This window comes from Pseudomonas sp. Ma2-10, assembly GCF_054330215.1.
Genome location: NZ_JBTEYL010000002.1, coordinates 1 through 57,054, shown reverse-complemented (window position 1 = coordinate 57,054; position 57,054 = coordinate 1). Strand labels below are relative to the sequence as shown.

Sequence of the window (57,054 nt, the reverse complement as noted above, 5' to 3'; positions counted from 1 at the left end):
AGGCACATCTCGCATCGCGGAGGGTTGATCTAGCCTCAGTACCGTTCATACGGCTTTCTACCTCTCGGGTCTTTCTTGGGCTTGAACTAGGCGCGATCGACAGGATAGACACCAACAGCCAGCCGTAGTCGAATGCGAAATCGAGGGATGCGAGGCCATGGAAATGACAAACAGGATGCCTCCCGCATGGCGGGATCAGGCAGTGCAGATTGCCCATCACGAAATGGAGCACTACGTCGTAGCCCGCGCCTGAGCTGAAAGAGATGACTGATCGCGTGTGGTTGCGGGCTCAAAAAATCGTCGAGCAACTGGCCGAAACGGTGCCCGGATTGGGAAGTATGTTGGTAGGCGGCATGGTCATCGTGGACCCGTGGGGCAGGGCGAGAGGCTGACCAAAGAGAACCCACCTGTCGAGCACGAAAAAGCCGCGCAATGCGCGGCTTTCTTGTTTGGTGGGCCCAGTAGGACTCGAACCTACGACCAAGGGATTATGAGTCCCCTGCTCTAACCAACTGAGCTATAGGCCCTCAGTAGGCCGCGGATTATAGCGACGGTTTCTCGGCTGTGCTATCCGAAAAGTCTGAAATAGCGATACGAAGAAACGTCGCGGCAAATTCTTCCGGTGGCAAGGGCAGGCTGACAATGTAGCCCTGGACCTGTTCACAGCCTTCGGCAGCGAGGAATTGCTGCTGCGCGAGGGTTTCGACGCCCTCGGCGATGATGGTGAATTGCATGCTGCGGCCCAGGGCAATAATGGCGCGTACGATGGCTGCGTCGTGGGGGTCATCGGGCAGGCCGCGGACGAAAGACTGGTCGATCTTTAGAATGTCCAACGGCAGACGTTTGAGGTAGCTCAAGGACGAGTAGCCGGTGCCGAAGTCGTCGATCGCCAGTTGCACACCCAGGTGTTTGAGTTGGTGCAGTACTGCCAGCGCTTCTTCAGCCTGGCTCATGATGAAGTTTTCGGTGATTTCCAGCTGCAGGAAGCCGGGTTTGAGGCGGTTATCCTTGAGCAATTGTTCGATCCGACCGAGCAGGTTCGGCTGGCGCAATTGAGCGCCCGCGAGGTTGACCGACAGGGGGCCGACGGGTTCGTAAACCTGACCCCACTCGAACATCTGCCGGCAGGCAGTTTCGAGAACCCAATCGCCGATTTGCAGGATCATGCCGTTTTCTTCGGCGAGCGGAATGAAGTGCTCCGGTGGCACATCGCCGAAGGTCGGGTGGCGCCAGCGAATGAGCGCTTCTGCGCCGACCAGGCGATGGTCGACCAGGCTGATCTTCGGTTGATAATGGAGGTGCAGTTCGTTGCGCTCGATAGCGCGTCGCAGTTCATGTTCCAGTGCCACCCGCTCGCTGGCTTGAGCGGTGAGGTCGCGGGTGTAGCTTTCGACCCGGTTGCGACCCTTGGCCTTTGATCGGTACATCGCCGCATCGGCGTTCTTGACCAGCGTGGCGACGTCGCAACCATCCTTGGGATACAGGCTGGTGCCGATACTGGCGCTGATAAAAAACTCATGTTCGCCAGCCTGGAACGGTGCGCCGAAGCAATTGAGCAATTTGGCCGCGATGTTGTCGGCGTCACTGGATTGCTGCAGCCCGGGCAGCAGGATGATGAATTCGTCGCCGCCCAGGCGCGCAACCGTGTCGACGTCGCGCACCTGCTCCTTGAGGCGCACAGCAATGCCCTTGAGCAGCAAGTCGCCGACCGGATGACCCAGGCTGTCGTTGATGTGTTTGAAACGGTCCAGGTCCAGGAACAGCACCGCGCCCTGGCCACCATTTTCCTGTTGGTTGTTGAGCGCGGTCAGCAATCGGCTCTCGAACAGCGTGCGATTTGGCAGTCCGGTCAGCGGGTCGTGGTGTGCCTGGTAGTCGAGCTTGGCCTGGGCGTGTTTGAGGCTGGAAATGTCCGCGAACACCGCGACGAAATGGGTGACGAATTTGTCCCGGTTGCGCACCGCACTGATGGTCAGCCAGCTCGGATAGAGCTCGCCATTCTTGCGTCGGTTGGAAATTTCGCCCTGCCAATGACCTTCGGCGGTCAGTTGATGCCACATGGCGGCATAAAACGCACTGTCGTGCAGGCCCGAGGCGAGCAGGCGAGGCGTGTGGCCCAATGCTTCGCTCTCGCTGTAGCCGGTGATTTCGGTAAACGCACGGTTGACCGCGCTGATGTGCTGTTGAGTGTCGGTGATCAATACACCTTCGGCGGTGCTCTCGAAAACCGTGGCAGCCTGTTGCAGTTTCTCCTGCATCAGGTGTCGCTCGGTGATGTCGCGGGCGATGGTCAGCATGCAATCTTCATCGCCGATCGGTAGCGGACGGCTGGATACCTCACAGAGGCGAATCTGTCCGTCGCTGCGGCGTATATGGCAACGGAAGTCGCGGACGAAACCGTCCCGGTGAAGCAAATCGAGCATCTGTTTGCGTTCGTTGAGGTTGACCCAGATTCCCAGCTCGAGGGCGGAGCGATCCACGGACATCGCGCTGTTGAAACCGGTAATGCGACTGAAGCCCTCGTTGACCTCAATCAGTAAACCGTCGCTCTGCCGTGACAATAGCAAGCCGTCGGGTGAGGCATGGAAGGCCTTGGCGAATTTCTCTTCGGAGGTTTGCAGCTGTTTCTGGGTTTCCTTGAGCTGGCTGATGTCCCGCACGACCACTACCAGCGCAGGGGTTGTATCGAGGTCGAACGGCTCAGCGGAGATCAGGCCGGTAAACACTTGGCCATTGTTGCGGCGAAAGGGCATTTCCAGGTTACGGATGCTGCCGGCCTGCAACCGTTGCAACAAGCTTGGACCGACGCCGGGTAGGCCCCAGATGTTCAGGTCGGTGGCCGTCTGGCCGATGACGTCTTCGGCCCTGAGACCGATCTGTTCTTCGAATGCTTCGTTGACCTCCAGCAGGCAGCCGTCGGAGAGTCGCGCGATGACGAGTATGTCCGGGCATTGCTGGAACACCGAGGCGAACTTCTGTTCCGACAGGCGCAACGCCTCTTCGGTGCGCTTGGCTTCGCTGATGTCGATCATCAGCCCGCGCATCACTGGTTCATGGCCGTGCTCGATCAAACTGACGATATCTCGCACCCAAATGCAGCGGCCATCGGCGGTGATGACCCGGTAATCGAGGCTGTGATCGCGCCCAGCCAGTACTTCGTGATCACAGAAGGTCTGGGCGCGGGTCAGGTCGGCCGGGTGAATAATGTTGCGCCAGAAGCCTGGAATCAGCCAATGAGACAAGGGATAGCCGAGCAGATCCTCGGCATGGGGGGAGACATAGCTGTAGGTGAAATCGCTGATGCGCGCTTCCCAGGCGATGGCCGATAGGCTCTCCACCAGCCCGCGGTAGTGGTATTCACTGCTGCGCAATTCTTGTTCGAGATCGACCCGGCGGGCAATTTCTGAGCTCAATCGGCGGTTGATCCGGATAACCACGGCCAGCACGATGATCAGCAGCAGCAATCCCGGCAAGCCGTAAACCAGCAAATCGGACCAGAAGGTTCGATGATCGAGGACGTTACCAACCCAGTGCTCCTGAATCTCATTGATTTCGTCCGGGGTCATGTCCGCCAGGACTTTATCCAGGATGCCGACCAGTATCTTGTTGTCCTGGGGCACGCCCATCGCCAATTGATAGCGATAGGGGGTTTCGCCGCTGACATAGAGCCCGTCGAGCTTGAGCTGGCGCAGGCTCCAGACGCTGGAGGCGAGATCGCCGACCACCGCATCCACTTCATCGGTCGCCAGCGCCTGCAGCGCTGAGCTGACGTTAGGCATCGCCACCAGATTGAGGTCGGGATTGTGGGTGCGCAACAGTTCGTGGGGTGCGTAGTTTTCCACCACGGCGACTTTCAGACCGTACAAGTCTTTGAGTTTGCGTGGCTGGGGGCCTCCGGCATGGGCAAGGATGACAATCGGAAAGTCCAGATAGGGGCGGGTGAATGCCAGGTAAGTCTGGCGTTCCGGGGTCGACATGATGCCGGGCAACAGGTCCAGCCTGGCTTGTTTGGCCTGCTCCAGGACGACGGTCCAACTGACGGGCTCAATGGGCGTGAGTTTGATGGCCAGGCGTTGACGAATTCGGTTGATATAGTCTGCTGCAAGGCCCTGATAGCGGCCCTGATCGTCGCGAAACTCGAAGGGTGGCCACGACGCATCGACACCCAGGCGCAAGTCCGGGTGTGCCGTCAGCCAGCTACGTTCTTCGTCGGTCAGAGTCAGCGCGCCAGCCGTTGCGGTCCAGGTCAATAACGACAGCAAAAAAAACACGGTCGGCAGTCTGGGCATAACGGTCTCGTTATGGCTCGGGGGAATGTTTCGAGTGTAGACGGGCAATTCGGAGGGAGGGAGGTGCGGGGGATTTAATCTGTATAAAAGCAAAACCCCCGGCCTGGGCCGGGGGTTGAGTTGTTACTCGTCGAGGAAGGAGCGCAAATGCTCGCTTCTCGTCGGGTGGCGCAGCTTGCGCAGCGCCTTGGCTTCGATCTGACGAATCCGTTCGCGGGTCACGTCGAACTGCTTACCAACCTCCTCGAGGGTGTGGTCGGTATTCATGTCGATACCGAAGCGCATGCGCAGAACCTTGGCTTCACGCGCAGTGAGGCCGGACAGAACTTCGCGGGTCGCTTCTTTAAGGCTCTCAACAGTGGCGACATCGATTGGCGACTGCATAGTCGAGTCTTCGATGAAGTCACCCAAATGGGAGTCTTCGTCATCACCGATCGGGGTTTCCATGGAGATCGGCTCTTTAGCGATCTTCAATACCTTGCGGATTTTGTCCTCAGGCATTTCCATGCGTTCGCCCAGCTCTTCCGGGGTCGGTTCGCGACCCATTTCCTGCAACATCTGGCGGGAAATGCGGTTGAGCTTGTTGATCGTCTCGATCATGTGCACCGGAATACGGATGGTGCGGGCCTGGTCGGCGATCGAGCGAGTGATCGCTTGACGGATCCACCAGGTGGCATAAGTCGAGAATTTGTAGCCGCGGCGGTATTCGAATTTGTCTACCGCTTTCATCAAGCCGATGTTGCCTTCCTGGATCAGATCGAGGAACTGCAGGCCACGGTTGGTGTATTTCTTGGCGATGGAGATCACCAGACGCAAGTTCGCTTCTACCATCTCTTTCTTCGCGCGGCGGGCCTTGGCCTCACCGATCGACATGCGACGGTTGATGTCCTTGATCTCGGCGATCGTCAAACCGGTTTCGGTTTGCAGCGCGGTCAGCTTTTGCTGGCAACGAATGATGTCCGGTTGCAGGCGACCAATGGCTTCAGCGTATTTGCTTTTGCCTTTGGCCAGTGCATCGGTCCAGCTTTCGTCAACTTCATTGCTCGGGAACTGGCGCAGGAAGTCGGCACGCGGCATGCGGGCATCACGAACGCAAAGTTGCATGATCGCGCGCTCTTGCTGACGCAGACGATCCAGGGCACTGCGAACACGCACAACCAGGCCTTCGAATTGCTTCGGAACCAGCTTGATCGGCATGAACAGCTCAGCCAGAAGCGCCAGCTCGGCAATTGTCAGCTTGTTGCCACGACCGTGCTTTTTCAGCGCCTTGCGGGTGATTTCCATCTGATCGGAGACAGCGCCAAAGCGCTGAGCTGCGATGACCGGATCCGGACCGCTTTCGGCTTCTTCTTCGTCGTCGGTGCTGGCTTCAGCGTCGTCGTCGTCGGTTTCGTCGTCCGCTTTCACGGCTTTCGGGTCGACAGGCGGCGGCACTTCTGCAGCAGGCGGCGCAATGCCGTCGTCCGGGTCGATATAACCGCTCAGGACGTCGGACAGGCGGCCACCTTCGGTGGTGACGCGAGTGTATTCGGAGAGAATATGGTCAACCGTGCCAGGGAAGTGCGCAATTGCGCCCATCACTTCGCGGATACCCTCTTCAATACGCTTGGCGATTTCGATTTCGCCTTCACGTGTGAGGAGCTCTACCGTACCCATTTCACGCATGTACATGCGCACTGGGTCGGTGGTGCGACCAATGTCGGTCTCGACCGCTGCCAACGCTGCTGCTGCCTCTTCGGCCGCCGCTTCGTCGGTATCGGCGTCGGCCAGCATAAGGGAATCCTTATCTGGCGCAACCTCGAATACGTTGATCCCCATGTCATTGATCATGCGGATGATGTCTTCCACCTGTTCCGGATCTGAAATATCCTCCGGCAGGTGGTCGTTGACCTCCGCGTAAGTCAGGTAACCCTGCTCACGACCAAGTGTGATCAACTCTTTGATACGAGACTGCTGTTGCGCTTTTCCGGACATAACACCCTATCCACTGAAGGTCTTGGCGGGCAAAAAACAAGCCGAGGATTATACCTGAGCTATGACCTCACGCGCCAGTTGAGGTCGGGCTTGTTGCGGAAACATTGCGACTTAATAGGTCGCGCAGTTGATTTTTCTCTTCGGCATTCAGTTCACTTTGACGTGCTTTCCTGAGAAGTTGTTCCAGGTTTCGCTCGCGTTGGCGAGCTGACAAGCTAGTAATGGTGTCGAAAAACTGTTGTTCAAGGTTATCTCCATCAATCAGCCATTCCTTTTCCGCCAGGGCCTTGAGCAATCGTCCTTGCTCCGTACCGTGCCAGCGTGCAATCAACTGAAATGAGTTTAGCTTGGGATTCTTCTGTACGGCTTCGAGAAGGGCCACCAGTAATTGCGTGTTGGTGTGATCCTCGGCAGCAAAGTGCCCGGCATCCTCGACTTTCTCGGCCAGTTGCGGGTGATGCAATAGCGTGCGCAAGGCAGCCAGGGTCGGCGGCTCTACAGCGGCCGGCACCCGTGGCGCGCGGGGTTGATCGTGATCACCGCCGCGTTTGCCGTTTTTGTCCCACGGTTTTTTGTCCCATTTTTTGCTGCCAGCGCCGGGTTTCTTCGGCGTCCATTCCTGCTGCGGCGCATACATCTCTTGTGCCTGCGGCTGATGGTAGTCGCTGTAATCCGGCATGGCGTCGTAATCGATGCCCGGGTCGTACGCCGGTGGTGCTTCCTGAGGTGCGCTTTGTACCAGTTGGCTCACGGCTTCACCGCTAAGCCCGGTAATTTCGCTCAGGCGCTGACGCATCAGGATGCGCAGGTTGGCGCCCGGGACTTTGTCGATCAGCGGCGCGGCGAGGGTGGCCATGTGGGCCTTGCCTTCGAGCGAGCGTGGGTCCGATTCCTCGGTCAGCTGTTGAAAAAAGTAATCCGCTAATGGTTGCGCGTGCTGGTTAATCCGCGCGCGGAAGGCATCAGTGCCTTCGGAGCGGACCAGCGTGTCCGGGTCTTCGCCTTCGGGAAGGAACAGAAAGCGTGCGCGCCGCCCGTCTTGCAGGCTCGGCAGCGCTGCCTCCAATGCTCGCCAGGCGGCGTTTCGCCCAGCCTGATCTCCGTCGAAACAGAACAGCACGTTGGGCACGACGCGAAACAGGCGCTTCAAGTGTTCTTCGCTGGTGGCGGTGCCCAGGGTCGCGACAGCATTGCGCAGGCCTTGCTGGGCGAGGGCGATAACATCCATGTAGCCTTCGACGACGATGATTTCGTCGAGGTTGCGGTTGTTCTTGCGTGCTTCATAAAGGCCGTAGAGTTCCTGGCCCTTATGGAATACCGGGGTTTCCGGTGAGTTCAGGTATTTCGGCTTGTCGTCACCCAGCACCCGGCCGCCGAAGGCGATGATTCGCCCGCGGCTGTCGCGGATCGGGAACATCACGCGATCGCGGAAGCGGTCATAGCGTTTGCCGGTTTCGGCGTTCTCGATCAGCAAGCCGGCATCGATCATGGCTTTCTGTTGCAGGGTGTCGCTGCTCAAGTGCTTGAACAGATTGTCCCAGCCAGGCGGGGCAAAGCCGAGGCCGAAGTCTCGGGCGATTTCGCCGGTCAGTCCGCGACCTTTCAAATAATCCACCGCTGCTTTTCGCGATGGATGGCTTTTTAGTGCCTGACGGTAAAAGTCGGCGGCGGCGGTGAGTAGCGGGTAGAGCGGCGAATCGGTCGGCTGTCGCGGTTTGTGCGGCCGTCCGCTTTCTTCGCGGGGGATTTCCATGCCGGCGGCTTTGGCCAGTTCTTCGACAGCCTGGATGAAATCCAGATTGTCATGGTCCATCATGAAGCCGAGGGCGTTGCCGCCAGCGCCGCAGCCAAAGCAATAATAGAACTGCTTGTCGGGGCTGACGCTGAATGAGGGGGTTTTCTCTTTGTGAAACGGGCAGCAGGCGGTGTAGTTCTTGCCGGCCTTTTTCATTTGCAGGCGCGAGCTGACCACATCGACGATGTCGGTGCGGTTCAGAAGGTCGTCAATGAAGCTCTGGGGAATCAGCCCGGCCATGGCGTTCTCGTCATCTGCGCTGCAATGGATCCGAAACGAAGGGCGGCTGAGCGCGGGTCGTTGTTTGAGGCGCGCAAAATGTGCGGCTCGACCAGTGTCGTCTGCGTGATCGCTGTCGGGAAGTGTATCTGCCGAAAATCCACTGATGTTAGTGCCAATCAGTATTCGACTATTTGAAAGTGTTGCGCTGAATCCGGCTGCAGCCAGTCGATGGCCTCGGATAGCTCGGAAGCTGACACGCAAGAAGGTGCCTTGGGCTGATCGTCGTGAGAGGAATCAGTGGGTGTGCTCGTCAGTAGCCTTGGAAGGCTCGTCAGAAAAGACGTGCACCGCTGGCAAAAGAGCCAGGTCTGACGCTGTGAAGCAGATTTGTCTCGGTCGCGTGTGCGGCTTTGACGGTGAAGCATCAAGCGTTGTCCGCAAATGCCATTAGCCCGGCTGAGGGCCGGGCTTGGCAGAAGCTTGCTACGAACGTCTGTGTATTAGTACAGACGAACGGCGCGGCGCTGTTCGCGCTGAACTTTCTTGGCGTGACGCTTAACAGCGGCTGCTGCTTTGCGCTTACGCTCAGAAGTAGGCTTCTCGTAGAATTCGCGGCTACGAACTTCAGCCAATACACCGGCTTTTTCGCAGGAGCGCTTGAAACGACGCAGAGCTACGTCGAAGGGTTCGTTCTCTTTTACTTTGACGGCTGGCATCCAGAGCTACCTTCATTCATTACCGGGGTCAACATCCTCGTGGCAAAAGAGCACTTGAAGACGTCGGTTTTTAAGGGTTGCGGATGTTAACCCCTCATCGCTCGGAATGCAAAGCCTCTGATCGAAAACCGCTGGTCGGGGCATCACGTGGCGACTATTATGCGCGCCTTCGAAGTCAGCCTAAACAAGGCGCAAACCCATGCTAGTACTGGGATTAGAAACCTCCTGCGACGAAACTGGTGTCGCATTATATGACAGTGAACGAGGCCTGCTGGCCGACGCGCTGTTCAGCCAGATCGACCTGCATCGCGCCTATGGCGGGGTCGTGCCGGAACTGGCCTCGCGTGACCACGTCAAGCGCATGCTGCCCTTGATTCGTCAGGTGTTGGCCGAAGCTGACTGTGTGCCGACCGAGATCGACGCCATCGCTTATACCGCGGGTCCTGGCCTGGTCGGTGCCTTGCTGGTGGGCGCCTCTTGCGCTCAGGCGCTGGCCTTCGCCTGGGGTATTGCGGCGCTGGGTGTGCACCACATGGAAGGCCATCTGCTGGCGCCGATGCTGGAGTCGCAACCGCCCGAATTCCCGTTCGTCGCTTTGTTGGTGTCTGGCGGACATACGCAGCTGGTTCAGGTCGACGGGATCGGTCAGTACACGCTCTTGGGCGAGACCCTCGACGATGCCGCCGGTGAGGCTTTTGACAAGACGGCGAAGATGATGGGGCTCAATTATCCGGGTGGCCCGGAAATCGCTCGGCTGGCGGAGCAAGGGGTTGCCGGACGTTTCACTTTCCCGCGCCCGATGTGCGACCGTCCAGGACTGGCTTTCAGTTTCAGTGGCTTGAAAACCTTCGCCCTGAACACCTGGCAGCAGCGCGTCAGCGCCGGGGACGACAGCGAGCAAGCCCGTTGCGACATCTCGCTGGCGTTCCAGCAGGCCGTGGTGGAGACTTTGACCATCAAGTGCAAGCGTGCCCTGAAACAGGCCGGTATGAAGCGTCTGGTGATCGCTGGCGGCGTCAGCGCTAACAAGGCACTGCGTACCTCGCTGGAGAAGATGCTCGGCGACATGAAGGGCGATGTTTTTTATGCTCGTCCGGAGTTCTGCACCGACAATGGCGCGATGATTGCGTTTGCCGGTTGCCAGCGCTTGCAGGCCGGTCAGCATGAAAGTCTGGCGATCAGCGTGCAGGCGCGCTGGCCGATGGAGCAATTGTCGGCGCTGTGATGAGCGGCGCTCATGCCCGGTAATTAAAAATGCCGTTCGCGCCCGGCAAACAGGTCGCGTAGATTGCCCCGATGGCGCCAGACGATCAGTCCCGTGAGCGCGCTCATGGGCAGCAATGCCGCCGGCTCTTGCCAGGCCAGCAGCGGCAGGGTCAGCGGTGTGGCGATCAAGGCTGCCAGTGAGCTGGTGCGAGTCAGGTAGAACGTCAGCAGCCAGGCGCAGACCGCCAGCAGTGCGGCGGGCGGGTACAGTCCCAGCAGCATGCCGGCAGCGGTGGCGACACCCTTGCCGCCGCGGAAGCGAAAGTACAAAGGGAACAGGTGACCGATGACGGCGCAGATGCCGATCCAGGCTTGTTCCTGAAGCGAAAGGCCCGCAACACCGGCGATAAGTACGGGTAGCAGGCCTTTGAGGAGGTCCCCGATCAAGGTCAGGACGGCGAGTTTTTTGCCGGCCAGGCGCAACATGTTGGTGGCGCCGGCATTGCCTGAGCCACTCATTCGCGGATCCGGTTTTCCGGTCAGGCGGCTGAGCAAAATGGCGAAGGACAGAGAGCCGAGCAGGTAGGCGAGGGTCGCCAGTAACCAAAACATGCTAACTATTCCGGGCGAGGACGCCCTGATTCTAACGGCGCATTGCGCCCTTGTCGTGCAGTGGAGAAAAGTGCTTGGACAGAGTGTTTATCGAGGGCCTGGAAGTCGACACCGTCATCGGTGCCTACGACTGGGAGCGCGGCATTCGACAGTGCCTGCGTCTTGATCTGAGCTTCGCCTGGGACAATCGCCCGGCCGCCGCCGGTGATGACCTGAATCTGGCGCTCGATTACGCCAGTGTGTCATCGCGTATCCAGGATTTTGCCGAGCAGGCGCAGTTCCAGCTGGTCGAAACCTTCGCCGAGCGTCTGGCTGAAGTGCTGATGAGCGAATTCAACATCACCTGGATGCGGCTCAAGCTGACCAAACCAGGCGCCATCCCGGCTGCCACGGGTGGTGTGGGCGTGGAGATCGAGCGCGGATGTCGCTGACTCAGGTGTTTCTCGGGCTCGGTAGCAATATCGAGCGTGAACCCCATTTGCAGGCGGGCCTGGAAGCCTTGGCAGGCTTTCTGGGGGATATACGCTGCTCGCCAGTGTTCGAAAGCCAGTCGGTGGGGATCAAAAGCGGGCCATTTTTCAATTTTGTGGTGTCGGCTTTTACCGATCTACCGCTGATGGAGCTGGATCGCCGGCTGAAATTCATCGAGGCGGACAACGGCCGTTATGCGCCGGACCGCAAGGGGTTGCCGCTGGATATCGATGTACTGCTGTTCGGCGATCTGGTGGGCAATTTCGATGGCTTGATCCTGCCGCGGGCAGAAATTCTGAAAAATGCCTTCGTGCTGTGGCCGTTGTCGTTGATTGCGCCAGATCGCGTGCATCCGGGTGTAGGCAAGAGCTTTGCTGCGTTGTGGCGCGAGGCGCAGATTGATCAGGTGTTGGCGCCAGTTGCGTTTGAGTGGCGCGGAGAGCAGTTGACCCCGTCGGATTTGTTGTAAAGCAGCCTTCGGTAGCTCCAGAGGATTGATGTACGTCTGTAGCTGCCGCAGAGCCGCGATCTTTTTGATCTTGCTTAAGCCTGTTCTTTGTAGGCTTTCAGCGCCTTAAGCCGCTCTCGCTTGATCGCCTCACCCAACTCCGGTCCTTTGAATCCCTTCTCCAGCAACGGCTGAGCCGCTACGGTCCGAGCAGCATTCGCCGCCCCGCGCAAATAATCCGCCTGTGGATAGCTTCTCTGCTCCAGGCCTTTGCGTCCCCGGGCATCCATCTCGCACGCTGCAATAAACTCCTCAAACCGCTGCGGCCGTCGGTACACGTCAAAACGCTGCAGCAACTCCAGCAAAGTCGATGGTTTCAACTCCAACGCCCGATGGCCGTGGGTGTGATATTGGCCCACCAGCAACGCCAATTCCTGACAGTCCTTCGGTGCCTTGAAGCGCTCATTGACCGCTTTGATCAGTTTCAGGCCCGTGTGTTCGTGGGCGATGTGCCGTGGCCAGTCTTCCTTGGGTGTCAGCCCTTTGCCCAGATCATGCAGCAGGCAAGCCCAGCGCACGGTCAGCGGTTGTTTGTGCAGCGCCGCTTGCTCCAGCACGCTCAAGGTGTGTACGCCCGTGTCGATTTCCGGGTGATGGGCTTGTGGTTGCGGCACGCCGAACAACGTATCGACTTCCGGCATCAGCACCTTAAGGGCACCACAGGTGCGTAAGACTTCGATGAACACCTGCGGCTGGTCTTCCATCAGGGCGCGGGAGATTTCTTTCCAACTGCGCTCGGCTGTCAGCGCCTCCAGTTCGCCGGAATCGCTGAGTTGGCGCATCAGTTCCAGTGTCTCGGGCGCCACGGTGAAACCGAGCTCCGCATAACGAGCTGCGAAACGGGCAACGCGCAGAACCCGGAGCGGATCTTCGGCGAACGCGGGGGAAACGTGACGAAGTAAACGCGCCTCGAGATCGCGCTGGCCGTGGTAAGGATCGGTCAGGTTCTGTTGATCGTCTTCAGCCATGGCATTGATGGTCAGGTCGCGACGGATCAGGTCTTCTTCGAGAGTGACTTCCGGGCTGGCGTGAAAAGTAAAGCCGCCGTAACCGCGTCCGCTTTTGCGCTCGGTCCGGGCGAGGGCGTATTCCTCTGCGCTTTTGGGGTGAAGAAAAACCGGGAAATCCGCACCCACCGGGCGAAAGCCCTTGGCGAGCATTTCTTCAGTGGTGGCGCCCACCACAACCCAGTCGATGTCGGTGACAGGCTTGCCTAAAAGGCGATCGCGTACCGCACCGCCGACTTTATAAATCTGCATATAAAACCTCCGTTAGCTCGACAGAATAACCTTTGCGTCGAACCTTCGGAGGCAGAAACAGGATCAAAGATGGATGACAGCCAGGTCCAGCCGGCCGTAATCCCCCTCGCTGTGTTCACTTCTGGGCGGAACATGATGGGTTTTCATCACCTGGTCCCCTTGCAGGGTTTCCAGATGAATATCGAAGCCCCAGAGGCGGTGCAGGTGTTTGAGCACTTCCTCGGTGGACTCGCCCAGCGGTTTGCGATCGTGTTGCTGGTGACGCAAGGTCAGGGAGCGGTCACCACGTCGGTCGATGCTGTAAATCTGCACGTTGGGTTCACGATTGCCGAGGTTGTATTGCGCCGCCAGGGTTTCACGGATGATGCGGTAGCCACCTTCGTCATGAATGGCCGGGACCAGCAGATCGTCCTTCTGGTCGTCATCAAGAATGCTGAACAACTTCAGGTCACGGATCACCTGGGGTGACAGGTATTGCAGGATGAAGCTTTCATCCTTGAAGCTGCTCATGGCGAATTTGATGCTCGACAGCCAGTCGGTGCCAGCAATCTCTGGGAACCAGCGGTAGTCCTCTTCGGTAGGGTGTTCACACATGCGACGGATGTCCCGGTACATGGCAAAACCCAGGGTGTAGGGGTTGATGCCGTTGTAGTAGGGGCTGTCGAAGCCGGGTTGATAGACCACGCTGGTGTGGGAGGTCAAAAACTCCATCATGAAGCCGTCGGTCACCAGGCCTTCGTCATACAGGTCGTTCATCAGGGTGTAATGCCAGAATGTGGCCCACCCCTCGTTCATTACCTGAGTCTGACGTTGCGGGTAGAAATACTGAGCGATCTTGCGCACGATTCGCACGATTTCCCGCTGCCATGGCTCCAGCAACGGTGCGTGTTTTTCGATGAAGTAGAGGATGTTTTCCTGAGGTTCGGTGGGGAATCGCGCATTGTCCTTGTCGTTGTATTTGTCCGCGCCTTTTGGAATGGTTCGCCATAGATCGTTGATTTGCTTTTGCAAATGCTCTTCACGATCCTTTTGCCGACGACGCTCTTCTTCGGCGGAAATCGGATAGGGGCGTTTGTAGCGGTCAACCCCATAGTTCATCAGCGCGTGGCAGGAATCGAGCAGGTCCTCGACCGCGTCGATACCGTGGCGCTCTTCGCACTGCATGATGTACTGCTTGGCGAACACCAGGTAATCGATGATCGAACTGGCGTCGGTCCAGGTGCGGAACAGGTAATTGCCCTTGAAAAAGCTGTTGTGTCCGTAGCAGGCGTGCGCCACCACTAAGGCCTGCATGCAAATGGTGTTTTCTTCCATCAAATAGGCAATGCAGGGGTCCGAGTTGATCACGATCTCGTAGGCCAGCCCCATCTGCCCGCGACTGTAGGATTTCTCGGTGCTGAGGAAGTGTTTGCCGTAGGACCAATGGTGATAACCCAGCGGCATGCCGACGGAGGCGTAGGCGTCCATCATCTGCTCGGCGGTGATCACTTCGATCTGGTTAGGGTAAGTATCGAGTGCGTAGCGAGCTGCCAGACGACTGATTTCTTTGTCGTAGGCCTGAATCAGCTCGAACGTCCATTCGGAGCCGGTGGAAATGGGTTGGCGCTTCTGCTCTTTGGCGGTCATGTCACTAACCTGCGCTGGAAGAGTTCACGGAAGACCGGATAGATATCCCCGGCCGAGACCAGTTGTTGCTGGGCAAAAGTGTCAGAGAAGGCTTCGGCGATGCGTTCATACTCGAACCACAAGGCCTGATGTTCACGCGGGGTGATCTCAACGTAAGTGTAGTACTGCACGAACGGCATGATCTGGTTGATCAGAATGTCGCGGCAGATCGGTGAGTCGTCGTTCCAGTTATCGCCGTCGGAGGCCTGGGCGGCATAGATGTTCCACTCGTTGCTCGGATAACGTTCGGCCATGATCTCCTGCATCAGCTTCAAGGCGCTGGAAACAATGGTGCCGCCGGTTTCGCGAGAATAGAAAAACTCCTCTTCATCCACTTCCCGGGCACTGGTGTGGTGGCGGATGAACACGACGTCGATCTTGTCGTAGTTACGCTTGAGAAACAGGTACAGCAGGATAAAGAAACGCTTGGCGATGTCCTTGGTCGCTTGGGTCATGGAACCGGACACGTCCATCAGGCAGAACATCACCGCTTTGGAGCTGGGGTTGGGTTGCTTGATGAGCAGGTTGTACTTGAGGTCGAAGGTATCGAGGAACGGTACGCGATGAATGCGCGCACTGAGTTTTTCGATTTCTGCTTCGATTTCCTGAATATCGCCGAAGTTGTCCGGCTCATCACACTTGAGTCGCAACAGTTCTTCTTTGGCTTCGCGTAATTTTGCCCGGCTGCTGCCAGACAGGGCGATGCGCCGTGCATGGGCCGAGCGCAAGGTGCGAATGATGTTGATCCGCGACGGATTGCCCTCGTTACTGATCCCGGCACGAACGGTCTTGAAGGTGTCAGTGCCGGTCAGGTTACGCTTGACCAGGTTCGGCAGTTCAAGGTCCTCGAACATGAATTCGAGGAATTCCTCCTGGGTGATCTGGAAGACGAATTCGTCCATCCCTTCGCCCGAGTTGCCGGCCTTGCCGGGGCCTCTGCCACCGCCACCTCCGGGCGGGCGGGCAATGTGCTCGCCGCTGGTGAACTCCTTGTTGCCCGGGTGCACGACGGTCTGCTTGCCACCGCGACCGTGGTGAAGCACCGGCTCGTCAATATCGCGGCCGGGAATGCTGATCTGTTCGCCGTGTTCCATATCGGTAATGGAGCGTCGGCTGACCGCCTCTTCGACAGCCTTTTTGATGTGATCACGGTAACGCCGCAGAAACCGCTGACGGTTCACCGTGCTCTTGTTCTTGCCATTGAGACGTCGGTCGATCACATAGCTCATGACTGCTCCTTAGAAGCTGTCCTGAAAGGGGCGAGCGGTTATGCAGCATCGACTGAGCCAAGGGATGTTCACGCTCCCCCAAGCGCTTTTGGACGCTGCCTGAACCTCGCTACCGACTTTCGAACACCTTCCAGAGGTCTGTGTAACAGAAAATGCGTGCGCAGGCCTCTGGCTGACGACAACCGGTCTGACCGGCAGCGGGTTATTGTGATTTTCTGACCCGCAGGTACCACTCGGACAGCAGTCGTACCTGTTTGTCGGTGTAGCCCCGCTCGACCATCCGTGTGACGAAGTCGTTGTGTTTCTGCTGGTCCTCTTTGCTGGCCTTGGCATTGAAGCTGATGACCGGCAGGAGGTCCTCGGTGTTGGAGAACATTTTCTTCTCGATGACCACTCGCAGTTTTTCGTAGCTGAGCCAGGTCGGGTTCTTGCCGTTGTTATTGGCCCGGGCGCGCAGTACGAAGTTGACGATTTCATTGCGGAAATCCTTCGGATTGCTGATGCCGGCCGGTTTTTCGATTTTCTCCAGTTCTTCGTTCAGCGCTACGCGATTGAGGATCTCGCCGGTTTCCGGGTCGCGGTATTCCTGGTCCTGGATCCAGAAGTCGGCGTACAGCACATAGCGATCGAAGATGTTCTGGCCATATTCGCTGTACGACTCGAGGTAGGCGGTCTGGATTTCCTTGCCGATGAACTCGATATAACGCGGTGCCAGGTACTCCTTGAGGAAGCGCAGATAGCGTTCGCGGGTTTCCGCCTGGAATTGTTCCTGTTCGATCTGTTGTTCCAGCACGTAAAGCAAGTGCACCGGGTTGGCAGCGATTTCGTGCGGATCAAAGTTGAACACTTTCGACAGGATCTTGAACGCGAAGCGGGTTGACAGGCCGTTCATGCCTTCGTCGACACCTGCGTTGTCGCGGTATTCCTGGATCGACTTGGCCTTTGGATCGGTATCCTTGAGGTTTTCGCCGTCATACACGCGCATCTTGGAGTAGATGTTGGAGTTTTCCGGCTCTTTCAGGCGCGAGAGTACGGTGAATTGGGCAAGCATCTTCAGAGTGTCAGGCGCACAGTGGGCCTTGGCCAGGGAGCTGTTGAACAAGAGCTTGTCGTAGATCTTCACTTCGTCGCTGACCCGTAGGCAGTACGGCACTTTGACGATGTAAATCCGGTCGATGAAAGCTTCGTTGTTCTTGTTGTTGCGAAAGGTGTGCCATTCCGATTCGTTGGAGTGGGCCAGCAGGATCCCGGTAAACGGAATCGCCCCCAAACCTTCGGTACTGTTGTAGTTGCCTTCCTGGGTGGCGGTCAGCAGTGGGTGCAGCACCTTGATCGGTGCCTTGAACATTTCGACGAATTCCATCAGGCCCTGGTTGGCCCGGCACAGTGCGCCCGAGTAGCTGTAGGCGTCGGCATCGTTCTGCGGGAATTCTTCGAGTTTGCGGATATCGACCTTGCCCACCAGCGCCGAGATGTCTTGGTTGTTTTCATCTCCTGGCTCGGTTTTGGCCACCGCGATCTGGTTGAGGATCGACGGATACAGCTTCACCACACGGAACTGGCTGATGTCGCCGCCGAATTCGGCGAGGCGTTTGGTCGCCCATGGCGACATGATGGTGTTGAGGTAGCGCCGTGGAATGCCGAAGTCTTCCTCGAGGATTGCGCCATCTTCGGTGGCGTTGAACAGGCCCAGGGGTGATTCGAATACCGGCGAGCCCTTGATCGCGTAGAAGGGCACTTTTTCGATCAGTTGTTTCAGCTTCTCGGCCAGGGACGATTTACCGCCACCCACAGGGCCAAGCAAATAGAGAATCTGTTTCTTCTCTTCCAGGCCCTGAGCGGCATGGCGGAAATACGACACGATCTGGTCAATGCATTCTTCCATCCCGTGGAAGTCTTCGAAGGCCGGATAGCGGCGGATTACCTTGTTGGAAAAGATTCGCGACAGCCTCGAGTTGGCCGAGGTGTCGAGGAGTTCCGGTTCACCGATGGCCAGTAGCAGACGCTCGGCGGCGGAGGCGTAGGCGCTGCGGTCGCTTTTGCACAGTTCAAGATACTCTTGCAGCGAGAGTTCTTCCTGGCGTGTGGATTCGAAGCGTTGTTGGAAGTGGCTAAAGATACTCATGACGTCACCTCGCTCGATACGTGGAGCCGACGCCGGATCATTCAGTCGATGCTGGCAGCGATTGAATATGCAGTCGCTGTTTACCCCCCAGAACTCTTTCGAAGCTGACTACCCCGAAAGCTACTCCCGATGACCCGTGCGCCGGTGTACCGGCTCTCCCCTGTTTTGGATGGCCTGCGCTTAAGGATAGTTGGGAATTCGGGAGGTAAAGGCGAGATACGTAATTAGTTGTGGCAGACCGTTCGTCTGCCACCGCGCGAGCCCGCGGGGAGCGGGGCTTGCGCGGTACAAAAAAATTATTCGGAAGTACCTTGCGCCGTTTCCGAAGGGTAAGTCGTACGCCACAGCTCAAAACCGCCATCGATGCTATAGACGTCGCAGAAGCCCTGACTAATGAGGTACGCCGCGGCGCTCTGACTGGAATTGCCGTGGTAGCAGACGACCACGGTCGGTGCATCGAGGTCGGCAGCGCGGATGAAATCCGAGATGGAGTGGTTATCCAGATGCTTCGAACCGGCGATGTGCAGTGCGGCAAAGGTCGCTGGGTCGCGAACATCGACCACCACCGCGCCTTGTTCGCGCAGGGCCTGGGCTTGTTCCGGGGGGATACGTTTGAATTCGCTCATGGCGGGCTCCTGTGGCTCGGCTGAAAGCGCAGTCTAGCGCGGGGCGCTTCTTGCTGACGATGGTTCGGGGATAGGTGCGGCGACTGGTGGCAGGGCAAGGCCATGCTCGTCGCATTTACAAGACAGGCGTTCACCGCTGTCGACATTCATGAGGGTCAGTGCGCCACCCCAGACACAGCCGGTGTCGAGGGCCGAGATACCCGGCTCATTACATCGGCCTTCCAGAGCGGCCCAGTGGCCGAAGATGATCTTCAGGCCTTTGGTCTTGCGCTCTTTGTGCTCAAACCAGGGTTTGTAGCCCGGTGGCGCATTATCGAGGCCTTCCTTGCTTTTGAGGTCAAGCTTGCCCTCGGCGGTACAAAACCGCATGCGGGTGAAATAGTTGGTGATCACCCGCAGGCGTGTCACGCCTTTGAGGTCGTTATCCCATTTCGCCGGATCGTTGCCGTACATGCCATCAAGGTAGGGCAGCAACAGGTTGTCATCGCGCAATGCCGTCTCGACTTCGGCGGCATACTTCAAGGCCTTGCGCAGTGACCATTGGGGCGGAATGCCGGCATGTACCAGGGCGACATCGCGCTGTTCGTCGTAGTGCATGAGCTTTTGCTGACGCAGCCATTCCAGCAGTTCCACGCAATCGGGCGCTGTGAGAATCTCGAGCAGGGTGTCGGACTTCTTCAAGCGTTCGATGTTTTTTCCGGCCGCCAGCAAGTGCAGGTCATGGTTGCCGAGCACGCACACCAGCGATTCGCGGATGCTATAGAGGAAGCGCAACGTGTCCAGGGACTGCGGGCCTCGGTTGACCAGGTCGCCCACCAGCCACAGGCGATCCCGTGTCGGGTCGAAGGCGACCTGCTTGAGCAGGCATTGCAATGCTTGATGGCAGCCCTGCAGATCGCCGACGGCATACGTTGCCATCAGTGCAGGGCTCCGGGCACCGCCAGACGGAATGGGGCGATGATGGCGTCGAAGTGTTTGCCGTCGTTGGCAACCATTTCATAAGTGCCCTGCATCGTGCCAACCTTCGAGGTCATGACGGTGCCGCTGCTGTAGGTGTGGCTCTCGCCCACCTCGATCAACGGTTGCTGGCCAACAACGCCCGCACCGCGAACCTCTTCGACATGCCCGTCACCGTCGGTGATCACCCAGTGCCGTGACAACAGCTTGGCCGATAGCTGGCCATTGTTGTGCACGGTGATGGTGTAGGCGAAGGCAAAGCGGTTTTGCTCGGGTTGCGATTGTTCTGCCAAATAGCGGGTGACGACGCTGACGTCGACCTGGTAACGAGGATCGGACATGCAAGAGGCCTTAAACGAAGCGGAACGCGGGGCGTAGCTGGTGGAGATCAGTCTAGGCCAAGTATCGGGTAGTAAACCAGACATGAAGGCTGGTGTCCTACCCGATAACGCTCATTGCTTGTCAGTCGGCGGCGGGCGTCTGTAGGACTTGTTCGCTGAGCTTGTCGGCCAGGCGCACGAAGGCGGCCAGATCGAGTTGTTCGGGACGCAGGCTGCCATCAACGCCGGCGGCTTCGATTTCAGCGTTGCTCAACAGCAGCTTGAGGGTGTTGCGCAGGGTCTTGCGGCGCTGATTAAAGGCTTCGCGCACGACACGCTCCAACAGCTTGTGATCCTTGGCCGGATGCGGCAGCACCGCGTGGGGTACCAGGCGCACGATCGCCGAATCAACTTTGGGAGCCGGATTGAACGCGCCTGGACCAACGTTGAACAGATGTTCAACCCGGCAGTGATACTGAACCATGATCGACAAGCGACCCCAGTCACCACCACCGGGGCCTGCTGCCATGCGCTCGACCACTTCCTTTTGCAGCATGAAATGCATGTCGCGAATCAGGCTGGCGTTATGCAGTAGGTGAAAAATCAGCGGCGTAGAGATGTTGTACGGCAGGTTGCCAACCACCCGCAGGCTGTTCGGCGCGGCGTTCAGGCTGGTGAAGTCGAACTTCAGCGCGTCGCCCTGATGCAGGTTGAAATTGCTCTTGGCGGCGAACTGCTGGTTAAGGATCGGGATCAGATCCTTGTCCAGTTCCACCACGTCTAACTGGGCACCGCTGTTAAGCAGGCCTTGAGTCAGCGCACCCTGGCCAGGGCCGATTTCCAGCAGACGGTCTTCGGGCTTGGCGTGGATGGCGCGCAGGATGCGGTCGATAACGCCGGCATCGTGCAGGAAATTTTGGCCGAAGCGCTTGCGCGCACGGTGTTGGAAATGCTCGGTCATAAACGGGTCTCGGCCATCTGGTAGGCGGTTTCCAGGGCGACTTGCAGGCTGCCGGTATCGATTTTGCCGCTGCCGGCCAGGTCCAGGGCAGTGCCGTGGTCGACCGATGTGCGGATGATCGGCAAGCCGAGGGTCACGTTGACTGCCGCACCGAAGCCTTTGTATTTCAGCACAGGCAGGCCCTGGTCGTGGTACATCGCCAGCACTGCATCGCAGTGCTCCAGATACTTGGGGGTAAACAGAGTGTCGGCGGGCAGGGGGCCACGAAGGTCCATTCCTTCGCCGCGCAGGCGCTCTAATGTAGGTTCGATGATGTCGATTTCTTCATGGCCCAGGTGTCCGCCTTCGCCGGCATGGGGGTTGAGTCCACACACGAGGATGCGTGGCTGGGCAATGCCGAATTTCTCTTGTAGATCGGCGTGCAGAATTCGCGTGACCCGTTCCAGACGCTCCGGCGTGATCGCATCGGCAATCTCGCGAAGCGGCAGGTGAGTGGTGACCAGCGCCACACGCAATCCGCGAGTGGCGAGCATCATCACCACTTGTGCGGTATGGGTCAGGTCGGCGAGAAATTCTGTGTGCCCGGAAAAGGCGATCCCGGATTCATTGATCACGCCCTTGTGCACAGGGGCCGTGATCATGCCGGCAAAATGTCCGTCCAGGCAGCCTTGGCCAGCTCGGGTCAGGGTTTCCAGAACGAAAGCCGCGTTGGCCTTGTCCAGTTGCCCGGCGGTGACCTTGGCGTTGAGCGGTGTATCCCAGACATACAGGCTGTTGGCCGGCGCGGGGATATCCGGCCAGTTGTCCGGGATGACCGGCAGCAAATCGACAACCACACCCAGCTGCAGGGCCCGCTCAAGGAGCAGGTCGCGGCTGGTAATGGCAATCAGGGGATGTGGCTGGGCTTGCGAGGCGAGCAGCAGGCACAGGTCGGGACCTATGCCGGCCGGCTCGCCGGGTGTCAGCGCGAAACGTTTGGGTTTCACTGTGCTGCCTGGTCTGCACCAGGGAGTTTGATCTCTACGTACGCTTCGTCACGGATCTGACGCAGCCAGGTTTGCAGCTCTTCGTCATATTTGCGGTTACGCAATACGGTCATTGCTTGCTGCTCGCGGGCCTGGGTGGTGCCGTCAGTGGCACGACGGCCAATGACTTCCAGAACGTGCCAGCCATATTGGGTCTCGAATGGCTTGGACAGCTGACCTTGCGGGGTCTTGGCCATCACTTCGCGGAATTCAGGCACCAACGCATTTGGGTCGATCCAGTTCAGGTCGCCACCGTTAAGGGCGGAACCCGGGTCTTCCGAGAAGCTTTTCGCCAGTTCGCCGAAATCTTCGCCCGCTTCGATGCGAGAGTAGAGCGACTCAGCCAGAGCCTTGGTTTTTGCTTCGTCGCGGATCGGGCTGGGTTTGACCAGGATGTGACGTACGTGCACTTCATCACGAACCTGGGTTTCACCGCCACGCTTGTCGAGGATCTTCAGGATGATGAAGCCGCCTGGCGTGCGCATTGGCTGGGTAATGTCACCGACAGCCATGGTGCTCAACATGCGATCGAACGGAGGTGGCAGTTGACCGGCTTTACGCCAGCCCATGTCGCCACCTTCCAGCGCGGTTTCGCTGGCGGATTTGGCGATTGCCAACTGACCGAAGTCAGCGCCTTGCTTGAGCTGCTGGTAAACCGCGTCGGCCTGTTTGGCTGCATTCTGAATCGCGTCGGAGTTGGCGCTTTCCGGCGTAGGAATCAGGATGTTGGCCAGGCGGAACTCTTCGGACAGCTGCATTTTGCCGAGGTCGGAAGCGAGGAAGTTTTTCACTTCCTGCTCGGACACCTGGATACGCTCGGCCACACGACGCTGGCGCACACGGCTGATGACCATCTCGCGGCGAATCTGGTCACGGGCGTCTTCATAAGAGAGGCCATCACGAGTCAGGGCCGCGCGGAATTGATCCACGGACATGTTGTTGCGCTGGGCAATGGTGCCGACAGCCTGGTTCAGTTCTTCATCGGTAATGCGGATACCGGAACGTTCGCCGATCTGCAGTTGCAGGTTTTCGACAATTAGTCGTTCAAGTACCTGCTGATCCAGCACGTTGGCCGGCGGTACTGCAGAACCGCGCTTGGCGATGGTTTGCTGAACTTCATGAACGCGCTGGTCCAGTTGGCTCTGCATGACCACGTCGTTGTCGACAATGGCCACCACTTTATCGATGGACTGCACCGCGGCGTTCGCCGCGGTACCCAGGAACAGCGCGCCCAGCATCAGCGGGCGCAGACAATCAGAAAGCTTGGTCTTCACGTTCACGATAACCTTGGATGCCTTTGTCGAGGAAGCTCTCTACTTTGGCGCCGGTGAGGCCGCCGAGTCCCTTCAGAACAATTTGTAGGAAGATGCCGTGGTCGCCTTTTTCGTTTTCCGGGGCGTTCTGACTGAACTCGTCATACGACACCCAGTAACGGTTGATCAGGCGCAGTTTCCAGCAGCAGTTGTCGTACTCGAAACCACCGAAAGCTTCCAGGGTACGGTTACGGTTGTAGTCATACTGCCAGCGGCTGATAGCGTTCCATTGCGGCACGATCGGCCAGATCACCGAGAAATCGTGCTGCTGAATCTTGTAGTAGTCCTTCACGTAGCCAGGTTGGCCTGGGGTGCCGTAGTCACCACCGCCCACTTGCCACTTACCGGTGTTCTGGTCGTAACGGACCTGGTCATTACGATAGCGATAGCCGGCGTTGATGACCTTGTTCGGGTTGTCTTCAGGCTGGTAGTGGAACATCGCGCTGCCCGAACGAGGGCTGCGGCTGTCCGGGTCCCAGTTGTAATCGGCCGTGGTGCGCCAATCGCGGTTCCAGCGATATTCGTATTCCAGTGCATAAGGCGAGACATTAGCCTGCGCATCGTCACGGGTTTTTGCATCGATGCCCGGCAACTGAACTTCACGATCCTTGAAGTACAACGCCTGGCCGACGCTGATGCGTTGACGTTCGAAGCCGTTGTCTTCGATCCAGCGGTTGGTTACGCCCAGAGACAGTTTGTTCTCGTCGCCGACGCGGTCGGAGCCGGAGAAGCGGTTGTCACGGAACAGCGATGCGTAGTTGAAGGTGTATTCGCTGGTGTCGAATACCGGAATGTCTTCCTGATCCGTTTCCGGTACGTACAGGTAGAACAGGCGCGGCTCGAGGGTCTGGCGATAATTCTTGCCGAACCATTGGGTGTTGCGATCGAAGTACAGGCCGCTGTCGATGCTGGCGATTGGCACGCCACGGTTCTGGTTGCTGCTGAAAGTACCGTTGAGCTTTTGCTGCTCCGCGGTTTGCGCATCAATCTGATTTTTGCCGGTACCGTCCAGATCCAATTGGTACTGGGTGTACTGGTACTTGAGCGATGGCTTCACGAAGCCATAAGTCCAGTCCAACGGCAGGCTGACACCCGGTTTGAGATTCAAACGGTCGCCGTTGGCGCGTGCCAGTCCCGTAACGTTGTTATCAAGACGTGTTTCAGTGGTGCCATCTTCGTTTACGAAGTTACCGTTCTTCAGATCACGGTCGAAGCGTACGACTTCTGTCTCGTAGTCGAAGTTCAGGCCGCCAGGGTGAGTCGGCAGCTGACCATTGAAAGTGATCTGCGGCAAGCGGTCATACGGTGTGATGTCCGAAACGGTCGCGAGCTGGTAAGCCTGTGCATTCAAACGAGCGGTGTAGCTGTCGCCACGATAGGTGACAGAACCCTGCTGGTTCACGAAGTCGGCGCTTTTTACCCCGATCTGATCGGTTTGCAGATCCTGGAAGTAATACGGATCGCTGAGCTTGGTGTAGTCGACTTGTGTCAGAACACGGGAGTCGAGACCGCCCTTGTGCTGCCAGTTATACATGTAGCGGTTTTTTTGGTAATCGGTCTGACCGCTGCGATCGGTGTCTTCGTCGTTGAGGTACGCGGCGCCGAACTGACCTTCGCTGGACGGGGTCAGGTAACGGAATTCGCCTTCCATCAACAGCCCGTGCTTGCTCATGTAGCGCGGGTACAACGTGGCATCGTAGTTCGGTGCCAGGTTGAAGTAATACGGTGTGACCAGCATGAAGCCGGTATCGCTGCCGGTGCCGATGGTCGGCGGCAGGAAGCCGGACTGGCGACGGTCGTCGATCGGGAAATAGATGTATGGCGTGTACAGAATCGGAATGTCTTTGACCCGCAGCGTCACGTTGGTCGCGGTACCGAAACCGGTGGCCGGATTCAAGGTGATGTTGTTGCCCCTAAGCTGCCAGGCGTTGCTGCCCGGTTCGCAGGTGGTGTACGTACCATCCTTGAGCCGGATGATCGCGTTCTCGGCACGCTTGGCGTACAGCGCATTACCGCGGATACGGGATTTGTGCATCACGTATTCGGCGTTGTCGACCTTGGCTTCACCGGTGTCGAGCTGCACGTCGGCGTGGTCGCCAACGATCAGTGCGCCGTTGTCGCGAACACGGACGTTGCCGCTCAGTTCGCCACGGCTCTCGGCCTGGTACAGGTAAGCTTCGTCGGCTTCGATCTGCATGCTGCCCTGACGCATGACGACGTCACCCGCCAGGGTCGCGACCTGCTCGTCCTGGTTATAGCGAGAGGCTTTGGCGCCGAGAAAGGTCGGAGCGTCACTTTTATTCGTCTTGTCATTCATGCCAGGACGAATCGGTTCGATATAGGAACCAGCGCAGTAAGGACCGGTTTCGGCCAGTTGCGCTGCTGTGAGCTTCTCGCGCGGAATCCAATCGAGGTGACTGTAGTCTTCGCTACGCGACTTCAGGCCACGGCCCTTGGATTCGGTCACCAGCACAGGCTTGGCGCCAGTGTCTTGACTGGAGTCGCTGCCAGCCGGAGTCTCGCCGCTCGTGCTTACCGCCGCACTGCCGTCATGGACGGGGCGAGGTGGCAGCGCAGATGCGGGAGATTTTGGCGCACAGTTCCAGGCTCCCGAAGCAGAGACTGAGCAGTCATACTGTTGCGCGGCGACCGCGAACGAAGTGGCTAGAGGTTGCAGGGCCAGCAGACTGCCGGTAACCAACAACGGAAATTTGTTACGAAACGCGGGGGATTTCAATGCCATCTTATTAGTCCGGGCTTCCTGCGTGCCATCTGCCCGCGGTGTGGGCCGCACGCCTCTCGATGGTCTGAAAAAGATGCTGGATAATAAAGCATGACCCGCTTGACGGCTAGCGCCGTCGGAGACCCTTGCAATGCCTGACCAAGATGTACGTTTGCAACACCTGAAAGTTTGGCTCGACGAGCAATTGGCTGCCCTCTTTGCAGAACAGGGTTGGGGGGCCGTACCCCCGGCCACGTTGACCGCGGCCAGTAGCGATGCGAGTTTTCGACGTTATTTTCGCTGGGAAGGCGAGGGCAGAAGCTTCGTCGTAATGGACGCGCCACCGCCCCAGGAAAACTGTAAACCCTTCGTGGATATCGCTTTTTTGCTAGCGAAATCCGGAATAAATGTTCCGAAAATTTATGCTGAAGACCTTGATCGTGGTTTTCTTTTGCTCAATGACCTGGGCAGCAAGACTTTCCTGGACGTGATCGACAGCGAAAATGCCGACGATTTGTTCAAGGATGCCCTGCAAGCGCTGCTGGCTTTTCAGCAGTTGCCGATGGTTGCACCACTGCCAAGTTATGACGTGGCGCTGCTGCGACGCGAGCTGCAATTGTTCCCCGATTGGTACGTGAAGCGCGAGTTGGGCATCGAGTTCGACTCGGCGCAGCAAATACTCTGGCAGAACGTGACTGAGCTATTGATCGACAGCGCACTGGCCCAGCCTAAAGTGCTGGTGCACCGCGATTACATGCCGCGCAACCTGATGCTCAGCGAGCCCAATCCCGGTGTGCTGGATTTTCAGGACGCCGTCTATGGTCCCGTGACCTACGACGTGACCTGCCTGTTCAAGGATGCGTTCCTTAGCTGGCCCGAGGCGCGTGTGCGCGGTTGGCTGGAAGCTTACTGGCAGCAAGCGGGCGATCTCGGGATCCCGGTTCAGCCCGACTTCGAAGATTTCCTGCGTGCCAGTGACCTGATGGGCGTGCAGCGGCACCTCAAAGTAATCGGCATCTTTGCCCGCATCTGCCACCGCGACGGCAAGCCGCGCTATCTTGGCGATGTGCCACGCTTCTTTGCTTATATAGACGCCGTGATCGCCCGCCGTCCTGAATTGGCCGAGCTGGATGTGTTACTGCTGAGTCTGCGTGCTGGAGCGAATGCATGAAGGCAATGATTCTGGCCGCCGGAAAAGGCGAGCGCATGCGCCCGCTGACCCTGACCACGCCGAAACCGCTGGTTCGCGCGGGCGGTATACCGTTGATCGAGTATCACTTGAAAGCGTTGGCGGTGGCGGGGTTTACCGAGGTAGTGATCAACCATGCCTGGCTCGGCCAACTGATCGAAAACTATCTGGGTGATGGCTCGCAATACGGCGTACGTATTCAGTACTCGCCGGAAGGTGAGCCGCTGGAAACCGGAGGCGGGATTTTCCGCGCGCTGGCGTTGCTGGGTGACGAGGCCTTTATGGTGGTCAACGGTGACATCTGGACCGACTACGACTTCAGCGTGTTGCACCAACCCATCACCGGGCTGGCGCACTTGGTGTTGGCGGACAACCCTGCCCATCATCCGGCCGGCGATTTCAGTCTGATCGACGGGCAAGTCCGCGATGGTCAACCGGACACCGCAACCCTGACCTATAGCGGCATCGCGGTGCTGCACCCGCAGCTGTTCGACGGTTGCTCCGCCGGTGCCTTCAAGCTTGCGCCGCTGCTGCGCAAGGCTATGGCTGCTGGACAAGTCACCGGCGAGCGCTTGAACGGACATTGGGTAGATGTTGGCACTCACGAACGTCTGGCTGAAGTCGAAACCCTGTTAGAAGCGAGACGCTGACATGCTGTGGCCAGGGACTCTGATCGGAGCCGGAGTGGGGTTTTACATCGCCAGCATTCCGGGGGCCATGCTGGGCGCCTTGTTAGGGCAGGTGCTGGATCGGTACTTGCACTTACAGAGCTTGGCGCACTTGCGAGAAAAGCTCGGTGGCCGCTCGGTGCTGCGCAACGATGAACTGCTGTTCGTGCTGCTGGGACGGCTGGCCAAGAGCGATGGACGGGTGGTGGAAGGCCACATTCAGCAGGCCCGTCAGGAAATGCGTTCGCTGGAAATGACCGAGTTGGCCCAGCGTCGGGCCATTGCCGCGTTCAATCGCGGCAAGTCGGGAGATGACCGGTTGCGCGGTTATTTGCGCCGCTTGAGCGCTCAGCCCCATGCGGCCGAAGGCGTCTTGCGCGCCTGTTGGCGGATGATTTGGGCTGATGGTCGCGCCGGCAGTGCGGAACGAGAGCTGATCAGGCAGTGGGGTAAATGGCTGGGCTGGACGACACGACAGGTGCAGGCGCTATCGGCCGATTATGAGCAGCACAAGTTTGCACAGGCCAGCAGTGCGCTGACCTATCAAGATGCTCTGCGGCTTTTGGGCGTTTCGGCGACCAGCGAGCCGGCGCAGATCAAGCATGCTTATCGACGCCTGCTGAGTCGGCATCACCCGGACAAGATCGCCGGCAGCGGTGCGACGGAGCTGCAGGTGCGCGAAGCCACTGACAAGACTCGCGAACTGCATAGCGCCTACACATTGATTCGCGAGCGACGGGATTTTCGGTAGCGGTCTATCAGTTCACCGCGTTCTGTGGATTCAACCAGCCCCGCACCCGACGGAACAGTTGCTCTTGCTCAGCCTTGGAATTACCCGGCAATGCCTTGAGCGAGACCTGACTGAACCCCGAAGTGTTCAACCGTTTGCTCGCTTGCAAGCGTTCCAGCGCCAGGTTGCGGTCCCGCCGCTTGTCCATATAGAAGATGTCTGCGGTGGGCAGCTTCAAGGTCGGTGTCAGTTCGACCAGTTCTGGTTTGGCTTTCGTCGGCATCTGAGCGGCGACCATCACAAACTTCTCCACTTGCGAGGGCTGCTTCTCGCTGAGGTAGCGTGCGGCCCAGTAAGCGCCAGTGCCATGCCCCAGCACGACAATGCTGCGAGCGCTTTGCTGTTCGGCGTAGGCAATGGCGGCGTCGATGCGCGCGAAGATTCGTTCGGCGTCTGCGGTGGCCTGTTCCTCGCTAGTGTCGGCGATCGCCTTGTCCGCCACCTCCGCTTCACCGCCCGCCACTTGCTCGATGGGCGCGGCGGTGGTCGAGTCTTTGCTGCCGGCGTCAGGGGCTTCTGGTGTGGGTGCCACTTCGACGATACGTGGCGCAATGGCATCGCTTTGCAGGTCCGGCAAGGTGATACTCAGGCTGCTCCACTCGGCGTCCGGCAATTTATGTCGCAATGGACTTATTACTTGCGGCCAGTCAACGGTTTCGCCGGCGCCCGGGATGATAATTACCGCGCCTTTGGGTTCAGCGGTATTGGCCGGTTTCCACAATGCCAGAAACGTCTCGTTGCCCGCTTGCAGTTGCTGCTGTTCCTGAGCAGGAATCTGTCGTTCAAGTGCAGACGCTTCTTCCTGACTACGCTCAAGCAGCGGTTGGCGCTCGACCGGTGTTTCTTCGGCGGGTGTTTGCGTAGTGGCCGGTGCCGGGTCAGCGGCTTCGACAGAAAAGGCGCAAGGCAGGATCAGCGACAGGCACAATGCTGGCAGTGCCAGGCGGTAGACAGGGGGCATCGGATATTCCAGGCCAGAAGTTATTCCGGCAGCCTAATGGGTTGGTCAGTATTTGTCAGTGTGTGAGACTTCGATGATGCGTTTTCGCTGCCTGTGGGTTATCGGCTGTTTATGGTTTCCCTTAATGGGCTGGGCGGCTGCCGCGCCACCGGTGCACATCGCGCAATTGTCCACGGGCCAACAGCAATGGCTGGCGCAGCATGGCGAATTGCGCGTGGGACTGGTGTTGCAGATGCCCTACGCCCAATACGATCGCCGCTTGCAGCGTTTGTCCGGGGTCAATGTCGAACTGATGAAGTGGCTGGCCAAGGCGCTCGAAATCGAGCTGAGCTGGCGCAACTTTCCCGACCTTGCGCAACTGGAAGCCGCCGCGCGCGAGGGTGAAATCGACATCGCTCCGGGGCTGACCCAAACCCCCGGTGGCCTGCGGCTCTGGCAGTTTTCCGACCCGTATATGCGGGTGCCGCAACTGGTGGTCAGCGACCAGAAACGCACCGGCGTGATAGAGCTGGAACAACTCGACAGCCAGACCCGCGTCGCCGTGCGCATGCCCGGCGCCACCGCCGATTACCTGCGCAGCAATTACCCGCACCTGAACCTTCAAGGCGTACCGATCGAGCGCCAGGCACTGCAGCTGTTATTGAGTCAGCAGGCCGGTTACGCCGTGGTCGACGAAGCGCAGTTGGGGCGCTTGTCCGCCGAACCTGAGTTTGCCGGGCTGGTGGTGGTCGGTGATATCGGCCTGCCGCAACTGTTGCGGGTGGCCACGCGCCGGGATTGGCCGGAACTGGCCGGCATCGTCGAAAGCGCGTTGCGTGCGATCCCGGCCAAGGACCTGGAACAGTTGCACAACCAATGGCTGCAACCCAAATACCCGCGGCTGACCGACTCCCCGGTTTTTTGGCAAAACCTCTGTCTGCTGTTGACGGTATTGATGCTGAGCAGCATGGCCATCGTGTTCTGGCAGCGTCGGCAGCAGCACAGCCTTGAACATCGTTTGTTGGCAGCTCGCGAGGACATTGCCCTGCGTGCCGCCAGCGAAGAAGCCTTGCGCCTCACCCAGTTTTCCATTGACCAGAGCACCGTCGGCATCCTTTGGGTCAACTGGGACAGCCATGTGCGCTACGCCAATTGCGCGGCGGAAACCATGCTGGGTTATCTGGCGGGCGGGATCATTGACCGGCCGCTGATCGACTTCGAGCCCGGCTTGCACATGGACCGCTGGCTGAACCTGTGGAAACGCGCCCGAGCCAGTGAGGACGGCCCGCAAAGTTTTGAAACCAGCTGCGTACGGGCGGATGGCAGCAATTTGCCGGTGGATGTTTCGCTGAGCTTTTTGCGGTTTCGCGATGGCGAATACCTGGTGGTTTACCTCAACGACGTCACCGAGCGTCGCCGAGCATTGGCCGCGTTGCAGGAAAGCGACGCGCGTCTGCAAGGGATCGCCGCCAACGTTCCAGGACTGGTCTTTCGTCTGGAGCGGGCGCCGGTGACGGGGCAGATCGATTTTGCCTACATCAGTGAAGGCAGCGAGAGCCTGGTGGGTTACGCACCGGCGACCCTGGCCCATCGCGACAAAGGCCTGCGCAGCCTGGTGCATCCAGACGACAAGGCCAGTTATCACCAAACCCAGGACCATGCGCTGGACACCGACAGTGACTGGTCGTGGCAGGGGCGGATTCTCACCCGATCCGGCGAACAGCGCTGGGCCGAGATCAAGGCCATCACCCGCCGGCTCGAAGACGGCGCCTATGTCTGGGACGGGATCGTCTGGGACATCAGCGAGAGCAAGCGCATCGAACTGGAACTGGCCGGCTCCCGCGAGCAGTTGCGTGAGTTGTCCGCGCACCTGGAGAGCGTGCGGGAAGAGGAAAAGGCCCGCATCGCCCGGGAAGTACACGACGAACTGGGTCAGATGTTGACCGTGCTCAAACTGGAAACCTCCATGTGCGAGCTGGCCTATGCCCAGCTCGACCCCGGACTGAACGAACGCTTGAACAGCATGAAGCGCTTGATCGCCCAGCTGTTCCAACTGGTTCGCGATGTCGCCACGGCACTGCGCCCGCCGATTCTCGACGCCGGGATCGCCTCCGCCATCGAGTGGCAGGCCCGCCGATTCGAGGCGCGCACGCAGATTCCGTGTCTGGTGCAGGTGCCGGAGAATCTGCCGAGGCTCAGTGACGCCAAGGCAATTGGCCTGTTCCGGATCCTTCAGGAAGCGCTGACCAATGTCATGCGCCATGCCCAGGCGCATACTGTCGAACTGACATTGGCACTGGAAGGGGGCGAGTTGTGTCTGATCGTCAGCGATGATGGCGTAGGATTTGTCCCCTCCACCGGTAGGTCAACATCCTTCGGGGTGGTCGGTATGCGCGAGCGAGTGTTGATCATGGGCGGGCAATTGTCCCTTGAGAGTGAACCGGGTGAAGGCACGACCCTGAGCGTGCGAGTGCCGCTGGATGAGGAGAAGTAAGTGATCCGTGTACTGGTAGCCGAAGACCACACCATCGTCCGCGAAGGCATCAAGCAATTGATCGGCCTGGCCAAGGATTTGCTGGTGGTAGGGGAGGCGAGCAATGGCGAGCAACTGCTCGAGACCTTGCGCCATGTTCCCTGCGAAGTGGTCTTGCTGGACATCTCCATGCCTGGGGTTAACGGGCTGGAGGCGATTCCGCGGATTCGCGCGCTGAACAATCCGCCGGCGATTCTGGTGTTGTCCATGCACGATGAAGCGCAAATGGCCGCCCGTGCGTTGAAGGTCGGCGCTGCGGGTTATGCGACCAAGGATAGCGATCCGGCGCTGCTGCTGACGGCCATCCGCAAGGTCGCGGCGGGCGGGCGTTACATCGACCCGGACCTGGCCGATCGCATGGTCTTCGAAGTCGGCCTGACCGATTCGCGGCCGTTGCACGCGTTGCTGTCCGAGCGCGAGTTCTCGGTGTTCGAACGCCTGGCCCAGGGCGCCAACGTCAACGACATCGCCCAGCAACTGGCCTTGAGCAGTAAAACCATCAGCACCCACAAGGCACGGCTGATGCAGAAACTCAACATCACTTCCCTGGCGGAACTGGTGAAGTACGCCATGGAGCACAAACTCCTCTAAGAACACTGTTCCCACGGGGAGAGTGATCGCATGCCCATTTACGACATCCTGCAAAGCCACTTTTGCCCGTTCTTGCGGCTTGCCGCTTCAAGATTGCCGCTGCCCCTATTCATCCCCGCCATCTTTGTAGGGCAATCCCTACCCCCAACCTTCCATCTCGCTGAGGCCATTCTCTCCTGCGCCCCGATTTGCGTGGTCGGCAGCGTCCACTAGGCTAAGTCCTCAGCAGTCATCAACAACAAAGGTGTGGGTATGAGCCAGGTCGATTCAAGCGCAGGGGCCAGCGATATTCTGGTCAGCTTTCGTGGAGTACAAAAAAGCTACGACGGCGAGAACCTGATCGTCAAAGACCTCAACCTGGAGATTCGCAAAGGCGAATTCCTCACCTTGCTCGGACCGTCCGGCTCCGGCAAGACCACCAGCCTGATGATGCTCGCCGGTTTCGAAACGCCGACCGCAGGCGAAATCCAGCTGGCCGGGCGCTCCATCAACAACGTGCCGCCACACAAACGTGACATCGGCATGGTGTTCCAGAACTACGCGTTGTTCCCGCACATGACGGTTGCCGAGAACCTGGCGTTTCCGTTGACCGTGCGCGGCTTGAACAAGAACGATGTCAGCGACAAGGTCAAAAAAGTCCTGAGCATGGTTCAGCTCGACACCTTCGCCCAGCGTTATCCGGCTCAACTGTCCGGCGGTCAGCAGCAGCGTGTGGCCCTGGCCCGCGCCTTGGTGTTCGAACCGCAACTGGTGCTGATGGACGAACCCCTCGGCGCACTGGACAAACAACTGCGTGAACACATGCAGATGGAAATCAAACATCTGCACCAGCGCCTCGGCGTGACCGTGGTCTACGTGACCCACGACCAGGGTGAAGCCCTGACCATGTCCGATCGCGTGGCAGTCTTCCACCAGGGCGAAATCCAGCAGATCGCGTCGCCGCGCGCCCTCTACGAAGAACCGAAAAATACCTTCGTCGCCAACTTCATTGGTGAGAACAACCGCCTCAATGGCCGCTTGCACAGTCACACCGGCGACCGCTGCGTGGTTGAGTTAGGGCGCGGCGAAAAGGTTGAGGCTCTGGCGGTCAACGTCGGCAAGGCCGGCGAACCGGTCACGCTGTCGATTCGACCCGAGCGCATTAGCCTCAACGGCGCAAGCGATCAATGCGTCAACCGCTTCTCAGGGAGGGTGGAGGAATTCATCTATCTGGGTGACCACGTCCGGGTTCGCCTGGAAGTCTGCGGCAAGACCGATTTCTTTGTGAAACAACCGATTGCCGAGCTCGATCCGGCACTGGCTGTCGGCGACGTGGTACCGCTTGGCTGGCAGGTCGAACACGTTCGCGCGCTCGACCCACTTCTAGAGGCGCATTGATCGCCCCCCTGATTCAACAACACCAACCCTGCACGTGGAGAGAACAATAAATGTTGAGATCCCTGAAATTCACCGCTTTGGTCATGGGCATGATCGGTGCGGCGCACGCAATGGCGGCGGGCCAGGACCTGACCGTGGTGTCCTTTGGCGGTGCGAACAAGGCAGCGCAGGTCAAAGCCTTCTACGCACCGTGGGAAGCGGCAGGTAACGGCAAGATTGTGGCGGGCGAGTACAACGGCGAAATGGCCAAGGTCAAAGCCATGGTCGACACCAAAAGCGTGTCCTGGGACCTGGTCGAAGTTGAATCGCCAGAATTGTCCCGTGGTTGCGACGAAGACATGTTCGAGCAGCTTGATCCGAAGTTGTTCGGCAAGTCCGAAGACTACGTCAAAGGCGCCATCCAGCCCTGCGGCGTGGGCTTCTTCGTGTGGTCGACCGTGCTGGCCTATAACGCCGACAAACTGGCTTCCGCACCGACCGGCTGGGTGGATTTCTGGGACACCAAGAAATTCCCGGGCAAACGTGGCCTGCGTAAAGGCGCCAAGTACACCCTGGAATTCGCGCTGATGGCCGACGGCGTTGCGCCGAAAGACGTCTACAAAGTACTGGCCGGCAAGGGTGGTCAGGACCGCGCGTTCAAGAAGCTTGATGAGCTCAAACCAAGCATCCAGTGGTGGGAAGCCGGCGCGCAACCGCCGCAGTACCTCGCTTCCGGCGACGTGGTCATGAGCTCGGCCTACAACGGCCGGATCGCTGCCGTGCAAAAAGAAAGCAACCTGAAAGTCGTGTGGAACGGCGGCATCTACGACTTCGACGCATGGGCCATTCCAAAAGGTCTGGATAAAGCACGCGCTGAGGCGGCGAAGAAATTCATCGCGTTCTCGGTGGCGCCGCCGCAGCAAAAGACCTATTCGGAAAACATCGCCTACGGCCCGGCCAATATTCAAGCCGTACCGTTGCTGGCCAAGGATGTCCTGAAAGACATGCCGACCACCCCGGAAAACATCGCCAACCAGGTGCAGATCGACGTCAGCTTCTGGGCGGACAACGGTGAGCAACTGGAACAGCGCTTCAATTCCTGGGCCGCCAAGTAAGCACGACCCTGTGATGACCGTTCCCACGCTGTGCGTGGGAACGATCGGCACCCACCGTTCGAGGCGGCGTTTACCACCTCTGTAACGATCAAAGATTTCCGGAGTACGCCATGGCCACCGCCATTCCCCTGAACGCGGGCACCGACCCCACCTTGAAGCAGCGGCTCAAGCACGCCGAGCGGATCAACCGCTGGAAAGCACAAGCCTTGATCGCGCCGTTGGTGCTGTTTCTGTTGCTGGTGTTCCTGGTGCCCATCGTGGCGCTGCTCTACAAAAGCGTTGGTAACCCGGAAGTGGTCGGCGGTATGCCGCGCACCGTGGCGGCTATCGCCAGTTGGGATGGCCGAGGCCTGCCCGCTGAACCGGTTTACAAGGCCGCCAGCCAAGACCTGGCTGAAGCCCGCAAGAATCAGACCTTGGGCGACCTGTCCAAGCGCTTGAACATGGAGTTGGCCGGCTACCGCAGCCTGCTGACCAAAACCGCACGTGCCTTACCGTTCGCTACCGAACCGGCCTCCTATAAAGAAGCGCTGGAAGGTCTCGACGAGCGCTGGGGTGACCCGGCCTACTGGCAAGCTGTGCGCCGCAACACCAGCAGCATCACCCCTTATTACTTGCTGGCGGCGGTCGATCACCGTATCGACGACCTCGGCGAAATCGCCCCGGCCGCGCCCGATCAGGCGATCTACCTCGACATCTTCGCCCGAACCTTCTGGATGGGTCTGGTCATTACCGTGATCTGTCTGTTGCTGGCGTACCCGTTGGCCTACCTGCTGGCGAACTTGCCATCGCGTCAAAGCAACCTGTTGATGATTCTGGTCCTGCTGCCGTTCTGGACCTCGATTCTGGTGCGGGTCGCCGCGTGGATTGTGTTGCTGCAGTCGGGCGGCTTGATCAACAGTGGCCTGATGGCCATGGGCATCATCGATAAACCACTGGAACTGGTATTCAACCGCTCCGGGGTTTACATCTCCATGGTGCACATCCTGCTGCCGTTCATGATTCTGCCGATCTACAGCGTGATGAAAGGCATTTCGCCGACCTACATGCGCGCCGCGATTTCCCTAGGCTGCCACCCGTTCGCCAGCTTCTGGCGGGTGTACCTTCCGCAGACCTATGCCGGTGTCGGAGCCGGTTGCCTGTTGGTGTTCATCCTAGCCGTCGGCTACTACATCACTCCGGCCTTGCTGGGCAGCCCGAGCGATCAGATGGTCAGTTACTTCGTCGCCTTCTACACCAACACCAGCATCAACTGGGGCATGGCAACCGCCCTCGGTGGGCTGCTGCTGTTGGCGACCGTGGTGCTTTATCTGATTTACAACTGGCTGGTGGGCGCCAGTCGCCTGCGCCTGAGCTAAGGGGAGATCGAAATGCTGAGTCCTTATATGTCGCCCATTGAGCGGGTGTGGTTCTACAGCTTGCGCATTCTCTGCGGGCTGGTCCTGTTGTTCCTGATTCTGCCGGTGCTGGTGATCATTCCGCTGTCATTCAACTCAGGGAGTTTTCTGGTGTACCCGTTGCAAGGCTTTTCGCTGCACTGGTACCAGGACTTCTTCGCTTCGGCCGAGTGGATGCGTGCACTGAAGAACAGCATCATCGTTGCTCCGGCGGCGACGGTGTTGGCGATGATCTTCGGTACGCTGGCGGCAATCGGCCTGACGCGGGGCAACTTCCCTGGCAAGGCGCTGGTGATGGCGCTGGTGATTTCGCCGATGGTGGTACCCGTGGTGATCATTGGTGTGGCGAGCTATCTGTTCTTCGCGCCACTGGGGCTGGGCAACAGCTTCTTCTCGCTGATCGTGGTGCATGCGGTGTTGGGCGTGCCATTTGTGATCATTACGGTGTCGGCGACCTTGCAGGGGTTCAATCAGAATCTGGTGCGCGCGGCTGCGAGCCTGGGTGCTTCGCCGCTGACGGCGTTTCGTCGGGTGACGTTGCCGCTGATTGCGCCTGGCGTGATCTCCGGTGCGCTGTTTGCCTTCGCCACTTCGTTCGATGAAGTGGTGGTGACGCTGTTCCTCGCCGGCCCCGAGCAAGTGACATTGCCTCGGCAGATGTTCAGCGGCATCCGCGAAAACCTCAGCCCGACGATTGCTGCTGCAGCGACCCTGCTGATCGCTTTCTCGGTAATTCTGCTGCTGACCCTGGAATGGCTGCGCGGGCGCAGCGAGAAACTGCGCACCGCCCAGGTCTAACCTGCAAGTACCGATCGTTCCCACGCGAAGTGGGAGCGATCGATATGCGGCGGGTATGGTCATTCATGGCCTCAATAGCAGACAAACTCCAATCCCCAGCTACTCTTGTGCCCAGCTCCCCTGGCTATAAGAGGCTGCGCACGATGAGTCTTTCCGCTTTCAAAATCGCTCACAAACTGATTACCGGCGCAGGTGCTATCGAGCAACTGGCCGCTGAATTGATACGTCTGGACATCGACAACCCGCTGATCGTCACCGACGCCGCGCTGGTCAAGTCCGGTACGGTCGAGCTGGCGCTGGCGCAGCTGGGCGACCGAGCCTACGAAATTTTCGACCGTGTATTGCCGGACCCCGAAATCGCCATCGTCGAAGACTGCATGCGGGTCTACCGCGAAGGAGGGCATGACGGGCTGATCGGTCTGGGCGGTGGCAGTGCCATCGACATCGCTAAAAGTGTCGCGGCCTACGCCGGTTATCACGGCGCGCTGGAGGACCTGTTCGGCATTGATCAGGTGCCGCGCAAAGGCCCGCCGCTGATCGCCATTCCGACCACCGCCGGTACCGGCTCGGAAGTCACCAACGTGGCGATCCTCTCCGACAAGGTCGCGCAGCTAAAGAAAGGCATCGTCAGCGACTATCTGTTACCGGACGTGGCGCTGGTCAGCCCGCAAATGACCCTGACCTGTCCGCGCAGTGTCACTGCCGCCAGTGGCGTCGATGCACTGGTGCACGCCATCGAATCCTATCTGTCGTTGAACGCCTCACCGATTACCGACGCGCTGGCCATCGGCGCCATCAAACTCATCGCCAAGGCGCTGCCGAAGGCTTACGCCAACCCGTCCAATCTCCAGGCCCGCGAAGACATGGCCACCGCCAGTCTGATGGCCGGTATGGCGTTTGGTAATGCCGGGGTCGGGGCGGTACACGCGCTGGCGTATCCGCTGGGCGCTCGTTTCAACATTGCCCACGGCGTCAGCAACGCTTTGCTACTGCCATATGTCATGACCTGGAACAAAATGGCCTGCGTGGAGCGCATGCAAGATATCGCCGAGGCCATGGGCGTGAAGACCACTCATCTGAGCGCCAACGACGCGGCGGACAAGGCCGTCGAGGCGATGACCGAATTGTGCGCGGCGGTGGAAATTCCGCCGGGGCTGCGCAGCTTCGGCGTTCCCGAAGACGCCATCCCGTCCCTGGCCGTGGAAGCGGCGGGAATTGAGCGCCTGATGCGCAACAATCCGCGCAAATTGAGTGCTGTCGATATTGAGAAGATCTACCGGGCGGCTTACTAGATCGGGTCAATCATCGCGGCCACGGTGCGCGGGTCAAAGCATGAGGTATACAATGCGCGCCATCGTGATTTTGCTCAGAAAAGGTGCGTCATGCAGCCCTTCGTAATTGCTCCGTCGATTCTCTCCGCCGACTTCGCCCGCCTGGGTGAAGAGGTGGATAACGTCCTGGCCGCTGGCGCCGACTTCGTGCACTTCGATGTCATGGACAACCACTACGTGCCGAACCTGACCATCGGCCCGATGGTGTGTGCCGCACTGCGCAAGTACGGCGTGACTGCGCCGATCGACGCGCACCTGATGGTCAGCCCGGTGGACCGCATCGTCGGTGACTTCATCGAGGCCGGCGCGACCTACATCACTTTTCACCCGGAAGCCACGCAGCACGTCGACCGTTCCCTGCAACTGATCCGTGAAGGTGGCTGCAAGTCGGGCCTGGTGTTCAACCCGGCGACCCCGCTGGATGTGCTCAAGTACGTGATGGACAAGGTCGACATGATCCTCCTGATGAGCGTCAACCCGGGCTTCGGCGGGCAGAAGTTCATCCCCGGCACCCTCGACAAGCTGCGGGAAGCGCGGGCGCTGATTGATGCTTGCGGCCGTGACATCCGCCTGGAAATCGACGGCGGCGTAAACGTGAACAACATTCGTGAAATCGCCGCTGCTGGCGCCGACACGTTCGTCGCCGGTTCGGCGATCTTCAATGCGCCGAACTACCAAGAGGTGATTGAGAAGATGCGTTCCGAACTGGCACTGACCCGCCCATGAGTGGCTTTGAGCAGTTGTTCCCGGGGTCTCTGCCGCGGCTGGTGATGTTCGATCTGGATGGCACGCTGATCGATTCGGTCCCCGACCTCGCAGCGGCTGTGGATAACATGCTGCTCAAACTCGGGCGTCAACCTGCCGGCATCGAATCGGTGCGTGAGTGGGTGGGCAACGGCGTGCACACGCTGGTACGCCGGGCCTTGGCCAACCACATCGACGCCGAGGGTGTCGATGAGGTCGAGGCCGAGCATGCCCTGGAGCTGTTCAACGGTTTTTACGAGGACGGTCACGAGCTGACGGTGGTTTATCCCGGCGTGCGCGACACCCTGAAATGGCTGCACAAGCGCGGTGTCGAAATGGCGCTGATCACCAACAAGCCGGAGCGCTTCGTCGCGCCGCTGCTGGATCAGATGAAAATCGGCCGTTATTTCCGCTTGATCATCGGCGGCGACACCCTGCCACAGAAAAAGCCGGACCCGGCAGCGCTGTTTTTCGTGATGAAAATGACCAACATCCCGGCGTCGCAATCCTTGTTCGTCGGCGATTCGCGCAGCGATGTGCTGGCGGCAAAAGCGGCCGGGGTCAAATGTGTGGCGCTCAGTTACGGCTATAACCATGGCCGGCCAATTGCCGAAGAGTCGCCGGCGCTGGTGATCGATGATCTGCGTAAGTTAATTCACGGTTGCCTGGATCCGGCCGCTGAGATAACGTTGCCCGACGCTGTTCAACCCCCTTCTGGAAACGCCATCGTGGTGGTCACTCGCAAACTCTGGATGAAAGTCATCAAGGCCCTGGCCCGCTGGCGTTGGCGCGCCTGACTTGTTCCTGGCCGGGATACCGGCGCGTTTGCATACCTGACTGTTAGACCCTCAAGCCACGAGGCTACCCCATGATCCGCGAAGAATTCCTGCGTTTAGCCGCTGCCGGCTACAACCGCATCCCGCTGGCCCGCGAAACCCTGGCCGACTTCGACACACCGCTGTCGATCTACCTGAAGCTGGCCGACGAGCCCAACTCTTACCTGCTGGAATCGGTGCAGGGCGGGGAGAAGTGGGGCCGTTACTCGATCATCGGTCTGCCGTGCCGTACCGTGCTGCGGGCTCATGACCATCACATAAGCGTGACCCATGACGGCGTCGAGGTCGAAAGCCACGAAGCTGAAGATCCGCTGGCGTTCGTCGAAGCGTTCAAGGCCCGTTACAACGTGCCGACCATCGCCGGCCTGCCGCGCTTCAATGGCGGTCTGGTGGGTTACTTCGGTTACGACTGCGTGCGCTATGTGGAGAAGCGTCTGGGCAAGTGCCCGAACCCGGATCCGTTGGGCGTGCCGGACATTCTGCTGATGGTTTCCGACGCGGTAGTGGTATTCGACAACCTCGCCGGCAAGATGCACGCGATTGTCCTGGCCGATCCCTCGCAAGACGATGCTTTCGAACAAGGTCAGGCGCGTCTGGAAGAGTTGCTGGAAAAACTCCGTCAGCCGATTACCCCGCGCCGCGGTCTGGATTTCAGCAAGCAACAGTCGGCTGATCCGGTGTTTCGTTCGAGCTTCACGCAGGACGATTACGAAAAAGCCGTCGACACCATCAAGGAATACATCCTGGCCGGTGACTGCATGCAGGTCGTGCCGTCCCAGCGCATGTCGATCGACTTCAAGGCTGCGCCCATCGACTTGTACCGGGCGCTGCGTTGCTTCAACCCGACGCCTTATATGTACTTCTTCAACTTCGGCGACTTCCACGTCGTCGGCAGTTCGCCGGAAGTGCTGGTGCGGGTCGAAGACAACCTGATCACCGTGCGCCCGATTGCCGGCACTCGCCCACGCGGGGCCAACGAAGAGGCCGACCTGGCGCTGGAAAAAGACCTGCTGTCCGACGACAAGGAAATTGCCGAACACTTGATGCTGATCGACCTGGGCCGTAACGACACAGGTCGTGTTTCGGAAATCGGTTCGGTGAAACTCACCGAAAAAATGGTGATCGAGCGTTATTCCAACGTGATGCACATCGTGTCCAACGTCACCGGTCAATTGAAGGCCGGGCTGACGGCGATGGACGCACTGCGGGCGATTCTGCCGGCGGGCACCTTGTCTGGCGCACCGAAGATTCGCGCGATGGAAATCATCGACGAACTGGAACCGGTCAAGCGTGGTGTCTACGGTGGCGCGGTCGGCTACTTCGCCTGGAACGGCAACATGGACACCGCGATCGCGATCCGCACCGCGGTGATCAAGAACGGCGAACTGCATGTGCAGGCCGGTGGCGGCATCGTTGCCGACTCGGTACCGGCGCTGGAATGGGAAGAAACCCTGAACAAGCGCCGCGCGATGTTCCGCGCCGTAGCCCTGGCTGAACAAACCCCGGAAAGCTGACCGCAGAACGTGACCCGTATGACATGCCGCTTTGGCTGACAAAGCGCTGGACGCTGCGGGTCAATCATTCGAAGGCAGTATTTAAAGTCAGTGAATTCAAGAGGTTCTTAAACCATGTTGCTGATGATCGATAACTACGACTCCTTTACCTACAACGTTGTGCAATACCTCGGTGAGCTCGGCTCCCAGGTCAAAGTCGTGCGCAACGATGAGCTCACCATTGCCGAAATCGAAGCCCTCAACCCTGAGCGGATCGTCGTTTCACCTGGCCCCTGCACGCCGAACGAAGCCGGCGTGTCGATGGATGTGATCAAACATTTTGGCGGTAAATTGCCGATTCTGGGCGTCTGCCTCGGGCATCAGTCCATCGGCCAGGCCTTTGGCGGCGATGTGGTGCGCGCCCGACAGGTCATGCACGGCAAAACCAGCCCGGTGTTCCACGAGGACAAAGGTGTATTTGAAGGCCTGAACCATCCGCTGACAGTCACCCGCTATCATTCACTGATCGTTAAACACGAAACCCTGCCCGATTGCCTGGAACTGACCGCCTGGACCCAGCTTGAAGACGGTTCGGTCGACGAGATCATGGGCCTGCGCCACAAGACACTGAACATCGAGGGCGTCCAGTTTCACCCTGAGTCGATCCTCACCGAACAGGGCCATGAGCTGTTCGCTAACTTCCTCAAACAAACCGGCGGCACGCGCTAAGGACTTTTCATGAATATCAAGACAGCCCTGAGCCGTATCGTCGAACAACTCGACCTCAGCACCGATGAGATGCGCGATGTCATGCGCGAAATCATGACCGGTCAATGCACGGATGCGCAGATCGGCGCGTTCATGATGGCCATGCGCATGAAGAGTGAAAGCATCGACGAGATCGTCGGCGCCGTGTCGGTCATGCGCGAGCTGGCGGACAAGGTCGAGCTCAAGACCCTCGACGGCGTCGTCGATGTGGTGGGTACCGGTGGTGATGGCGCGAACATTTTTAACGTCTCGACCGCGTCCTCATTCGTAGTCGCGGCGGCCGGTTGTACTGTGGCCAAGCATGGCAACCGTGCGGTCTCGGGCAAAAGCGGCAGCGCCGATTTGCTGGAGGCGGCGGGTATCTACTTGAACCTGACGCCGGTTCAGGTAGCACGCTGCATCGATAACGTTGGCATCGGCTTCATGTTCGCCCAGACCCATCACAGCGCCATGAAGCACGCCGCCGGCCCGCGCCGGGAGCTGGGCTTGCGCACGCTGTTCAACATGCTCGGCCCGCTTACGAATCCGGCCGGCGTGAAGCATCAGGTGGTGGGCGTGTTCAGTCAGGCGTTGTGCCGGCCGCTGGCTGAAGTCTTGCAGCGCATGGGCAGCAAGCACGTGCTGGTGGTGCACTCGAAGGATGGCCTGGACGAATTCAGTCTGGCGGCGCCGACCTTTGTGGCGGAATTGAAGGATGACCAGATCACCGAGTATTGGGTCGAGCCAGAAGACCTGGGCATGAAGAGCCAGAGCCTGCACGGTCTGGCAGTGGATGGCCCGGTGGCCTCCCTGGAACTGATTCGCGATGCGCTGGGCAAGCGCAAGACCGAGAACGGTCAGAAAGCCGCGGAAATGATTATGCTCAATGCCGGTGCCGCGCTGTACGCCGCCGACCATGCCAGCAGTTTGAAAGAAGGCGTTGCCCTGGCGCACGATGCGCTGCACACAGGCCTCGCTCGGGAAAAACTGGAAGAGCTGGGTGCATTTACCGCGGTATTCAAAGTGGAGAATGAGGGATGAGTGTACCGACGGTTCTGGAAAACATTCTGGCCCGTAAAGTCCAGGAAGTCGCCGAGCGTAGCGCTCGCGTAAGCCTGGCGGAGCTGGAAAGTCTGGCCAAGACGGCCGATGAACCCCGTGGTTTTGCCAAGGCATTGATGGCTCAGGCCAAGCTCAAGCAGCCAGCGGTCATTGCAGAAATCAAGAAAGCCTCACCGAGCAAAGGCGTTATCCGCGAGAACTTCATTCCCGCCGACATCGCCAAGAGTTACGAGAATGGCGGCGCGACCTGTCTGTCAGTGCTCACCGATATCGATTACTTCCAGGGCGCCGATGCGTATCTGCAACAGGCGCGGTCGGCGTGCAAACTGCCGGTGATCCGCAAGGACTTCATGATCGATCCTTACCAGATCATTGAAGCCCGAGCGTTGGGCGCCGACTGCGTGCTGTTGATCGTCTCCGCACTGGATGACGTGAAAATGGCCGAGCTGGCGGCTGTCGCCAAAAGTGTCGGCCTCGATGTGCTGGTGGAAGTTCACGATGGCGACGAACTGGAGCGGGCCTTGAAAACCCTCGACACTCCGTTGGTCGGCGTCAACAATCGCAACCTGCACACCTTCGAAGTCAATCTGGAAACCACCCTCGATCTGTTGCCGCGTATCCCGCGTGATCGCTTGGTGATCACCGAAAGTGGCATTCTCAACCGGGCCGATGTCGAGCTGATGGAAATCAGCGATGTGTACGCGTTCCTGGTTGGCGAAGCGTTCATGCGCGCCGAAAGCCCGGGCACTGAACTGCAGCGTCTGTTCTTTCCTGAACGGGGTATCGCGGTGAGCGGTTCTACACTCGACTGAACGTGACTTAATGAAGAAGCCGGCGATGCCGGCTTTTTTATACCCAAAACAAAGGATCTCTACTGCCATGACCCAGCCCATCGCCTTGACCGTCGAAGCCGGCCTGCTCGCCGAACAGGATCTGTTAGCCCGTGTATGCGCCGGTGATTCGGAATTCGGCCTGTTGTTCTGGCAGCCCAGTGATAAGGCGCTGGTCATGCCGCGGCGGTTGAACCGCTTGCCTGGATTCGAGGCCGCGTGCGAAGTGTCGGCTGCGGCAGGTTGGCCGGTGTTGTTGCGTGAAACCGGCGGTGAGCCGGTGCCGCAATCGGCCTCAACGATCAACATCGCACTGGTCTATGCGCCACCGCGTAGCGAGGGTGACCAGCACCGCATCGAAACCGGTTATCGGCGGCTTTGCGATCCGATGTGTCAGTTACTCGATGAACTGGGCGGCGCTTCGTCTTTGGGTGAAATAGAGGGTGCGTTTTGTGATGGGCGTTTCAACGTCAACCTTGATGGGCGCAAGATGGTCGGCACGGCTCAACGCTGGCGCCAGAGCAATGGCGGTACGCGTCCGGTAGGGTTGGTGCACGGGGCTTTGTTGCTCGATAACGAACGTGAGTCGATGGTTGCGGCGGTTAACCGGTTCAATGAAGCCTGTGGCCTGGAGCAGCGAGCTCGCGCCGGGAGCCACATTGCTCTTCATGAAAAATATGCAGCACCTGATGCGTTGGGACGACTCGACACGTTGTACCGCGAGTTGCTGGCAGACCTGTTCAGGGTTTAGCGCGTACCGAAGACCACCATGGTCTTGCCTTTGACGTCCACGAGGTTGCGTTCTTCCAGATCCTTGAGTACGCGACCGACCATCTCACGAGAGCAACCGACAATCCGCCCGATCTCCTGACGGGTCACCTTGATCTGCATGCCATCGGGATGGGTCATGGCATCCGGCTGTTTGCACAGTTCCAGCAGGCAGCGTGCGACGCGGCCGGTAACGTCGAAGAATGCAAGGTCACCCACTTTGCGGGTGGTGTTGCGCAGGCGCTGTGCGATTTGTCCGCTGAGCACGTAAAGAATGTCTGGATCCTGTTGGGACAGCTCGCGGAATTTCGCGTAGCTGATCTCGGCGACCTCGCATTCGATCTTGGCGCGCACCCAGGCACTGCGTTCCTGTTCCAGGCCCGCCTGTTCGAACAGACCCAACTCGCCGAAAAAGTCTCCGGAGTTCAGGTAGGCGATGATCATTTCGCGGCCGTCGTCATCCTCGATCAGGATGGTGACCGAACCCTTGATGATGAAGAACAGCTTGTCCGAACGGTCGCCGGCACAAATGATATTGCTTTTGGCCGCATAACGACGGCGCTGGCAATGCATCAGCAGTTTGTCGAGGTTCTTGATTCTGGGTGTTGGGGTAATACCAACCATGGTTGTATCCCGAAAAGACTTCACGGTGTGTTTGGTTTTCTTATGAGTCGCTGAAGTTGCTGCAGAGCTGGCTATGCGCCAGTGAATTGGCGCCAGCTTAACAGACACTTCCAGCAATATTCGAGAATTTACCTACAGCGCAGCGGCTTGCTTCGTAGGAAGGCAAGACGCCGTCAATCAAGGCCCCTGTGCTAAGCTGGCAACCCTTTTTTAGACAGTGGAGTCTTGGCGATGAAGGCACGCATCCAATGGGCTGGCGAAGCCATGTTCCTCGGTGAATCCGGCAGCGGTCATGTCGTGGTCATGGACGGTCCGCCCGATGCCGGCGGTCGCAACCTGGGGGTCCGGCCGATGGAAATGCTCCTGCTGGGTGTTGGCGGTTGCAGCAATTTTGATGTGGTCAGCATCCTCAAGAAGTCCCGTCAGGCCGTTGAAAGTTGCGAAGCTTTCCTCGACGCCGAGCGCGCCACCGAAGATCCGAAAGTTTTCACCAAAATCCACATGCACTTCGTGGTCAAGGGCCGCGGGCTGAAAGAAGCCCAGGTCAAACGCGCCATCGAGCTGTCTGCCGAGAAATATTGCTCGGCGTCAATCATGCTCGGCGCGGCGGGCGTGGACATTACCCATGACTACGAGATCATCGAGCTCGGTTGAATCGACATCCACATCGAGCACAAAAAAGGCGACTACTTTGCGGTAGTCGCCTTTTTTATGGCTGACGTAAAGCCATTGCGGGAGCGAGCCTGCTCGCGAAGAGGCTCTCAAGAACACTGCAGCTATCAGATCCGGTAAGTACTCTTGGTCATGACCTTGGCCATCAGGCTCATGCCGAACTTCACCGGTGCCGGGAAGCGGAAACCCCCAGCCTCCAGCGCGCTTTCGGCGTGGTGTTCTTCATCAATGCGCATCTGCTCGAGGATTGCCCGGGACTTTTCATCCTCGGCTGGCAGTTGCTCAAGGTGTTCGTTGAGGTGTTTGCAGACCTGATGTTCGGTAGCCGCAACGAAACCCAGGCTGACTTTATCGCTGATCAACCCGGCCACCGCGCCAATCCCGAACGACATGCCATAGAACAGCGGATTGAGAATGCTGGTGTGGCTGCCCAACTGTTTTATGCGTTGTTCGCACCAGACCAGGTGGTCGATTTCTTCTTCGGCGGCATGCTCCATGGCGGCGCGTACTTGCGGCAGCTTGGCGGTCAGGGCCTGACCTTGATACAGCGCCTGGGCACAGACTTCGCCGGTATGGTTGATACGCATCAGGCCGGCGACGTGCCGGGTGTCTTCGTCGCTCATTTGCGCATCCGGCTGAACAATAGCGGGCGAAGGACGGTACGGTTGGCCACTGAAGGGCAACAAGGTACGCATCGCGGCATCGGCTTGCAGCAGAAGACGGTCAATCGGCGAGTAGTGACGTTGGGTAGTCATGCTGACCTCCGGGAAGAATCTCGGCGGGCAGTTTAACTCAATCGGCCGAGGGAAGGTTTGCGCTGGGTCATTGCGACGCAGGTACTTGTGGGGGCGGTTGCCCATCCCCACGAGGTTTACTGCGATCAGCCCGGCGGCCAATGCATCTGGCGCTGACCCAATACATGCATATGTATGTGATAGACGGTCTGTCCACCCAGTGGATTGCAATTCATGACCACGCGAAACCCCTCTTCGCAACCCAGTTCCAGGGCCAGACGCTGGGCGGTAAACAGAATATGCCCAGCCAGTGCCTTGTCGTCCTCGGTCAGGTCGTTAAGCGTGCGCACCGCTTTTTTCGGAATCACCAGAAAATGCACCGGTGCCTGTGGGGCGATGTCGTGGAAGGCCAGTACCTGGTCGTCCTCGTAAATAATCTTCGCCGGGATTTCCCGGTTAATGATCTTGGTGAACAGAGTATCCACAGCTTTTTTCTCCGTTGTTTGGGCTGGTCTGAGTGTAACCATGGGTTATGCCCGAGCCCAGCCTTTTACCTTGAGGGTGCGATCAGCGCGGGCAGTAAGCCTTGTTGACCATGCCGGCGATTGTCCGGGTCAGCCAGCGTGAGCCGAGCCGTGGCAGGAAGGCGCGCCAGCGGTTGCGTCGACCCGGAATAATGATGGCTCGGTTTTTCTCCAGAGCCCGCACGGTGTAGAGCGCGACTTCCTCGGGGCTCATCAGCATTTTACTGTCGACCAGTTTGCCAGCGTCCAATTGCGCGGTGCGCAAAAACGCCGTGCGGGTAGGGCCGGGGCAGAGTACCGAGACGTTGACCGCGCATTTTTTCAGTTCGACGCGCAGCCCTTCGGAAAAGTGCAGCACATAAGCCTTGCTGGCGTAATAAGTACTCATCCACGGACCGGGATGGAATGCCGCCACCGAGGCGACATTCAAAATTTGCCCGCCGCCCTGCAGCGCCATGCTGTTGCCTAGCGCGTGACACAGGCGAGTGAGCGCGAGGATGTTCACTTCGATCAGGTCCTGCTCGGTCATCCAGTCCTGAGCCAGAAAAGGTCCGCAGGTGCCGATGCCGGCGCAGTTGACCAGCAAATCGATCTGTCGGTCACCTTCCTCCAGCTCCAGCAGAAAACCGGACAGCCGTAGCGGCTCGCCGAGGTCACAGGCTCGGAACAACACTTCCACGTCAAAACGTTGGGTCAGCTCAATCGCAATACTTTCCAGCTGATCACGCTGACGGGCCACCAGAATCAGGTTGCGGCCGCGCCGGGCCAGCGCTTCTGCCATCGCCAGGCCGATGCCGCTGGAAGCGCCAGTGATCAGAGCGTAACGGGTCATGCATTTCTCCATCGCAACAGCTCCGCGCCGGCGACGCAGGTGTCACGGGCGGGGAGCGCTGTTCATTCTTTCGCAGAGTCTACAGGGGGCTGGGCTTCTTCGGCTGCATCGTCGGCTGAATTTGGCGCTGGCGCTGCTTCCACGGCGGTTTGATCTTCGATCTCTTCGGTGGTCACAGAGTCACGTCCATAACTGCTCTGGGTGGTGCTTTCGTATTCGCTCTGGAGGGCAGTAAGGCCGCCGGTCAGTCCGCCGATGAACAGGATCGCGATAAACACCAGCCACAGGGACGACAGGATCTTGACCGCGGTGCCGTTGGGCGGTGGTGGCGCACCGTATCGATTGGCGGTGCTATTACCCGACGCAATCACCATCACGAACGGAAAGATGCTGCCCACGAACGGCACGAGGGTCAGCAGCCAGAGCCAGCCAGACCAGCCAATATCATGCAGGCGCTGGACACAGAACTGGGTGCTGACGAAGCCGAGCGCCAGGAAGAGGATCAAGGCCAGCAGGGCTCCGAGAATGAGGGCGATGGTCGAGTCCGTGTTGATGAGGGCCAAGCCAAAAACAGCAAGCACAGCGCCAACACCAAGGGTCACCAGCGTTAGCGACATCGTCCAGGCCAGATAACGCAAACGGCCGATCCGCCCGTCGAAGCTGAACGGCTTGAGTGTGGAAAACGCAGGCAAAGCTTCGCCAACGGTAGCCTGGGGTGGTGCGTAAGGGGATTCGGGATCTGCCGCGACGGCAGGAGCGTGTTCATGAACGTCAGCCAGGCCCAGTCCGATCGAGGGTTCGGATTCGATCCGGGCATCGATTCCGGTGTTGGTCAGCGCCTGGAGATAAGTCTGTGCATCGACCTGCGAAAGGTCGCGTTTGAGCGCAACCGGCTTGCCACTGAACAGCCGCTCGATGGCAACCACATCGCTTTTGAACAACTCAGCGAGATTGAGCTTGGCGGTGGTGACGTCAACACCTGGTAGCAGAGCGCCGTCGAACACGATCTTGAAACGGTTTTCGCTCATTGCGAGGCATCCTTGTCGCGAATGTTTTAGGGAGTCTTGCAGGTTGAGTGTAAAGCCAGCCGGAATGGACTGGCCAGGTTCCCCTGTCAGCGTGGCCAGCGCTTGGGCAGTGCTGCCGCCAGCGCCAGTGCGTTGCGGTACTCGGCATCAAGGCGAGCGACCAATTGATCGACACTCGGCAGGTCATCGATCTCGCCGACACCCTGACCTGCGGACCAGACGGTTTTCCAGGCTTTGGCTTCATCGCTTATGGGCTTGAGTTTGGAGCCGAAGTCCACTTCGCCCTTGCCTTGCAGCGCGGCCATGTCGAAACCTGCAGCCTCAAGACTCTGACGCATAAAGCTTGCCGGTACTCCCGACACCGCTGGAGTATGGACGATGTCCGCGGCTCTGGAAGTCAGCAGCATCTCCTTGTAGGCGTCAGGCGCATGACTTTCGGTGGTGCCGATAAATCGCGTACCGAAGTAGGCCAGATCCGCACCGAGCAGTTGTGCCGCGAGAATCTCGTGGCCGTGGTTCAGGCAGCCGGCCAGCAGCAGCGTCTTGTCGAAGAATTGGCGGATCTCGGCAATCAGCGAGAACGGGCTCCAGGTTCCGGCGTGTCCACCGGCGCCCGCTGCCACGGCGATTAAACCGTCGACCCCGGCCTCAGCCGCTTTCTCTGCATGGCGACGCGTCGTCACGTCATGGAACACCAGACCGCCATAGCGGTGCACTGCATCGACCAGTTCTTTCACCGCGCCCAGGCTGGTGATCACAATGGGCACTTTATGCTCGATGCAGATCGCCAAGTCCGCTTGCAGCCGCGGGTTGCTGTTGTGGACGATCAGGTTCACCGCATAAGGCGCCGGATTCTCCAGTGTCGCCAACCCTGCTTCGATCTCTTCCAGCCAGGCCTTGAAGCCGCTGCTCTTGCGCTGGTTCAGCGCAGGAAAGCTGCCCACCACGCCATTACGGCAGCAGGCGAGCACCAGTTGTGGGTTGGAGATCAGGAACATTGGCGCTGCCACCACTGGCAGACGCAAGCGTTGTTCGAGCAGAGCGGGCAGCGACATTGGAAGTACCCCGGTGAGTTGTGCTTATTGGCGTTAGAACGGTCGAACGACGACCAGAATTACAATGGCCAGCAATATCAGAACCGGCACTTCATTGAACCAGCGATAAAAGACATGACTGCGGGTGTTCTCGCCACGGGCAAAACGTTTCACTTGGGCGCCGCACATGTGGTGGTAGCCGATCAGGATCACCACCAGGGTCAACTTGGCGTGCATCCATGCGCCTTGACTAAATATGCTGGGGTTCAAGGCGATCAGTGCAATGCCGAAAATCAGGGTGGCGATCATCGCCGGCCCCATGATGCCGCGGTACAGCTTGCGCTCCATGATGCTGAAGCGCTCCTTGCTGGCGGTGTCTTCGCTTTGGGCGTGATAAACGAACAGGCGCGGCAGGTAGAACAGGCCGGCAAACCAGCAGACCATGCTGACGATGTGAAGCGCTTTGAGCCACAGATAAAGCATTTTTAGTTATTCCCAGGTTCACGGTAGCCTGAATAGTAAAGGCTTGAGCGGCCGCACGTCACCTTGGCGGTTGTCGCCGCGCCGCGCGGCCCCTATTATCGACGGCTTTCCAGTGGGTTCGTTGAGGGCAGGTTTATGGTCAAGGTCGGTATCGTCGGCGGCACGGGTTACACCGGAGTCGAACTGCTGCGTCTGTTGGCACAGCATCCGCAAGCAGAAGTGGCCGTCATCACTTCCCGATCCGAGGCCGGTCTGGCCGTGGCTGATATGTACCCGAACCTGCGCGGTCATTACGATGGTCTTGCATTTAGCGTCCCGGACATCAAGACGCTGGGCGGGTGCGACGTAGTGTTCTTCGCCACGCCTCACGGTGTGGCTCATGCGCTGGCTGGCGAACTGTTGGCGGCCGGCACCAAAGTCATCGACCTGTCGGCGGATTTCCGTCTGCAAGACGCCGATGAGTGGGCCAAGTGGTACGGTCAACCGCACGGGGCGCCGGAACTGCTGGAAGAGGCGGTTTACGGCTTGCCGGAAGTCAATCGCGAGCAAATCAAGCAGGCACGCCTGATCGCTGTGCCGGGTTGCTACCCGACTGCTACGCAATTGGGTTTCCTGCCATTGCTAGAAGCAGGTCTGGCCGATACCACTCGCTTGATTGCTGACTGCAAATCCGGTGTCAGTGGTGCCGGTCGTGGCGCATCTGTAGGTTCGCTGTACGCCGAGACGTCAGAAAGCATGAAGGCTTACGCCGTCAAAGGGCACCGTCACTTACCGGAAATTCGCCAGGGTCTGCGTCGTGCAGCGGGCAAGGACGTCGGCCTGACGTTCGTTCCGCACCTGACGCCCATGATTCGAGGCATCCACTCGACGCTCTACGCAACGGTCGTGGACCGGTCCGTGGATCTACAGGCATTGTTTGAGAAGCGTTACGCCAACGAACCGTTCGTCGATGTCATGCCGGCCGGCAGCCATCCGGAAACTCGCAGCGTGCGCGGTGCCAACGTTTGCCGCATTGCCGTGCATCGTCCACAAGATGGTGATCTGGTGGTGGTGTTGTCGGTAATCGACAATCTAGTCAAAGGCGCGTCGGGCCAGGCGGTGCAGAACCTGAACATCCTGTTTGGTCTGGATGAGCGCTTGGGTCTGTCTCATGCAGGCATGTTGCCATAAGGTTCCATCCTGCTCAGCAAAAAGGCTCGTCTGACGGGCCTTTTTGTATTCCGGGTTTACGATTGAGTTGATTGATATACCGTAACAATAGTTGACCAATTTTCTAGGAGAAGCGGATAATGCGCGTCATCACGCATTATGGCGGCGTAACGCCGGGAGATAGTTAGCATGAGCGTCGAATCCTTCACCCCCACGGCTTTGCAATTCACCCACGGTGCCGCGCACAAGGTAAAGAGCCTGGTCGATGAAGAGGGGAATGATCGCTTGAAGCTGCGCGTATTCGTTACGGGCGGCGGTTGTTCAGGTTTTCAGTACGGCTTCACCTTCGATGAGGAAGTGGCCGATGACGACACCATTGTCGAGCGCGAAGGAGTCAGTCTGGTCGTTGATCCGATGAGCTTCCAGTACTTGGCAGGTGCCGAGGTGGACTATCAGGAAGGTCTGGAAGGTTCGCGCTTCGTGATCAAGAACCCGAACGCCAGCACCACGTGTGGCTGCGGCTCTTCGTTCTCGATCTGAACGCGCGTTACCGCATCACCACGCGCCGCAGGGGCTCAGGGCTCTGCGGCGTTTTGCTGTCTGGGATTCGGTAGGACTCGTCAAGCAGGGTAAATGGCGCCAAGTACGCGCAGGCCATGGGCGCCAGTGACGCTCGGGCGATTGGCAGCGATGCCTTCAAGGCAGCAATGGGCCAGCCAGGCGAAGGCCATGGCTTCGACCCAATCCGGGTCTACACCGTAAGCCGCGGTGCTGCTGACTTTGGTGTTCGGCAGCAAGCTGGCCAAGCGGCTCATCAGCGTGGCGTTGTGCGTGCCGCCGCCGCATACAAGCAGTTCCTGAGTATCTGATTGGGCGGTTTGCAGTGACTCGACGATGGTCAAGGCGGTCAGTTCGAGCAGGGTTGCCTGCACGTCTTCGGCGGCGAAGGTCGATAATTTCGATAGATGCTGTGTCAACCATGCCAGGTTGAATACTTCGCGACCGGTGCTCTTTGGGCCTTTGGTCACGAAAAATGGATCACTCAGCAGTTCGTTCAGTAGAACCGGTTCGACCTTGCCGCTGGCAGCCCATTGGCCGTCGCGATCAAAGTTGTCTCCGCGTTGCTGGTAAATCCACGCATCCAGCAGGACGTTTCCTGGACCACAGTCGAAACCGGCTACCGGCTTGCCGGGCTCGATCAGGCTAAGGTTGCTGAATCCGCCAACGTTCAGTACCGCGCGATTGCCTGCGCGCTCTTCAAATAACGCTTCGTGAAAGGCCGGGACCAATGGCGCGCCTTGTCCGCCAGCCGCAACATCGCGGCTGCGAAAGTCGCTGACCACGGCGATGCCGGTCAACTCGGTCAGAAGGGCAGGGTTGCCAATCTGCACGGTGAAGCCGCGCGCCGGCTCGTGGCGAATGGTCTGGCCGTGGCTACCAATCGCGCGAATGTCTTCGGGTTTCAGTTTTTGTTGGTCGAGGAGATTGTGAATACCCTGTGCCGTCAGTTTTACCCAGTTTTGCTGGGCGATGGCGCAGCGGGCAATCTCGTCCGGGCCGCTGGCGCACAAGCCAAGCAGTTCGGTGCGCAGAGAGTCAGGCATTGGCGTGTAATGCGTGGCAATCAGGTTGATCGTCGGAGTCAACTCGATCAACGCAATGTCCAGGCCATCGAGGCTGGTCCCGGACATCACACCTATATAGAGCGTCATGACTTAGCGCTTGCTCGACGCCAGCTGCGTGGATTTCTCTTGATTCATGCGCGCCATCAGCGGTTGGCTCTGCGCGAGGAAACGTGCGCGTTCAGCCTTGGGGATCGGATCGGCCATTGCGACTTTCTGGCCCAGTGGGTCGACGTGCACGCCATTGACCTGGAACTCGTAATGCAAATGCGGTCCGGTGGAAAGTCCGGTGGTGCCGATGTAGCCGATCACCTGGCCTTGTTTGACGCTACTGCCAGTTCGCACGCCTTTGGCAAAGCCCTGCATGTGGCCGTACAGCGTACGGTAGGTATTGCCGTGCTGGATGATCACGGTGTTGCCGTAGCCGCCACGGCGACCGGCCAGCAACACTTTGCCGTCACCGGCTGCCTTGATTGGAGTGCCGCGCGGCGCTGCATAGTCGACGCCTTTGTGAGCGCGGATTTTGTTCAGGATCGGGTGCTTGCGGCCCATTGAGAATTTCGAGCTGATGCGGGCGAAGTCCACCGGGGTACGGATAAACGCCTTGCGCATGCTGTTGCCGTCAGCAGTGTAGTAGCTGCTGTTGCCTTGTTTATTGGTGTAACGCACGGCGGTGTAGGTCTTGCCGCGATTGGTGAAGCGAGCGGAAAGGATCGGGCCATTGCCGATAGTCTTGCCGTTGACGGTTTTCTGTTCGTAGATGACATCGAACTCGTCACCTTGGCGAATATCCTGGGCGAAGTCGACGTCATAGCCAAACACGCTGGCCATGTCCATGGTCAGGCTGTGGGACAAGCCAGCGCGTGCAGCGGACTGCGACAGCGAGCTGTTGATCACGCCATGAGCGTAGGTAGAGCGCACGGTCGGTTTGGCGGTAATGCGATTGAATGAATAGCCTTTGTCATTCTTGGTCACTGTGATGCTTTCGATGTCACTGATCTTGCTGTAAAGGTTGGTCAGTTGGCCATCGGGGCCCAGTTCGAATTCAAGCTTCTGGCCGTGCTTGAGTTGGCTAAACTGCTTGGCTTGTTTGTCGCTGGCCAGCACTTCATGCACTGAAGCTGCTGGAAGGCCGACTTCTTCAAACAGGGTGGAGAGGGTATCGCCTTTGGCGACGATCACTTCCCTGTGGCGTGGAGATTTTATTTCTTCGATCGCGGGTGCTGGCGCGGCCTGAGCGGTTCCCAGACGAGCTTCGGCGCTGTTTTCGATCTGCGCAAAAGGGGACGCTGCTGACTCATTTGTGGCTTGGACCGCTTCGCCAGCGTCTTGATCTTGTGTCAGTTGTTCAGCAGGGCTTTCCAGCTCAAGACTCAGGGTCGTCTTTTTGGCTTCAACATCACTGGAAGGAAATACCAGAAGCGCCAGGCTCAGAAGGGCGGCGATGCCACTTGCTGCGAGCAAGTGGGTCTTCGGGTAAAGCGGTGGCGCTTTAGACGATTCTTTGGTCATAGGTAATTTTTGACTTTGAAAAAGATGAATTGGAAAAGATGAATGACATGATGAAGACGAAATAACTGTATAAAATATAACCAAATCATCTTTGAAGCAAGTCCGCGAACGCTGTGTCCGTGGATTGGCGTCCGTGCGCTGGGCAAAACTTGTATTTGACGCGCGATCTTGTATGGTTGGTTCCCTTTGAATTCGAGCCTTGCGGGTCTGTTATGAAGTCGGTTGAAGAGCAGCTAGCGCTGATTAAACGTGGTGCGGAAGAACTGTTGGTCGAGTCCGAGCTGATCGAAAAGCTCAAGCGTGGCCAGCCGCTGCGTATTAAGGCAGGCTTCGATCCGACCGCGCCGGATTTGCACCTGGGTCATACCGTGCTTATTAATAAGCTGCGTCAGTTCCAGGACCTGGGGCATCAGGTGATCTTCCTTATAGGTGACTTCACCGGGATGATCGGCGATCCGAGTGGCAAAAGTGCGACACGCCCTCCTCTTACCCGCGAGCAGGTTCTCGAGAATGCCGAGACCTACAAGACCCAGGTTTTCAAAATTCTTGATCCGGCAAAAACCGAAGTTGCGTTCAATTCCACCTGGATGGATCAGATGGGGCCGGCCGATTTCATTCGCCTGACGTCTCAGTACACCGTGGCTCGCATGCTCGAGCGCGACGACTTCGACAAGCGCTACACCACCAATCAGCCAATCGCCATTCACGAGTTCCTCTATCCGCTGGTTCAGGGTTATGACTCGGTTGCTTTGCGCGCGGACGTTGAGCTGGGTGGTACGGATCAGAAGTTCAATCTGTTGATGGGGCGTGAGCTGCAGCGTGGGTATGGCCAAGAGGCTCAGTGCATTCTGACCATGCCGCTGCTCGAAGGTCTGGATGGTGTGAAGAAGATGTCCAAGTCCTTGGGCAACTACGTGGGTATCCAGGAAGCGCCGGGTGTGATGTACGGCAAACTGGTTTCCATTCCGGATGCGCTGATGTGGCGCTACTTCGAACTGCTCAGTTTCCGCTCCATGGATGAGATCAATGCGTTCCGTGCTGATGTCGAGGCGGGCGCCAATCCGCGTGATATCAAGATCAAGCTGGCGGAAGAGATCGTTGCGCGTTTCCATGGTGAGGAGGCCGCTGCCAGTGCTCACCGTGCGGCGGGAAACCGTATGAAGGAAGGCGAGTTACCGGACGATCTGCCAGAGATCGAATTGTCGGCGACTGAAGACATGCCGATTGCGGCTGTCCTTAATAAGGCAGGTCTGGTCAAGAACTCGGCTGTTGCGCGCGATCTTCTAGGTTCTGGTGGTGTGCGTATAGATGGTGAGGTTGTCGATCGCACCTTTATATACGTACTGGGTGCGACCCATGTTTGCCAGGCTGGGAAGAAGGCGTTTGCGCGTATTACGCTCAAGTCCGAATAAAGCTCAAATTAAGGGTTGACGGCAGATTCTGGACGTCTATAATTCGCCCCACTTCCGGCGCAGTCGAAACGGAAAACTCCTTGGTAAACAAAGAGTTATGCGGTTTTCGGCAGCGAGTTGCTTCAGGTCATCGAAGCCCGTAAGGCGTTGAAAGAGCGGCGTTGTTTGGCTCTTTTAGCGATTCGGTCTTCTCGGTCGAAAGCGGTGTAAAAGAGGTGTTGACAGCAGCGAGTAACGCTGTAGAA

Annotated in this window: 50 protein-coding genes, 1 tRNA gene and 1 pseudogene; 25 read left to right on the top strand and 27 right to left on the bottom strand. The window is 58.7% G+C overall.

All coding sequences use genetic code 11. From position 1 onward, the window contains the following. Positions 1-251: 251 nt before the first annotated feature. Positions 252-380 (top strand): annotated as a pseudogene (locus tag ACXPVS_RS02850) (peptidase M41); the annotation flags it as partial. Positions 381-450: 70 nt separating this feature from the next. On the opposite strand, the gene ACXPVS_RS02845 reads toward ACXPVS_RS02850, so the two are convergent. The 5 genes from ACXPVS_RS02845 to rpsU form a co-directional block, all read right to left on the bottom strand. Next, a tRNA-Ile gene (locus tag ACXPVS_RS02845) sits at positions 451-527 on the bottom strand. 15 nt (positions 528-542) lie between these two features. Next, a complete protein-coding gene (locus ACXPVS_RS02840) occupies positions 543-4,289 on the bottom strand; it encodes an EAL domain-containing protein (RefSeq protein ID WP_458508566.1) in 3,747 nt (1,248 codons plus the stop codon). Between the two features lie 123 nt (positions 4,290-4,412). Next, a complete protein-coding gene (rpoD, locus tag ACXPVS_RS02835) occupies positions 4,413-6,263 on the bottom strand; it encodes an RNA polymerase sigma factor RpoD (protein WP_458508565.1) in 1,851 nt (616 codons plus the stop codon). A 67-nt stretch (positions 6,264-6,330) separates the two neighbouring features. Continuing rightward, positions 6,331-8,298, bottom strand: a complete 1,968-nt coding sequence (gene dnaG, locus ACXPVS_RS02830; RefSeq protein WP_458508564.1) for a DNA primase — start codon at positions 8,296-8,298, stop codon at positions 6,331-6,333. A gap of 482 nt (positions 8,299-8,780) precedes the next feature. Next, the gene (gene rpsU, locus ACXPVS_RS02825; protein ID WP_002551877.1) at positions 8,781-8,996 is read right to left on the bottom strand and encodes a 30S ribosomal protein S21; all 216 of its coding nucleotides are present in this window, start codon (positions 8,994-8,996) and stop codon (positions 8,781-8,783) included. A gap of 199 nt (positions 8,997-9,195) precedes the next feature. Here rpsU and tsaD point away from each other — a divergent pair, with 199 nt between their 5' ends. Then, on the top strand, positions 9,196-10,221 hold the full coding sequence (tsaD, locus tag ACXPVS_RS02820; RefSeq protein WP_458508563.1) for a tRNA (adenosine(37)-N6)-threonylcarbamoyltransferase complex transferase subunit TsaD: 1,026 nt from the start codon (positions 9,196-9,198) through the stop codon (positions 10,219-10,221). A gap of 23 nt (positions 10,222-10,244) precedes the next feature. Here tsaD and plsY read toward each other — a convergent pair whose 3' ends face one another. Further along, a complete protein-coding gene (plsY, locus tag ACXPVS_RS02815; RefSeq protein ID WP_458508562.1) occupies positions 10,245-10,814 on the bottom strand; it encodes a glycerol-3-phosphate 1-O-acyltransferase PlsY in 570 nt (189 codons plus the stop codon). Positions 10,815-10,888: 74 nt separating this feature from the next. Between plsY and folB the strand changes: the two genes are divergently transcribed. Next, positions 10,889-11,245, top strand: coding sequence for a dihydroneopterin aldolase (gene folB / locus ACXPVS_RS02810; protein WP_458508561.1), 357 nt, complete (start codon positions 10,889-10,891; stop codon positions 11,243-11,245). Then, positions 11,236-11,754 carry a 2-amino-4-hydroxy-6-hydroxymethyldihydropteridine diphosphokinase gene (gene folK / locus ACXPVS_RS02805; protein WP_458508560.1) on the top strand — a complete coding sequence of 173 codons (519 nt, stop codon included), beginning with the start codon at positions 11,236-11,238 and terminating at the stop codon, positions 11,752-11,754. Before folB ends, folK begins: the two co-directional genes overlap by 10 nt. Before the next feature lie 74 nt (positions 11,755-11,828). Here folK and ACXPVS_RS02800 read toward each other — a convergent pair whose 3' ends face one another. From ACXPVS_RS02800 to ACXPVS_RS02750, 11 genes are all read right to left on the bottom strand, one after another. After that, positions 11,829-13,052 (bottom strand): multifunctional CCA addition/repair protein, encoded by a 1,224-nt coding sequence (locus ACXPVS_RS02800; protein ID WP_458508559.1) that lies wholly within the window; start codon positions 13,050-13,052, stop codon positions 11,829-11,831. A 63-nt stretch (positions 13,053-13,115) separates the two neighbouring features. After that, a complete protein-coding gene (locus tag ACXPVS_RS02795; RefSeq protein ID WP_458508558.1) occupies positions 13,116-14,678 on the bottom strand; it encodes a SpoVR family protein in 1,563 nt (520 codons plus the stop codon). After that, a complete protein-coding gene (locus tag ACXPVS_RS02790) occupies positions 14,675-15,946 on the bottom strand; it encodes a YeaH/YhbH family protein (protein ID WP_458508557.1) in 1,272 nt (423 codons plus the stop codon). Before ACXPVS_RS02790 ends, ACXPVS_RS02795 begins: the two co-directional genes overlap by 4 nt. Before the next feature lie 202 nt (positions 15,947-16,148). Further along, a complete protein-coding gene (locus ACXPVS_RS02785; RefSeq protein WP_033056218.1) occupies positions 16,149-18,071 on the bottom strand; it encodes a PrkA family serine protein kinase in 1,923 nt (640 codons plus the stop codon). A 296-nt stretch (positions 18,072-18,367) separates the two neighbouring features. Further along, positions 18,368-18,697, bottom strand: a complete 330-nt coding sequence (gene glpE / locus ACXPVS_RS02780) for a thiosulfate sulfurtransferase GlpE (protein ID WP_458508556.1) — start codon at positions 18,695-18,697, stop codon at positions 18,368-18,370. Positions 18,698-18,730: 33 nt separating this feature from the next. Then, on the bottom strand, positions 18,731-19,615 hold the full coding sequence (locus ACXPVS_RS02775; protein WP_458508555.1) for a symmetrical bis(5'-nucleosyl)-tetraphosphatase: 885 nt from the start codon (positions 19,613-19,615) through the stop codon (positions 18,731-18,733). Continuing rightward, positions 19,615-19,995 carry a Co2+/Mg2+ efflux protein ApaG gene (gene apaG, locus ACXPVS_RS02770; RefSeq protein ID WP_458508554.1) on the bottom strand — a complete coding sequence of 127 codons (381 nt, stop codon included), beginning with the start codon at positions 19,993-19,995 and terminating at the stop codon, positions 19,615-19,617. Before apaG ends, ACXPVS_RS02775 begins: the two co-directional genes overlap by 1 nt. Before the next feature lie 121 nt (positions 19,996-20,116). Then, entirely contained in the window at positions 20,117-20,935 is an 819-nt protein-coding gene (gene rsmA / locus ACXPVS_RS02765; protein WP_458508553.1) for a 16S rRNA (adenine(1518)-N(6)/adenine(1519)-N(6))-dimethyltransferase RsmA, read from the bottom strand. Further along, entirely contained in the window at positions 20,932-21,921 is a 990-nt protein-coding gene (gene pdxA, locus ACXPVS_RS02760; RefSeq protein WP_458508552.1) for a 4-hydroxythreonine-4-phosphate dehydrogenase PdxA, read from the bottom strand. The genes rsmA and pdxA overlap by 4 nt, the downstream gene beginning before the upstream one ends. Further along, positions 21,918-23,234 (bottom strand): peptidylprolyl isomerase SurA, encoded by a 1,317-nt coding sequence (gene surA / locus ACXPVS_RS02755; RefSeq protein WP_458508551.1) that lies wholly within the window; start codon positions 23,232-23,234, stop codon positions 21,918-21,920. Before surA ends, pdxA begins: the two co-directional genes overlap by 4 nt. Further along, positions 23,215-26,016 (bottom strand): LPS-assembly protein LptD, encoded by a 2,802-nt coding sequence (locus ACXPVS_RS02750; protein ID WP_458508550.1) that lies wholly within the window; start codon positions 26,014-26,016, stop codon positions 23,215-23,217. Before ACXPVS_RS02750 ends, surA begins: the two co-directional genes overlap by 20 nt. A gap of 130 nt (positions 26,017-26,146) precedes the next feature. On the opposite strand from ACXPVS_RS02750, the gene ACXPVS_RS02745 reads away from it, so the two are divergent. From ACXPVS_RS02745 to ACXPVS_RS02735, 3 genes are read left to right on the top strand one after another with little or no spacing between them, the layout of a single operon-like run. Next, on the top strand, positions 26,147-27,166 hold the full coding sequence (locus ACXPVS_RS02745) for an aminoglycoside phosphotransferase family protein (RefSeq protein WP_458508549.1): 1,020 nt from the start codon (positions 26,147-26,149) through the stop codon (positions 27,164-27,166). Next, positions 27,163-27,834: an N-acetylmuramate alpha-1-phosphate uridylyltransferase MurU gene (gene murU / locus ACXPVS_RS02740; RefSeq protein ID WP_458508548.1), complete on the top strand. Its 672-nt coding sequence runs from the start codon at positions 27,163-27,165 to the stop codon at positions 27,832-27,834. Before ACXPVS_RS02745 ends, murU begins: the two co-directional genes overlap by 4 nt. 1 nt (position 27,835) lies before the next feature. After that, entirely contained in the window at positions 27,836-28,603 is a 768-nt protein-coding gene (locus tag ACXPVS_RS02735) for a TerB family tellurite resistance protein (RefSeq protein ID WP_458508547.1), read from the top strand. 7 nt (positions 28,604-28,610) lie between these two features. Here ACXPVS_RS02735 and ACXPVS_RS02730 read toward each other — a convergent pair whose 3' ends face one another. After that, entirely contained in the window at positions 28,611-29,603 is a 993-nt protein-coding gene (locus ACXPVS_RS02730; protein WP_458508546.1) for an alpha/beta hydrolase family protein, read from the bottom strand. Positions 29,604-29,676: 73 nt separating this feature from the next. Here ACXPVS_RS02730 and ACXPVS_RS02725 point away from each other — a divergent pair, with 73 nt between their 5' ends. The 14 genes from ACXPVS_RS02725 (at position 29,677) to ACXPVS_RS02660 (ending at position 45,166) form a co-directional block, all read left to right on the top strand. Next, positions 29,677-32,076 (top strand): PAS domain-containing sensor histidine kinase, encoded by a 2,400-nt coding sequence (locus ACXPVS_RS02725; RefSeq protein WP_458508545.1) that lies wholly within the window; start codon positions 29,677-29,679, stop codon positions 32,074-32,076. Next, positions 32,077-32,706: a response regulator gene (locus ACXPVS_RS02720; protein ID WP_458508544.1), complete on the top strand. Its 630-nt coding sequence runs from the start codon at positions 32,077-32,079 to the stop codon at positions 32,704-32,706. Positions 32,707-32,958: 252 nt separating this feature from the next. Continuing rightward, positions 32,959-34,083: an ABC transporter ATP-binding protein gene (locus ACXPVS_RS02715; protein WP_458508543.1), complete on the top strand. Its 1,125-nt coding sequence runs from the start codon at positions 32,959-32,961 to the stop codon at positions 34,081-34,083. Positions 34,084-34,133: 50 nt separating this feature from the next. Further along, positions 34,134-35,177, top strand: a complete 1,044-nt coding sequence (locus ACXPVS_RS02710; RefSeq protein ID WP_458508542.1) for an ABC transporter substrate-binding protein — start codon at positions 34,134-34,136, stop codon at positions 35,175-35,177. A gap of 110 nt (positions 35,178-35,287) precedes the next feature. Then, positions 35,288-36,535, top strand: a complete 1,248-nt coding sequence (locus ACXPVS_RS02705) for an ABC transporter permease (protein WP_458508541.1) — start codon at positions 35,288-35,290, stop codon at positions 36,533-36,535. Between the two features lie 12 nt (positions 36,536-36,547). Further along, a complete protein-coding gene (locus tag ACXPVS_RS02700; RefSeq protein WP_458508540.1) occupies positions 36,548-37,372 on the top strand; it encodes an ABC transporter permease in 825 nt (274 codons plus the stop codon). A 143-nt stretch (positions 37,373-37,515) separates the two neighbouring features. After that, positions 37,516-38,664, top strand: coding sequence for an iron-containing alcohol dehydrogenase (locus ACXPVS_RS02695; RefSeq protein ID WP_458508539.1), 1,149 nt, complete (start codon positions 37,516-37,518; stop codon positions 38,662-38,664). A gap of 90 nt (positions 38,665-38,754) precedes the next feature. After that, positions 38,755-39,429, top strand: a complete 675-nt coding sequence (rpe, locus tag ACXPVS_RS02690; protein WP_458508538.1) for a ribulose-phosphate 3-epimerase — start codon at positions 38,755-38,757, stop codon at positions 39,427-39,429. Continuing rightward, a complete protein-coding gene (locus ACXPVS_RS02685; protein ID WP_458508537.1) occupies positions 39,426-40,244 on the top strand; it encodes a phosphoglycolate phosphatase in 819 nt (272 codons plus the stop codon). Before rpe ends, ACXPVS_RS02685 begins: the two co-directional genes overlap by 4 nt. A gap of 71 nt (positions 40,245-40,315) precedes the next feature. Beyond that, a complete protein-coding gene (trpE, locus tag ACXPVS_RS02680) occupies positions 40,316-41,797 on the top strand; it encodes an anthranilate synthase component I (RefSeq protein WP_458508536.1) in 1,482 nt (493 codons plus the stop codon). 114 nt (positions 41,798-41,911) lie between these two features. Beyond that, positions 41,912-42,505, top strand: a complete 594-nt coding sequence (locus ACXPVS_RS02675) for an aminodeoxychorismate/anthranilate synthase component II (RefSeq protein ID WP_458508535.1) — start codon at positions 41,912-41,914, stop codon at positions 42,503-42,505. 9 nt (positions 42,506-42,514) lie between these two features. Further along, positions 42,515-43,564 (top strand): anthranilate phosphoribosyltransferase, encoded by a 1,050-nt coding sequence (gene trpD / locus ACXPVS_RS02670; RefSeq protein ID WP_458508534.1) that lies wholly within the window; start codon positions 42,515-42,517, stop codon positions 43,562-43,564. Further along, the gene (gene trpC, locus ACXPVS_RS02665) at positions 43,561-44,397 is read left to right on the top strand and encodes an indole-3-glycerol phosphate synthase TrpC (protein ID WP_458508533.1); all 837 of its coding nucleotides are present in this window, start codon (positions 43,561-43,563) and stop codon (positions 44,395-44,397) included. The genes trpD and trpC overlap by 4 nt, the downstream gene beginning before the upstream one ends. A 67-nt stretch (positions 44,398-44,464) precedes the next feature. Further along, positions 44,465-45,166 (top strand): lipoate--protein ligase family protein, encoded by a 702-nt coding sequence (locus tag ACXPVS_RS02660; RefSeq protein WP_458508532.1) that lies wholly within the window; start codon positions 44,465-44,467, stop codon positions 45,164-45,166. On the opposite strand, the gene crp is transcribed toward ACXPVS_RS02660, so the two are convergent. Continuing rightward, positions 45,163-45,807, bottom strand: coding sequence for a cAMP-activated global transcriptional regulator CRP (crp, locus tag ACXPVS_RS02655; RefSeq protein WP_458508531.1), 645 nt, complete (start codon positions 45,805-45,807; stop codon positions 45,163-45,165). The genes ACXPVS_RS02660 and crp overlap by 4 nt on opposite strands. Before the next feature lie 231 nt (positions 45,808-46,038). On the opposite strand from crp, the gene ACXPVS_RS02650 reads away from it, so the two are divergent. Continuing rightward, the gene (locus ACXPVS_RS02650; RefSeq protein ID WP_458508530.1) at positions 46,039-46,461 is read left to right on the top strand and encodes an OsmC family protein; all 423 of its coding nucleotides are present in this window, start codon (positions 46,039-46,041) and stop codon (positions 46,459-46,461) included. Between the two features lie 125 nt (positions 46,462-46,586). Here ACXPVS_RS02650 and coq7 read toward each other — a convergent pair whose 3' ends face one another. The 6 genes from coq7 to hemJ form a co-directional block, all read right to left on the bottom strand. After that, positions 46,587-47,234 carry a 2-polyprenyl-3-methyl-6-methoxy-1,4-benzoquinone monooxygenase gene (gene coq7, locus ACXPVS_RS02645; protein ID WP_008147238.1) on the bottom strand — a complete coding sequence of 216 codons (648 nt, stop codon included), beginning with the start codon at positions 47,232-47,234 and terminating at the stop codon, positions 46,587-46,589. 125 nt (positions 47,235-47,359) lie between these two features. After that, a complete protein-coding gene (locus tag ACXPVS_RS02640; protein WP_008147240.1) occupies positions 47,360-47,698 on the bottom strand; it encodes a histidine triad nucleotide-binding protein in 339 nt (112 codons plus the stop codon). A gap of 82 nt (positions 47,699-47,780) precedes the next feature. Continuing rightward, entirely contained in the window at positions 47,781-48,569 is a 789-nt protein-coding gene (locus ACXPVS_RS02635; RefSeq protein ID WP_458508529.1) for an SDR family NAD(P)-dependent oxidoreductase, read from the bottom strand. 62 nt (positions 48,570-48,631) lie between these two features. Continuing rightward, positions 48,632-49,597 carry a DUF805 domain-containing protein gene (locus tag ACXPVS_RS02630; protein WP_458508528.1) on the bottom strand — a complete coding sequence of 322 codons (966 nt, stop codon included), beginning with the start codon at positions 49,595-49,597 and terminating at the stop codon, positions 48,632-48,634. A gap of 86 nt (positions 49,598-49,683) precedes the next feature. Further along, positions 49,684-50,652 carry an NAD(P)H-dependent flavin oxidoreductase gene (locus ACXPVS_RS02625; protein ID WP_458508527.1) on the bottom strand — a complete coding sequence of 323 codons (969 nt, stop codon included), beginning with the start codon at positions 50,650-50,652 and terminating at the stop codon, positions 49,684-49,686. Positions 50,653-50,685: 33 nt separating this feature from the next. Continuing rightward, positions 50,686-51,114 carry a protoporphyrinogen oxidase HemJ gene (hemJ, locus tag ACXPVS_RS02620; protein WP_458508526.1) on the bottom strand — a complete coding sequence of 143 codons (429 nt, stop codon included), beginning with the start codon at positions 51,112-51,114 and terminating at the stop codon, positions 50,686-50,688. Between the two features lie 135 nt (positions 51,115-51,249). Here hemJ and argC point away from each other — a divergent pair, with 135 nt between their 5' ends. Next, positions 51,250-52,284, top strand: a complete 1,035-nt coding sequence (gene argC / locus ACXPVS_RS02615; RefSeq protein WP_458508525.1) for an N-acetyl-gamma-glutamyl-phosphate reductase — start codon at positions 51,250-51,252, stop codon at positions 52,282-52,284. A gap of 168 nt (positions 52,285-52,452) precedes the next feature. Continuing rightward, positions 52,453-52,803, top strand: a complete 351-nt coding sequence (erpA, locus tag ACXPVS_RS02610) for an iron-sulfur cluster insertion protein ErpA (RefSeq protein ID WP_007947969.1) — start codon at positions 52,453-52,455, stop codon at positions 52,801-52,803. An 80-nt stretch (positions 52,804-52,883) separates the two neighbouring features. Here the strand turns inward: erpA and ACXPVS_RS02605 are convergent, their stop codons facing one another. Together ACXPVS_RS02605 and ACXPVS_RS02600 are read right to left on the bottom strand one after the other, a co-directional pair. Then, positions 52,884-53,975 (bottom strand): anhydro-N-acetylmuramic acid kinase, encoded by a 1,092-nt coding sequence (locus ACXPVS_RS02605; RefSeq protein ID WP_458508524.1) that lies wholly within the window; start codon positions 53,973-53,975, stop codon positions 52,884-52,886. 3 nt (positions 53,976-53,978) lie between these two features. Beyond that, entirely contained in the window at positions 53,979-55,397 is a 1,419-nt protein-coding gene (locus tag ACXPVS_RS02600) for a peptidoglycan DD-metalloendopeptidase family protein (protein WP_458508523.1), read from the bottom strand. A gap of 212 nt (positions 55,398-55,609) precedes the next feature. Between ACXPVS_RS02600 and tyrS the strand changes: the two genes are divergently transcribed. Beyond that, positions 55,610-56,809 carry a tyrosine--tRNA ligase gene (gene tyrS / locus ACXPVS_RS02595; RefSeq protein WP_458508935.1) on the top strand — a complete coding sequence of 400 codons (1,200 nt, stop codon included), beginning with the start codon at positions 55,610-55,612 and terminating at the stop codon, positions 56,807-56,809. Positions 56,810-57,054: the final 245 nt, after the last annotated feature.

What these genes read in the sequence shown, in the direction of transcription:
- ACXPVS_RS02840 (WP_458508566.1), bottom strand. Translation starts at nt 4,289, where the DNA reads ATGCCCAGACTGCCGACCGTGTTTTTTTTGCTGTCGTTATTGACCTGG.
- rpoD (WP_458508565.1), bottom strand. Translation starts at nt 6,263, where the DNA reads ATGTCCGGAAAAGCGCAACAGCAGTCTCGTATCAAAGAGTTGATCACA.
- dnaG (WP_458508564.1), bottom strand. Translation starts at nt 8,298, where the DNA reads ATGGCCGGGCTGATTCCCCAGAGCTTCATTGACGACCTTCTGAACCGC.
- rpsU (WP_002551877.1), bottom strand. Translation starts at nt 8,996, where the DNA reads ATGCCAGCCGTCAAAGTAAAAGAGAACGAACCCTTCGACGTAGCTCTG.
- tsaD (WP_458508563.1), top strand. Translation starts at nt 9,196, where the DNA reads ATGCTAGTACTGGGATTAGAAACCTCCTGCGACGAAACTGGTGTCGCA.
- plsY (WP_458508562.1), bottom strand. Translation starts at nt 10,814, where the DNA reads ATGTTTTGGTTACTGGCGACCCTCGCCTACCTGCTCGGCTCTCTGTCC.
- folK (WP_458508560.1), top strand. Translation starts at nt 11,236, where the DNA reads ATGTCGCTGACTCAGGTGTTTCTCGGGCTCGGTAGCAATATCGAGCGT.
- ACXPVS_RS02800 (WP_458508559.1), bottom strand. Translation starts at nt 13,052, where the DNA reads ATGCAGATTTATAAAGTCGGCGGTGCGGTACGCGATCGCCTTTTAGGC.
- ACXPVS_RS02795 (WP_458508558.1), bottom strand. Translation starts at nt 14,678, where the DNA reads ATGACCGCCAAAGAGCAGAAGCGCCAACCCATTTCCACCGGCTCCGAA.
- ACXPVS_RS02790 (WP_458508557.1), bottom strand. Translation starts at nt 15,946, where the DNA reads ATGAGCTATGTGATCGACCGACGTCTCAATGGCAAGAACAAGAGCACG.
- ACXPVS_RS02785 (WP_033056218.1), bottom strand. Translation starts at nt 18,071, where the DNA reads ATGAGTATCTTTAGCCACTTCCAACAACGCTTCGAATCCACACGCCAG.
- glpE (WP_458508556.1), bottom strand. Translation starts at nt 18,697, where the DNA reads ATGAGCGAATTCAAACGTATCCCCCCGGAACAAGCCCAGGCCCTGCGC.
- ACXPVS_RS02775 (WP_458508555.1), bottom strand. Translation starts at nt 19,615, where the DNA reads ATGGCAACGTATGCCGTCGGCGATCTGCAGGGCTGCCATCAAGCATTG.
- apaG (WP_458508554.1), bottom strand. Translation starts at nt 19,995, where the DNA reads ATGTCCGATCCTCGTTACCAGGTCGACGTCAGCGTCGTCACCCGCTAT.
- rsmA (WP_458508553.1), bottom strand. Translation starts at nt 20,935, where the DNA reads ATGACCGAGCATTTCCAACACCGTGCGCGCAAGCGCTTCGGCCAAAAT.
- ACXPVS_RS02750 (WP_458508550.1), bottom strand. Translation starts at nt 26,016, where the DNA reads ATGGCATTGAAATCCCCCGCGTTTCGTAACAAATTTCCGTTGTTGGTT.
- ACXPVS_RS02745 (WP_458508549.1), top strand. Translation starts at nt 26,147, where the DNA reads ATGCCTGACCAAGATGTACGTTTGCAACACCTGAAAGTTTGGCTCGAC.
- murU (WP_458508548.1), top strand. Translation starts at nt 27,163, where the DNA reads ATGAAGGCAATGATTCTGGCCGCCGGAAAAGGCGAGCGCATGCGCCCG.
- ACXPVS_RS02735 (WP_458508547.1), top strand. Translation starts at nt 27,836, where the DNA reads ATGCTGTGGCCAGGGACTCTGATCGGAGCCGGAGTGGGGTTTTACATC.
- ACXPVS_RS02730 (WP_458508546.1), bottom strand. Translation starts at nt 29,603, where the DNA reads ATGCCCCCTGTCTACCGCCTGGCACTGCCAGCATTGTGCCTGTCGCTG.
- ACXPVS_RS02725 (WP_458508545.1), top strand. Translation starts at nt 29,677, where the DNA reads ATGATGCGTTTTCGCTGCCTGTGGGTTATCGGCTGTTTATGGTTTCCC.
- ACXPVS_RS02715 (WP_458508543.1), top strand. Translation starts at nt 32,959, where the DNA reads ATGAGCCAGGTCGATTCAAGCGCAGGGGCCAGCGATATTCTGGTCAGC.
- ACXPVS_RS02710 (WP_458508542.1), top strand. Translation starts at nt 34,134, where the DNA reads ATGTTGAGATCCCTGAAATTCACCGCTTTGGTCATGGGCATGATCGGT.
- ACXPVS_RS02705 (WP_458508541.1), top strand. Translation starts at nt 35,288, where the DNA reads ATGGCCACCGCCATTCCCCTGAACGCGGGCACCGACCCCACCTTGAAG.
- ACXPVS_RS02700 (WP_458508540.1), top strand. Translation starts at nt 36,548, where the DNA reads ATGCTGAGTCCTTATATGTCGCCCATTGAGCGGGTGTGGTTCTACAGC.
- ACXPVS_RS02695 (WP_458508539.1), top strand. Translation starts at nt 37,516, where the DNA reads ATGAGTCTTTCCGCTTTCAAAATCGCTCACAAACTGATTACCGGCGCA.
- rpe (WP_458508538.1), top strand. Translation starts at nt 38,755, where the DNA reads ATGCAGCCCTTCGTAATTGCTCCGTCGATTCTCTCCGCCGACTTCGCC.
- ACXPVS_RS02685 (WP_458508537.1), top strand. Translation starts at nt 39,426, where the DNA reads ATGAGTGGCTTTGAGCAGTTGTTCCCGGGGTCTCTGCCGCGGCTGGTG.
- trpE (WP_458508536.1), top strand. Translation starts at nt 40,316, where the DNA reads ATGATCCGCGAAGAATTCCTGCGTTTAGCCGCTGCCGGCTACAACCGC.
- ACXPVS_RS02675 (WP_458508535.1), top strand. Translation starts at nt 41,912, where the DNA reads ATGTTGCTGATGATCGATAACTACGACTCCTTTACCTACAACGTTGTG.
- trpD (WP_458508534.1), top strand. Translation starts at nt 42,515, where the DNA reads ATGAATATCAAGACAGCCCTGAGCCGTATCGTCGAACAACTCGACCTC.
- trpC (WP_458508533.1), top strand. Translation starts at nt 43,561, where the DNA reads ATGAGTGTACCGACGGTTCTGGAAAACATTCTGGCCCGTAAAGTCCAG.
- ACXPVS_RS02660 (WP_458508532.1), top strand. Translation starts at nt 44,465, where the DNA reads ATGACCCAGCCCATCGCCTTGACCGTCGAAGCCGGCCTGCTCGCCGAA.
- crp (WP_458508531.1), bottom strand. Translation starts at nt 45,807, where the DNA reads ATGGTTGGTATTACCCCAACACCCAGAATCAAGAACCTCGACAAACTG.
- ACXPVS_RS02650 (WP_458508530.1), top strand. Translation starts at nt 46,039, where the DNA reads ATGAAGGCACGCATCCAATGGGCTGGCGAAGCCATGTTCCTCGGTGAA.
- coq7 (WP_008147238.1), bottom strand. Translation starts at nt 47,234, where the DNA reads ATGACTACCCAACGTCACTACTCGCCGATTGACCGTCTTCTGCTGCAA.
- ACXPVS_RS02635 (WP_458508529.1), bottom strand. Translation starts at nt 48,569, where the DNA reads ATGACCCGTTACGCTCTGATCACTGGCGCTTCCAGCGGCATCGGCCTG.
- ACXPVS_RS02630 (WP_458508528.1), bottom strand. Translation starts at nt 49,597, where the DNA reads ATGAGCGAAAACCGTTTCAAGATCGTGTTCGACGGCGCTCTGCTACCA.
- ACXPVS_RS02625 (WP_458508527.1), bottom strand. Translation starts at nt 50,652, where the DNA reads ATGTCGCTGCCCGCTCTGCTCGAACAACGCTTGCGTCTGCCAGTGGTG.
- hemJ (WP_458508526.1), bottom strand. Translation starts at nt 51,114, where the DNA reads ATGCTTTATCTGTGGCTCAAAGCGCTTCACATCGTCAGCATGGTCTGC.
- argC (WP_458508525.1), top strand. Translation starts at nt 51,250, where the DNA reads ATGGTCAAGGTCGGTATCGTCGGCGGCACGGGTTACACCGGAGTCGAA.
- erpA (WP_007947969.1), top strand. Translation starts at nt 52,453, where the DNA reads ATGAGCGTCGAATCCTTCACCCCCACGGCTTTGCAATTCACCCACGGT.
- ACXPVS_RS02605 (WP_458508524.1), bottom strand. Translation starts at nt 53,975, where the DNA reads ATGACGCTCTATATAGGTGTGATGTCCGGGACCAGCCTCGATGGCCTG.
- ACXPVS_RS02600 (WP_458508523.1), bottom strand. Translation starts at nt 55,397, where the DNA reads ATGACCAAAGAATCGTCTAAAGCGCCACCGCTTTACCCGAAGACCCAC.
- tyrS (WP_458508935.1), top strand. Translation starts at nt 55,610, where the DNA reads ATGAAGTCGGTTGAAGAGCAGCTAGCGCTGATTAAACGTGGTGCGGAA.